Source organism: Microbacterium sp. OR16 (assembly GCF_047306725.1).
Taxonomy (GTDB): domain Bacteria; phylum Actinomycetota; class Actinomycetes; order Actinomycetales; family Microbacteriaceae; genus Microbacterium.
Genome location: NZ_JAZEXK010000001.1, coordinates 2,101,035 through 2,157,147, shown reverse-complemented (window position 1 = coordinate 2,157,147; position 56,113 = coordinate 2,101,035). Strand labels below are relative to the sequence as shown.

Genomic DNA, 56,113 nt, shown 5'->3' with positions numbered 1-56,113 from the left:
TGACTGACACCGAGCCGACCCTCGAGGTGCAGGACGTGTTCACCGTGTCGGTCGACGAGCTGCGCGAGACCTCGCGCGGCACGCTGCCGGCCGTGTTCGGCCCGACCGTCACCGAGCTCTCCGCATGACCGGGGCGCAGACCGACGAGGACTATGGCGATCTCGGCGAGCGCCGCAGCCGCCGCATCCGCATCGTGGCGTGGGTCACGATCGTCGCGCTCATCGTCGGCGGCGGCGGGGTGACCGCGCTCACGCTGCTGTTCGGCTGAGTCGGCCCGGGGTTCGTGCGCGCGTTGGCATCCGCAGGTCCCGAAGGGTCGCCTCCCCGCGCCTGACGCGACCATACGGGCCCAGCCGACGGAGGTGGCGTCCCCTCGTCGACGCACCACGGGCTGTCAAGCCTCTCGACTCCCTCGCAGAGCACGCCGATCGTGGACTCCACCGATTGAAGGAGTGAGTATGAGCGACAGCACACCGGCACACGAGCCGACCGACGAGGAACTGCTCGAGAACGGCATGGACGACGGCACCGGCGACCCGAACGACGACCGCACCTATCTGCAGGACACACCGCCCGCCCAGGTCGACGACGCAGCCGTGCGCGAGCACGCCGACGAAGAAGGGGCAGCGGAAGACGGAGACCGATTCGCCTGAAGTCGAACGGGACGCCACTCCCGCACATCACGAAGACGTCGGTCGAGAGATCCTCTCGACCGACGTCTTCAATGAGCGCCGGGGTCGATCACGCGCTGTCAGACTGCCCGCGGTCGTTCGACTCCGACTTGCGGCCACCGGCCTCGAGAACGTCACCGGCGGGAAGCTCCTTGTGCCCGCCGAACTGCAGCCGCATCGCCGAGAGCACCTGGTTCGCGAAGTGGTCCTCCCCGCGCGAGGCGAAGCGCTCGAACAGGGCAGACGAGAGCACGGGCACGGGCACACCCACGTCGACCGCGGCCTTGACCGTCCAGCGTCCCTCGCCCGAGTCTGAGACACGGCCGGCGAGATCGTGCAGCGTGGGGTTCTCGTTCAGTGCGGTCGCGGTGAGGTCGAGCAGCCACGACGAGATCACCGACCCGCGGCGCCACAGCTCGGTGACCTTCGCGGTGTCGATGGGGAACTGGTAGAACTCCGGCTCTTCTAGAGGTGCGACCTCGGCCGAGTGCTCGGCCTCGCGCACACCCGCGTCGGCGTTCTCGAGCAGGTTCAGGCCCTCGGCGATCGCGGCCATGATGCCGTACTCGATGCCGTTGTGCACCATCTTCACGAAGTGGCCGGCCCCCGCGGGACCGCAGTGCAGGTAGCCCTGCTCTTCCGGCGCGAGGTCGCCGGTGCGTCCTGGCGTGCGTTCGATCTCGCCGACGCCCGGGGCGATGGTCTTCAGCAGCGGCTCGATGTGCTGCACTGCGGCATCCGATCCGCCGACCATGAGGCAGTACCCGCGCTCGAGACCGAACACGCCGCCGCTCGTGCCGGCGTCGACGTACTCGATGCCGCGCTCGCGCATCGCGGCCGCGCGACGCACGTCGTCGCGGTAGTTGGAGTTGCCACCGTCGATGACGATGTCGCCCTCGTCGAGCAGGTCGGCGACCTGCTCGAGAATCGAGCCGGTGAGTCCGGCCGGCACCATCAGCCAGATCACGCGCGGCGTCTGCAGCTTCGACACGAAGTCCTGCAGGTCGGCGGCTCCCGTCGCGCCGTCCGCCTCGAGCGCCTTGACGGCCTCCTGGTTGACGTCGAACCCGACGCATTCGTGTCCGTCCCGCATCAGTCGGCGCACGATGTTGGCGCCCATGCGTCCGAGTCCGATCATTCCCAGCTGCATCATGTCTCCCGTCGATTGGCTTTCCCATCGTCACGCACCCTCCCGGAGGTGGCAAGGCCTGTGCGAGGCTCGTGCGGATGTGGCATCCTTCGCCGTCGCGGTGCGGGTCGGCGGCGTCGGGCTCGGCCCGGAGAGCGGCAGCGCCTCGGGAGGAGCCGAATGCCGGGTATCCGCAGCCGTTGACCGACGTTCGGCTCCCGGCCGGCGTCCACCGAACCGGAGCGGGGGCGGTAGCGCATCGGAGCGGGAGCGCGACCGTCGGGAGGAGCCGGATGCCGGGCATCGGCACCCCTTACCCGACATTCGGCTCCCGGCGACGACGCCCGCCAAACCAGGGCCGGGTCGCGACGCGTCGGGAGGAGCCGAATGACAGGCATCCGCACACCTAAGCCGACATTCGGCTCCCGGCCGACGACGGCCGAACCAGGGCTAGGGTGGCGGGATGGCCGGGGTCAGTCGTGAGTCGCTCGCCGCGCAGCGGGCGGATGCGGTCGCGCGCGCCGAGCACGCGGCATCCGCCCTGGCCGAGCTCGTGCACGACCGTCAGGGGTCGAACGACGACGACGAGCACGATCCTGAGGGTGTGACGCTGTCGTCGGAATGGTCGCGGCTGTCGGCGCTGGCGGATGCTGCGGCCGACGAGGTGCGGCAGTACGACGATGCGCTGGCGCGGTGGGATGCCGGCGACTACGGCATCTGCGCGAACTGCGGCCGGCCCATCCCCGAGGGGCGGCTCGAGGTGCGCCCCTTCGCGCGACTGTGCGTGCCGTGCGCCGAAAAGCTCGGGTGAGCGGGACGCGGTTGACCGGGACGCGGGTGATTCCGGTGCGCGCGCCCGCGTGCAGCCTCGCCCGCCGCGTGGCGAGACCAGCCACCACGAAAAAAGGACGAGACGAAACGGGGGCCGACACTCCAGATGTCGGACGGATCCCGTGAACACGTCCGACATCTGGCGTGTCGGCCCCCGAAACGTAACGAGTCCGCACGGCACGAGTCGGCCCCCGAAACGTAACGAATCCGCACGGCACGAGTCGGCCCCCGAAACGTAACGAATCCGCGCGGCACGTGTCGGCCCCCGAAACGTGACCGACGCACGCCCGCTTCGGCTCGGGAGGTGACCGCAACCGCCCGCGTCAGGCGAGGGTGAGGAACAGCTTCTCGATCTCCGCCATGCTGGGGGCGCCGTCCTCGGCGTCGTCGCCGTCGATCACGCAGTGCTTGAGCGCCGTGCTGATCACGGCGAAGCCGGCGCGATCGATGGCCTTGCCCACGGCGGCGAGCTGGATGACGACGTCACGGCAGTCGGCATCCGTCTCCATCGCGTCGATCACGGCGCTCAACTGCCCGCGGGCGCGCTTGAGGCGGTTGACGACCTTGCGGATCTCGTCATCGGGTGCAGTGCTCATACCGTCTCCTTCTCGAGAGTGCGATCTGCCGCGAGCATCCGGGTGCCCGCAGCCCAGGTGAGATACCCGCCGTCGAGGTTGCGTGCCTCGCGTCCGTGCTGACGCAGCAGCCGTACGGCGGTGTGCCCTCGCTGTCCGACTTGGCAGTGCACGATCAGCTCGCCGGCGGGCAGCTCGTCGAGCCTGCTCCGCAGCTCGTCGACCGAGATGTTCACGCTGCCGGGAATCGCCCCGGCAGCGTGCTCCCCGGCGCTGCGCACGTCGAGCACCGTGGCACCGGAAACCACCGCAGCCGAGAGATCGTGCCACTGCACCCCGTCGGTGAGTCCGGTCGCCGCGTTGTCGGCGATGTAGCCGAGCATGTTCACCGGATCCTTCGCCGAGCCGAACTGCGGCGCGTACGCCAGCTCGAGCCTGCTCAGCTGCGACGCCGTGAGGCCGGCCTGCATGGCCGTCGCGATCACATCGATGCGCTTGTCGACGCCGCGACGCCCGACGACCTGCGCGCCGAGGATGAGGTCGGTCGACGGATCGACCAGCAGCTTCATGGTCAGCCGCTCGGCGCCCGGGTAGTACCCGGCGTGATCGGCAGGGTGGGCGTGGATCACGCGGTGGGCACGAGCGGCATCCCGCAGTCGCTTCTCGCTCCACCCCGTCATCGCGACGGCGAGGTCGAAAACGCCGACGATCGCCGTGCCGAGCGCGGGCAGCGCGTCGGCCGGGTGCGCGTCGAGCAGCCCCGCGTCAGCGGCGATCGCATCGGCGGCCGTGCGGCCGTGCCTGTTGGCAAGACCGGCCATCGTGACCAGCGTCGGCTCGGCCGAGACGGCGTCGACCTTCTCGACACCGTCGCCGACGGCGAAGATGCGCGGGTCGCTGGTGCGCTGCAGCGCGTCAACCGCGATCCCGCCGGTCGGTCCCGTAACGAGCCCGGCGGAGACTGCGAGGGATGCCGCAGGGCGCACACCCCGCGCATCGATGACGATGTCGGCGGCGACCGTGGTGCCGTCGTCGAGGTGGACGCCCTCGGCATCCATCGACTCGACCGATGCGCGCAGCCGCAGGTCGACGCCGTGCGCCTGCAGCTCGTCGACGACGAGCGCGGCCATCTCGACGTCAAGGGGGCTGAGCGGGTGCGGGCCGTGCTGCACGAGGGTGACGGCGAGGCCGCGGTGGACGAGGTTCTCGACCGCCTCGATCCCGATGAATCCGCCCCCGACGACGACCGCGCGGCCCGCGTCGGGGAGGTTCGCGAGGGCGAGCGTGATGCGGTCGACGTCGTCGATCGTGCGCAGGGTCGAGACGACGGGGCCGCCCAGCGTCTGCTCGAACACGTCGCGTGAGGCAGCGCCGGTCGCGAGCACGACGTGGTCGTACGGCTCGTCGACGACCGTGCCGGTGTGCACATCGCGGATGCTGACGGTGCGGGCATCCCGATCGATCGCGACGGCCTCGGACCCGGTGCGCACGTCGAGGGCGAACCGGGCGCGCAGCGATTCGGGAGTCTGCAGCAGCAGCGACTCACGCTCGGCGATCACGCCGCCGACGTAGTACGGCAGCCCGCAGTTGGCGAAGCTGACGTGCTCGCCCTGCTCGACGACGATGATCTCGGCGTGCTCGTCGAGTCGGCGCAGCCGGGTCGCGGCCGACATCCCGCCGGCGACCCCTCCGATGATGACGACGCGCACGTCAGCTGCGTCCGAACAGCTTCGCGAAGAAGCCCGTGCGCGGCTCGCTCTCGTGCCCCCGGCACCGGTCGCTCGACGGCACTCCGGCCATCACGCTGTCGACGTGCTGGCCGCAGCCGGCCCACGTCGTCTTGCCACAGGTTCGGCAGGTCACTGCTCGGCACATCTCGCACTCCTCGGTTCGGGTATGCATAGATCGTAACCGATACCCCTGGGGGTATAACTGTATGCGCGCTGAGTGCGCCGGAATGCGCCCTGAGTGCGCCGGAATGCACCCTCGCCCGCGTGAGGTGCAGAAGTAGGCTGGCAACATCATGAACGACGTGTTGACGTGGCTCGGCCACTACTGGTGGCTGGCCTTCCCGCTGATGGGCATCGCCGGCGGCATCGGCAAGTCGTGGGAGCGCGCGTCGAAGCGCCGCCACGAGCGACGCCTCGAGACGCTGCGCCTGAAGGGCGAGATCAAGGCTGCCCAGCTCGCCGCCCGCGGGATCGCGCCGCAGCAGACGCGGAAGCAGGTGCGCGACGCCGCCGCCGAAGAGCGCGCCTCGACCGTGCAGCTGCTCGAGCGGCTCTTCAGCGAGCACGACGAGATCACCGCGCGATGGCTCGACTACGAGCTCGACGTCGCGAAGCTCATCGCCTTTCCGGCGATGAGCGATGGGCGCCAGCCCCTGACCGCCGCGTTCCTGCGGGCGAAGAAGATCGCCGACACCCTGCGACCCGCCTCAGCCGACGCCAAGCTCAGCGAGGGGGAGATCGCCGAATACGTCGACGCAGTGGGAGATTACGCCGTCGCCTTCGACATCGCCGAGCGCGATGCCCGGCGCCTGCGCGACGCGAACTTCAGCGAAATGGAGCGCAAGCGCCTCGACCGCGCGCGGCACCTGCTCACCGTCGCCCTCGACGACGCCGCCACGCAGGCGGAGCGCAACCTCGCATACAAGCGCGTGCGCGAGGAGCTCGACGGACTGATTCTGCTCTCGGACGAGGCGGTGGAGGTGCTCGAGCAGAAGGTCGCGGGGCAGCTCGGGTCGGGATCGACGGCGGGTGCGCCCGCTGCCGCCGCGGCTTCGATCGGTGCGCCGGCTGCCGCAGATGTCGCCGGTGCGGATGCGTCAGGTGCGCCGACGACCGATGCATCCGCGAGCGGCACGGCGACTGGTGCGCCCACGACCGATGCATCCGCGAGCGGCACGGCGACTGCCGCGCCGACGACCGATGCACCTGCGTCCGGTACGCGCAGACCCGCTCCTTCGCCGGAGCCATCCCCCGAGCCCGAGCGCATGCCGCTGCCCAGGGAGGAGCGGTGAGGGTTGAGAACGTCACCGGCCCGATCGCCGGTCACGCCGAGGGGCCGGTCTGGGCTGCCGCCTGGGGCGGGCTGCGGTGGGTCGACGGGGCCGCGGGCGATCTGCTCACCCTGCGCGACGACGGCGTGACGCGCCAGCACGTCGACGACGAGTTCATGGCCTTCGTGCGGCCCCGGCGTGACGGCGGCTTCGTCGCCGTCGGCGCGCGCACGCTCTACCTCGCTGACGAGGCCGACGGCGAGGCGCGTGCGGTCGCGCAACTCGGTGACGACCGCGGTGTGCGGATGAACGACGGATGCTGCGACCCCCACGGCCGACTGCTCGCCGGCTCGATGGCGTACGACTCCGCGCCGGGGCGGGGCTCGCTGCGCCGGATCGACGCGGACCTGTCGATCAGCGTCGTGCTGCCCGAGGTCGGCATCTCGAACGGAATCGCGTTCACCTCCGAGGGCTCGCACGCGTACTACGCCGACACGGCGACCGGCCGAGTCGACGTGTTCGACGTGTCGGACGGCGACCTCGTGAACCGGCGCCCGTTCGTGTCGATCCCCTCCGATGCCGGGGCCCCCGACGGGCTCTGCGTCGCCGCTGACGGCAGCGTGTGGGTGGCTCTCTGGGGAGGGTCGGCCGTGCACGGATACGACAGCTCAGGTGCGCTGATCGAGAGCATCCGGCTGCCGGTGCCGCAGGTGAGCGCCTGCACCTTCGGCGGGCACGGGCTGAGCACCCTGTTCATCACCACCTCGGCACAGGGCCTCGACCCCGATCACGGCACCGAGGCCGGGTCGCTGTTCGCGGTCGATCTCGGCATCCGCGGCCTGCCCACCCTCCCCTTCGCCGGCTGAAGCGGGTCGCCGACACCCCCACTCCGCATCGACACCCCCACTCCGCATCGACACCCCCACTCCGCATTGACACCCCCACTCCGCATCGACACCCCCACTTCGCATCGACACCCCCAGCTAGGGGCGCCCGCAGGTGGGGGTCTCGGCGCCAAATGGGGGTGTCGGCGGAACGGGGACGGCGGCTCGCGGCGGCAGGAGGGGCCGCGGAGAACGGCCGGGCAGGGGCCCGGCGTAGAGTCGGGCCATGGAGAGCACGCTGCGGGTGGGGATCGTCGGGGCGGGCGGCATCGCGCCGATGCACATCGAGGGCTGGCTGGCCCTGGGCGCCGAGGTCGCGATCCTGCGGAGGACGGATGCCGATGTGCTGGCCGGCCGCTACGGCATCCGGGTCATCGGCGGTCTCGACGAGCTGATCGACGCGGTCGACGTCGTCGACATCATCAGCCCCACGTCGACGCACCTCGACATCGCCCGCGCCGCCTTCGCCCGCGGACGGGACGTCGTGTGCGAGAAGCCCCTCGCTGGCAGCACCGCGGACGCCCAGAAGATCATCGACGCCGCCGATCGGGCTGGAATGCGCCTGTTCCCCGCGCACGTCGTGCGGTACTTCGAGGGATACCGCGACCTGCACGACCTCGTCGGCACGATCGGCACGCTCACCGAGCTCACGTTCCGCCGCACGGTCGCGGCCCCCGATTCGGCATGGTTCTACGCCGAGGATGCCGGCGGCGGAGTCATCCGCGACCTGATGATCCACGACATCGACCAAGCGCTGTGGCTGGCCGGATCCGTCGTCGAGGTCTCGGCGACGCAGGACCCACCCGCGGTCGGCGATCGGGTCTCGCCTCCGGTCTCGGCGCACGTCACCCTCACGCATGCGAACGGGGCGATCAGCCACCTGCGCGCCGACTGGCTCGAGCCGGGCACGCCGTTCCGGTCGATGGTCGAGGTGGCCGGTTCCGAGGGCATCCTGCGTTTCGACACCGACCTCGACCCCGCCGGTGCCGATCCGTATCGCGCTCAGCTCGCGGACTTCGCCGAAGCCATCCGTACCGGGGGTGAGGCGCGTGTCACCCCCGCCGACGGACTGGCGGCGGTCGCCGTGGTGGATGCCGCGTATGCATCACTCGCGGGAAAGCGCCCGATCATGTTCTGACCGCCCCGGCGACAGCCGGCCCGCGGGAGGCGGCGGGCCGCGAGAGGCAGCCGGGCCGCGAGAGACACCGGCCTGCGGGAGGCAACCGGGCCGCGAGAGGCAGCTGGCCCGGCCTGGGGCCGGAGCCAACCCGGAGCCCGGCCTGCGAAGCCCGCGCCTGCACCGGGACCCCGTTACGTTCTGGGGGCCGACACGCCAGATGTCGGACGGATGCCGCGAAAGCGTCCGACATGTGGAGTGTCGGCCCCCGAAGTGCACCGGCGAATCGGCACCGTGGGTCCGACGTGGGCCGGATGCGGGCATCTCGGCACGTTCGGGACGGGGGTCTGGTGCCCTCAGCGGCCGAAGCCGAGCGGACGCACCAGGATGTGTCGCCGGTCACGAACCCAGACGACACCCGCATCGCGGTGCTCGGCGCGGGTCGCGAAGCGGTAGCGATACGAGACGACGCGCACCCACGCTGGTCGCTCGCCGTCGAACGGATCGCGACGCAGCATCCGCAGTGTCGGTCGGTCGGCCTCGAGAAGACGCACGAGGAACACCGTGAACCAGTCGTCGAGCGAGCGGCCCAGCGGCAGAAACCACATCAGCCAGTCGAGCCGCAGGTGGTACGGCGCGAACTGCCGTGGGATCCGGCGCAGGGCGCCGGGCTTGCCCTTGAACTCATACTCGCGCCAGTCCGCGGCATCCGGATCGACATCCGTGGTTCCCTCCACGACGTACTCGATGCGCTGCTTCGTCACCGTGCCGAACGCGCCATAGGCGTTGCCGAGCTGCCACCGGTTGAAGCTCGCGTTCATCAGCTGGCGGCGGGCGAACAGATTGCGCAGCGCCGGCCAGCTGAGCACGATCAGCACGAGACCGACCACCGAGGTGAGGATGACCCAATAGAGAGGGATTCCGTTCGGCCCGTCGGCAGGCTCAGGTCCCCGGCGGGACGCAGCGGCCCAAGACGGGGCAGCGACCCAGGAGGGCGCCCAGGCCGAGCCGACGCCCGAGAACGCGAGCACGATCGTCGCCCAGTTCAGCCAGGCGAAGTTGCCGGTGAGCACGAGCCAGAGCTGGGTGAAGATGACGATCGCCGCGGCGATCGCGCCGATCATCAGCAGGATCGCGTCGACCGCATCCGGGGTGAACAGCGTCGCGAGCGGCACGAACAGGAAGAACGGCACCACCAGCTGAGCGAAGTGGTTGCCGAGCACCTCGCCCTTGTGGAACCACCGCGGCAGCAGGTGCGCCTGGCGGCTGAGCGGCCCGGGCATCGGCTGCGTCTCGTGGTGGTACATCAGCGCGGTGAGATCGCGCCACTCCCGACCGCCGCGGATCTTGATCATGCCGGCACCGAACTCCAGCCGGAACACCAGCCACCAGAACAGCACGATAATCACGGTGGGCGGCGGCTGATCACGCGAGCCGAGGAACGCCGCGAGGAATCCCGCCTCGACGAGCAGCATCTCCCACCCGAACCCGTAGAACGTCTGACCCACACTGGTGATCGAGAGGTAACCGAACCACAGCGCTAGGAAGCAGAGCATCGGCACCCACGGCGGGGCGAGCTGCGGGATGCCGATCACGAGAGCGGCGGCGATGATCATGCCGGTCCAGCACAGCGCGACCAGGCGTCGGTCGGTGTAGCGGATGCGCGTGAAGAGCGTCGGATGCAGCATCCGGCGTCTCGCGGGTGACGACGTCACCCACGCGATCAGATCCGGCACCGGCAGCAGGCCGCGCTCGCCGAGCAGCGGACGGAACTGGTTCAGCGTCGAGAGGAACGCGACCAGGTAGAGCGCCGCGATGCCCCGTTGCAGAACCTCGCGGGCGAAGCCGAAGTCGACGGCTGCGAACCCGTCCATATCCGCAGGCTACGCCCGAGGCGGGGGTGGATGCAGGGGGTTGCGCTGCGAGACGAAACGGGGCCGACATCGGCATCCGAAAGCCCGCCCTGACGTTACGAAACGGGGGCCGACACTCCACCCGTCGGACAGAACGCGTGGATCCGTCCGACATCTGGAGTGTCGGCCCCCGTTTTGTAACCGGCCAACCGGCTCACCAGCTAACCGGCTCACCAGCTGACCGCCGCACCGGCGGACGCCGGCGAGCCCGTCGCCGGGTCACTTGATGACGTCGGGGTTCTCCTCGAGCCACGCCTTGACGGCCTCGCGCTCCTTGCCCTCGCCGTACTCGTTCACCACCATGTCCTCGAGCGAGCCGTACTGCTCGTCGTCGAGCTTGATGCTCTCGATCAGCTCGGCGGCCTCGGGGTACTTCTCGGCGAAGCCCTTCGTGCCCAGGAAGTGCAGGCCCTCGGCCTCGCCCATCAGGCCGTTCGGGTCTTCGAGGTCCTTCACGGGGAACGCGTCGTTGGCCCAGAACGGGCGCCACAGCGTGACGACGATGTCTTCGTTCGCGTCGGTCGCCTTCTTCAGCTCGGTGAGCATGGCGGCTGTCGAGGAGGTGACCAGCTCGTACTCGCTGTTCAGACCGGTCTCCTCGAGCATGGTCGTCGTCTGCTCGGTGAGGCCGGCACCCGGCTCGATGCCGATGATCTTGCCGTCGTACTGCGCGGCCTTGCCCTTGAGGTCCTCGATAGAGGTGAGCTCGGAGTACTCGGGAACCGCGATGGTGAGCTTCGCGTTCTCGTAGTACGTGCCCAGATCCTCGATGTCGTCGCCGTACTTGTCCATGTACTTCTTGTGGGTCAGCTCGGGCCAGGCCGACGGGTAGATGTCGACGTCGCCCTGCGCGAGACCGGTGTACAGCGGGCCGGCGTCGGTGAGGGTCTTCATCTCGACGTCGTAGCCGATCTCCTCGAGCTTGTTCTCGAGCAGGTACGCGGTGCTCAGGCCGTCGGTCCACGACGGCAGGAAGCCGAGCGTGATGGTGCCCTTGTCGCCCTTCGAGCCGCCGTCGGCGTCACCGGTGCCTCCGGTGCCTCCGGCACCGCCCGACGCGCAGCCGGTCAGGGCGAGCGAGGTGACAGCGGTGAGGGCGAGCAGTGCTGTGAGCTTCTTCTTCATGTTCTCTTCTCTCTTGCGTTCCGTATGTGAGTGCGGGTTGTGAGTGCGATTCGGGATGCCGATCAGGCCGGCTGCAGTGCGGCATCCGGCACGGCGACGGATGCCGAGGCGCGGCGGCGCGCGTCGCGGCGACGGGCGAGGATGCCCAGCAGCGATGCGTGGTTCTCGGCCGGAGCGCCGAGGGCCGCGGTGACCCGGTCGAGGAAGACGGCGATCAGCACGACGCCGAGGCCTGCCTCGACGCCCTTGGCGATGTTGATCGTCGAGATCGCCTCGACGACCATCTTGCCGAGGCCGTCGGCGCCGGCCATTCCGGCGATGACCGCCATCGACAGGGCCAGCATGATGACCTGGTTGATGCCGGCCATGATGGTCGGCATCGCGAGCGGCAGCTGGATGCCTCGCAGGATCTGCCCTGGCTTCGCGCCGAACGCCTGGCCGGCCTCGACGGTCTCGCTGTCGACCCCGCGGATGCCGAGCTCGGTGAGTCGCACGCCCGGGGGCAGCGCGAAGATGATCGTCGCGACCATGCCGGGCACCACGCCGATGCCGAAGAACACGATGGCCGGGATCAGGTAGACGAAGGCGGGCATCGTCTGCATGAAGTCGAGCACGGGCTTCAGCAGCGCGCGCACGGTGGCGTTGCGGGCCGACCAGATGCCCAGCGGCACCGCGATCAGCACCGCGACGACCGTCGCGACGAGCACCAGCGACATGGTCTGCATGGCGGGAACCCAGAGGTTCATGCCGACGATCAGAAGCAGCGAGACGGCGGTGCCGATCGCGAGCTGCCACGAGCGCACCAGCCACGCGATGAGCGCGGCGATCGCGATGATCGCGAGGAAATGCACCGACAGCAGACCGGCAGTGAGCCCGTTGACGAGGAAGCCGAAGACGAACGCGACGCCGTCGAGCAGGCCGTCGAGATTGACCTTGACCCAGTCGACGATGCCGGCGACCCAGGTTCCGATCGGAATGCGGAAATCCATCAGCGCACCTCCTCGGTGTCAGCGTTGTCAGCGGTGCCGGCCGTCGCGTCGGCGACAGCCGGGTCGGCCGCCTCGGCGGCCGCTTCGGTGAACGAGCTGGCCTCGGCGAGCACCTCGTCGATCACGGCCTGCGGCATCGGATTCAGCGGCAGGGTCAGCTCGCCGGTGGCCCCCGGGCCGGGGCCGAGGGCGGCGAGCAGGGTGACGCGGGGGATCACGCCGGTCAGGCGGCCCTCGCCGTCGGTCACGGCGAGCGGCAGCGGCGACTCGACCGAGGGGATGAACAGGTTCATCAGCACCTCGTTCTCGTCGACCACCTGCGGTGCGGGCTTGAGGATGGATGCCAGCGACGACTCGCCCTTGCGGACGAGCTTCACGGCATCGCGGTCGGTCACGATGCCGACGAGCTTGCGGTCGCGGCCGACCACGTAGGTCGCCGACATGTAGGCATCCCGCATCTGGCGCAGCGCCGTGCGCGGACCGGCCGACTCGGCCACGACGGGGCGCGGACGCTCCATGACGTTCGCGGCGGTGAGCACGCGAGCGCGGTCGACGTCCTGCACGAACTGCTCGACGTAGTCGTTCGCCGGGTCGGTGAGGATGTCTTCGGGCGTGCCGATCTGCACGATGCGGCCGTCACGCATGACGGCGATGCGGTCGCCGAGGAACATCGCCTCGTTGAGGTCGTGCGTGATGAAGACGATGGTCTTCTGCAGCTTGGCCTGCAGCTCGACCAGCTGCTCCTGCATCTCGCGGCGGATCAGCGGATCAAGTGCGCTGAACGCCTCATCCATGAGCAGGATGTCGGTGTCGGCGGCGAGCGCGCGGGCGATGCCGACGCGCTGCTGCATGCCACCGGAGAGCTCGCTGGGCAGCTTCTCGCCCCAGCCGTCGAGGCCCACCAGGGCGAGGATCTCGTCGGCCTTGCGCAGACGCTCGGTCTTTCCGACGCCCTTCAGCTCGAGCGGATAGGCGACATTCGCGGCGACCGTGCGATGCGGCAGCAGCGCGAAGTGCTGGAAGACCATCGACACGCGGTCGCGGCGGATGTCACGCAGCTTGGAGCCCGGGACGCCGGTGATCGCGTCTCCGCCGATCGTGATCTCGCCCGCGGTCGCGTCGTGCAGGCCGTTGAGCATGCGGATGATGGTGGACTTGCCGGATCCCGACAGACCCATGATCACGAAGATCTCACCGCGGTTCACGGTGAAGCTCGCGTCGATGACGGCTGCGGTGCCGACGTCCTGCACCTCGGTGCGGGTCTCACCGGCCTTCAGACGCTTCACGGCCTGCTGCGGATTACGACCGAAGACCTTGTAGATATTGCGCGCTTCAAGAGCGGTTTCGGACACGTTTCCCCCGTTGCCCACCGATTCTTCGGGTCTCGGCGGGCCGCTTCGGTTACGCCCGGGTGACGTTCTCAAGGCCGTTTCGACAGATGCTGCACAGCGGCACGGACGGGGATTTCGGATCCCCGCGACAGAACATCGACCGTACGCCCACGCCTCTTCGTGTACAGCTCATGTCGAAAGAAGGACGCGGCCGCGGACTGGTCATGTGACCTCTCGGCCACCTAGCAACGCTAACGAATGGCTGATCCGGTGGCAAATCCTCATTATGGTTTTCGCGCGTCACCGGGGGTTCCTATCCCAGTTCGAATCGCTCAGCCGCGGCGGATGCTGCGCGTGACGGTGAACTTCGGGGTGCGGGCCACCTGCTCGGTCGCGCCGACGTCGCGGGTCAGCACCCCGCGGTGATCGAGGTGCGAGTTGAACACCGTCCACACCTCGCCGCCGGGGCGCAGCAGTCGCGCGGCGGCCTGGATCAGGCGATGACCCGCCCCTTCGTGCACGCTCGTGCCGAGGTGGAAGGGCGGATTCAGCAGCACGAGGTCGGCCGACCCATCGGGCAGTTCGGATCCTGCGTCGTCGAGCGTGACGGTGATGCGCGCGGCGAGACCGTTCGCGACGATCGTGGCCTGCGCCGAGCGCGCCGCGGAGGCCGATCGATCTGTGGCGGTGATCACGGCATCCGGATGCTGCTGCGCGAACGCCACGGCGAGCGCCCCCGTTCCGCATCCGAGATCGACGACGCGCAGCGGGGCCGGACTCGCGACCGGGCGGAACTCCGCGCGAAGGCCGCCGGCGGGGGTGTCGATCGGATGGAACGGCGCGGACGCCGGCGCCGGCGACGGCGGCACGAGCGTCGACATCACGTCGATGAGCACCCGGGTGCCGATGTCGAGACGCGCGCCGGCGAACGCCGCCCCGTATGCGCTCAGGGTGAAGCCGTCGTGCCGGCGGCTGACGGGGAACGGCGGCTGGTCGGGTACCGGCAGCGCACCGGATGCCACGATCAGCCGCGACTTGCGCTCCGCGCGCTGCGGCTGCACGTGGGAGAAGTGCCGCGCGAGCACCTCGTTCTGGGTGAGCGCCATGTGCTTCACGCGCCCTCCCGCGACGAGCGTCACGTCCGGCGCGGCCCACCGGGCGACCGCGTCGGCGATCTCCTCGAGCTCGGCGAGCCCCTTCGGCAGCTGCAGCAGCACGAGACGCACGCCGGCGAGCAGCGAGCTGTCGAGCTCGTGCGCGGCCGGCAGAGGCAGGTCGAGTGCGCGCGCATTCGCGGCGAGCGCGCGCCGGCCGGTGATGAGGTCCTGGTGCACCCGGATGCCGCGCATCCCGGCATCCGTCAGTGCGAGGACGATCGCGCCGTACTCGTCGCCGATGACCGCGATCTCGTCGCCGTCGACCCCCGACTCGACAGCGCGCCGCACGAGCAGCTCGTCGGTGGCGTCCCAGGCCTGCAGGTTCGGAGCCTCGACGTCGGGAAAGCGGCGCAGTCGCTGGAAGTCGAAGCCCGTCACTCGCTCACACTATCGCCGCTCCGCGGCCTGCGGAGCCGCTCCCATTGACAACGACTGAACGCACGTTTAGCATGCTGTACATGCGTTCAGCATCTGACGACCTCACCGCTCGCGCCCGCATCCGCGATGCGGCGATCCGCGCCTTCGCCCGCGACGGCTTCGACGCCGCCAGCATGCGAGCGATCGCCGCCGATGCCGGGGTGAGCGCCGCCCTGATCGTGCACCACTTCGGCGACAAGAATGCGCTGCGCACCGCGTGCGACGACTACGTGGTCGCGGCGTTCATCGACGACAAGCATGAGCTGATCGAGGCTCCGACTGCCGACCGCATCCGCGCCGCCCTGCACGATGTAGAGCGGTACGGCCCGTACATCGACTATCTCGGCCGCATGCTCGGTGACAGCTCGCCGGCCGCCGACCGTCTGTTCGACGAGATCGTCCGTGTGACCCGCGACGTGCTCGACGAGCAGCGTGACGCGGGCCTTCTCGTCGACATGAGCGACCCCGAGATGACCACACTGCTCGTGGTGATGATGGGACTCGCACCGGTCATGATGCGCGCACAGATCGGCCGGATGCTCGGGCAGGACCAGCTCAGCCCTGCGGGCATGATGCGCACCACCCTGCCCACTCTGGAACTGCTCACGCACGGCATCTACTCGAGCACCGCGTTCCTCGAGGGGGCGCGTCAGGCACTGGCATCCGACGGCGCGCCTGCAGACGGCGCACCCGCACCCGCGGCCGCACCCGACGCCGCATCCGCATCCGCATCCGCATCCGCACGAGCATCCGAGAAGCCCATCGAAGGAGGGGCGTCATGAGTTCCGTCATCGACATCACCGCACTGCACAAGCGCTTCGGAAGACGCACCGCCGTGCACGACCTCGACATGCATGTACAGCGCGGCACGATCTACGGCCTGATCGGGCCGAACGGCGCGGGCAAGACGACGACCCTGCGCACCCTGGTCGACATCATCCGTCCCACCTCCGGCGAGGTGCGCGTGCTCGGCGAGCAGCCGCGGCACGGCGGCGCCCGACTGCGACGACGGATCGGCTTCGTGCCCGGCGAGCTGCATCTCGAGGGCCGCGTCACCGGGCACCGGATGCTGTCGTTCTACGCCGAGGTGTCGGGCCCGGTCGATCGCGGATACACGTCCGAGCTCGCCGAGCGCCTCGGCGTCGACCTGACGCGCCCAGTGCGCAGCCTGTCGAAGGGCAACAAGCAGAAGATCGGCCTGATCCAGGCGTTCATGCACCGGCCCGAGCTGCTCATCCTCGATGAGCCGACCAGCGGGCTCGATCCGCTGATGCAGCGAGAATTCCTCGCGATGGTGCGCGAAGCGCGCGATGCTGGCCAGACCGTGCTGCTCAGTTCGCACGTGCTCAGCGAGATCCAGCAGGTCGCCGACGAGGTCGCGGTGCTCGCCGCCGGCCGGGTCGTCGCCAGCGGCGACGTCGCCTCGCTGCGCCTCGGCTCGGTGCGACGGGTGCGGGTCTCGCTCGACGCGGCGGATCCGGATGCCCTGCGCCGTCGCTTCACAAGCATCCCGGGCGTGAACGAGCTCGAGATCACGCCACAGGGCTCCGTGGCGAATCTGACCGCGACGGTCGAGGGCGCGATCGACCCGTTCGTGAAGGTGCTCGCCCAGGCGACGGTGCACGACCTGACCGTCGAGGAGCCCGACCTCGAAGAGAGCGTGCTGCGCCTCTACGCCTCTTCTTCTACACCTTCTTCGTCGAAACCCCCAGTTTCCGCCGACACCCCTGGGCACGGACGGTCGCAGGCGGGGGTCTCAGCAGGAAGCAGGGGTGTCGGCGACGACGTCAGCGAAGAGGGAGGTGCGCGATGAGCGCCATCCTGTCAGTGTTCCGACGCAACATCCGCGAGTCGTGGCGCGGCGTGATCGGGTGGAGCCTCGGCATCGCGGCGGTGCTGTTCCTGTACCTGCCGCTGTACCCGAGCTTCGGCGCGAGCGGGCAGCTCGAAGAGGTCATCAAGGCCTTGCCGCCGCAGCTCATCGAGACGCTCGGCTACGACCAGATCGCCTCCGGCGCGGGCTACGCGCAGAGCACGTTCTACGGACTGCTCGGCTTTCTGCTGCTGACGATCGCGGCGGTGCTGTGGGGTTCGGCGGCGATCGCCGGCGCCGAGGAGTCGGGCCGGCTCGAGCTCGACCTCGCGCACGGCATCAGCCGCGCGCAGTACGCCGCCGAGTCGGCGCTCGCCGTGCTCGTGCGGCTGCTGTGGCTGGGCGCGTTCTCGGGCGCGATCGTGTTCGCGCTCAACGAGCCGGCCGGCCTGGGCATCCATCCTCCGCACATCGTCGGAGCAGCGCTCGCCCTGACCGGACTGGCGTTTCTCAGCGCGATGGCCGGCCTGTTCGCCGGGGCCCTCACCGGCCGCAAGGCCTGGGCCACGGGTGTCGCCGCGGGCGTCGCCGTGCTCGGGTACGTGTTCCAGGCCGTGGCGAAGCAGTCGAAGGATCTGGAGTGGCTGAACGCGCTCTCGCCGTACGCGTGGGTGTATCACCAGCCGCCGCTCAAGGACGGCGTCGACGTGGGCGGCCTGCTGCTCGTCTGGGGCATCGCGCTGGTGCTGGCCGTGGCATCCGCCCTTGCCCTGTCACGACGCGACCTGCGGGGGTGACCGCGCCGCGCACGGCATCGGTCAGCGCGGCGGGGCGCGGATGCCCTAGCGTGAGCATCATCATGACTGCCACGCTCACCCTCGACACCGTCACCCTCCCGTCGGCGCCGGTGGGCGCACCGAATCCGCTGCCCGCGGTCGCCGCGATGCCGCAGGCGCCGTACGAGGCGTCGACCGACGGGCTGCCCGACGACCTGGCCGAGAACATCCGGTACGGCCAGGTCGGCAGCATCCACCCCTATCTGCTGCAGGATCAGTACGCGCGCGAGCGCACCGACGAGCCCATGCGCGTCGCGGTGCTCGAGAACGACCTGCTGCGGGCCGAGTTCGCCGTCGATCTGGGCGGCCGCCTGGTGCGTCTGCTCGACAAGGCGACCGGGCGCGACCTCGTCTACCGCAACGAGGTCTTCCAGCCGGCGAACCTCGGGCTGCGAAACGCGTGGTTCTCGGGCGGTGTGGAGTGGAACATCGGCATGCGCGGCCACTGGCCGCTGACCTGCGCGCCGCTGTACGCCGCCGCGCTGACCGCGCCCGACGGCGAACCGGTGCTGCGGATGTGGGAGTACGAGCGGGTGCGTGGGGTGATCGTGCAGATCGACGCCACGCTCGATTCGACCGTCGCCGCGCTGCACGTGCGCGTGCGGGTGCGCAATCCGCACGCCGACGAGACCGGCATGTACTGGTGGACGAACATCGCCGTCGCCCAGACCGAGAGCTCGCGGGTGTTCGCCCCCGCGACGCACGCATATCAGACGCAGTACGACGGCACGCTCGCGCACGTCGACGTCGCCGCACCGGACGTGAGCCGTCCGGCCCACGCCGCGCAGGCGGCCGACTGGTTCTACGACCTCGGCGGGGATGCGATGCCGTGGATCGCGGCGCTCGAACCCGACGGCACCGGACTCGCGCACGTCTCGAGCGTGCGGCTCTCGGGACGCAAGCTGTTCGTCTGGGGCGACACCACCGGCGGGCGGCACTGGCAGGAGTGGCTGGGAGGCTCGTACTTCGAGATCCAGGGCGGCCTTACGACCACGCAGTACGAGAATCTGCGGATGCCGGGCGGGGCGACCTGGGAGTGGACCGAGACCTTCCTGCCGCTGCACGTCGACGGCGCCGACGCGGAGTGGGCGGCGGCCTGCGCCGTCGTCGGCGCGCAGGTCGGCCGCGCGACGGATGCCGCGGACGCCTCGCGCCTGGACGCCGTGGCCGATCTCGCGCCGGAGCGGATGCTCAACGTCGGCGCTCCCTGGGGCGCGCTGGAGTCGGCGCTGGCGGCGCGATACGACGCACCGTTCGACACGCTGCCGGGGGTGCGGTTCGATGCGATGGCGGGTGACGATGCCGACTACTGGCGCGGTCTGCTCGGCCTCGCCGACGCGGGTGACTCCGACGCCGCCACGCCCCCGCCGAGCTATGTCGCCGGCCCGCTCTGGGACCGGCTGCTCGCCGAGTCGACTCCGACGTGGCTGACGCACTACCACCGAGCGGTCGCGGCGCATGCGAGCGGGAACCGCACGGAGGCAGCGGCGCACTACGAGGCATCGCTGCGGCTGCGCCCCACAGCCTGGGCGCTGCGCGGGCGCGGGCTGTTGAAGACGGCGGCGGACGAGGGGGATGCCGGTGTCGCCCACCTCGCCGATGCGCTCGCCCTGGCCCCCGGCCTCGCGCCGCTCGCCCTCGAACTCGGAGAGGCCCTGCTGGCCGCGGGGCGGGCGGAGGAGGTATCCGGGTTCGTCGACTCGCTGCCCGCCGAGCTCCGCTCACGGGGCCGGTTCCGTGTGCTCGCGGTGCGCGCGGCACTGGCATCCGGAGCCGGCGATGAGGCCCGGCGGATGCTCGAGGACGAGTTCGACGTGCCCGACATCCGCGAGGGGGAGCTGAGCATGTCGGACCTGTGGCGCGAGGCCTTCCCCGCCCGCCCCGTGCCGGAGCGCTACGACTTCTCGATGGCCTGACGCCGCGCCGCCGGAGTGAATTCCGCCGGTGCGGGGTCGATTGCGCACGGTTTCGCCCGCATGAGCGTACGAAACTGACCCCGGATGCCGGGCGGCGCTCTCTCAGGCTGCTTGAGCGAGCTCGCGCCAAGCGCTCACGCAGCGCATCTGTCTGCTGCCACGCCTCTTGAGCGCGGCGGCTCCGCAGCCGCTCCGGACTCACCAGCACCGCGACCACCCGGCATCCATCGGCCAGACTTGACCCTGACACGGTGTTAGGCGGTCGAATCAGAGCATGTTGTCCATCGGAGCGTTCGCACAGATCGGCCAGGTGACCCACCGCATGCTGCGACACTGGGACACCGCCGGCCTGCTCGTACCCGCTCACGTGGACGAGTACAGCGGGTACCGCTCGTACGATCCTTCGCAGCTCGACCGACTGCACCGGATCGTCGCGCTGCGGCAACTCGGATTCGGGCTGGAGCAGATCCGCGTCATGCTCGATGAGGGCATCGACGGGGATCGACTCATACAGATGCTGCGCGGACACCGCGATGCGGTGGAACGCGAGCACCGCATCGCGACCGAGCGACTCGTCGACGTGGAACGGCGCCTCCACCTGATCGAAAGCGAGAATCGCATGTCATCCGCCGAGTTCATCGAGAAGCCTCTGCCCGCCGTCCGCCTGATCGCCCGCACGGCGACCGTGCCCGCCGACGAGGTGGGCCGGTATGTGGGAGCCATGTTCGGCGAGGTCGAAGACCGCCTGCCCGAGACGGAGGGGATGCTCGAGACGCCGATCGCGCAGTACCGCCCGACCGATGACGGGATGCTGCTGACCATCGGCTACGCGTACGCCGGCGACCCCATCGAAGGTCTTGAGATCGTCGAGCTCGCCGCTGAGGAGCGCGCGGTGTGCGGCATCCACCTCGGTGCGATGTCGGGCATCCGCGAGACCTGGCACGCGTTGCACGCCGAGATGCTCGCCGGGGGTTTCGTACCCTCGGGTCCGTGCCGCGAATTGTATGTGCGGTCGTGGCCCCTCGAAGACGAGTCCCACTGGGTCACCGAGCTGCAGCAGCCCGTCTCGCGGGCCTGAGCACGCGAAGTCGGGCCTGTCAGGGATGCATGTCGCTGGTCGGCTAGCCTGCGGACCAGACGAATGCATCCCTGACCTGGTGGCAGGCACCCTGGGGGATGGATTTCTCCGGTGCAGGGTCACGTTGACCAGATGAATGCATCCCTAACGGCGGATGCAGGCACCGCAGGGATGGATTCCGCCGATGCGGGGTCGATCGGGTACGGTTTCGGCCGCGTCGGCGTACGGAACTGACCCCGGATGCCGCCAAAGGCGGGCCCGCGCCGGAAGCGCGGGCCGCGGACGCCCGGCGGCGAGCGCGCGGGTCAGCGGAGCGGGTCGAATGGGCGGATCTCGGGGGCGATGCGGCCCGTCGTGATCTGCTCGGCGAGCAGCTTGCCGGTTGCGGGGCCGAGCACGATGCCCCACATGCCGTGACCGCCCGCGACGTACACGTTCGGCGCCTGCGTCGCGCCTACCAGTGGCAGACCGTCTGGAGTGACCGGGCGCGAGCCGACCCACTCGTCCTGACGGTCGTCGAGATCCAGCCCGGTGAACATCTCCCGCGCCTGAGCGATGATCGCCTGCACCCGCCGCGGCTGGAAGGGCTCGTCCGGGCGACGGAACTCCATGGTGCCGGCGATGCGGAAGCGGCCCTGATACGGGGTGCACGCGATGCGCTGGAACGGGAAGTACACCGGATGCTCCTGCGGCACCGAGGTCGCGACCGTGAACGAGTATCCCCGGCCGGCCTGCACCCGGGTGCGCACGCCGAGCTTGCGGGCCAGCGCCGGCATCCAGGCGCCGGTCGCGATCACGACCGAGTCCGCCTCGAGTCGCTGCCCGTTCGACATCGTCACCACGGGACGGCGAGTCGACGAGACATCGGTGACCTCGTACCCGGTGATCAGCTCGGCTCCGCGCTCGACGACGGCGGCGCCGAGCGCCTCGACGAAGGGCGCGGGCTCGAAGAAGCGCTGCCCGTCGAGCCGGTAGGCGTGCGTCACGGCATCCGACAGCACCGGCGCCAATTCGCGGGGGTTCTCGAGACGCGTGAAGGGCACATCCTGCCCGTGCCGGATCACGCCCTCGATCTCGTGCAGAAAGCCCTTCGAGTCGGCTTCCTGCTTGAACCCGATCACGAACGGGCCCTCGCGGGTCCACGACTGCACGCCCCCGTCGATCAGCTCGTCGAAGCACTCCAGCGCGATCTTGTCGATGGGCGTGAGGTCGGCCATCGTGCGATCCCAGGCGCGGTTCGTACCGTGCGCGGCGAACTGGCCGAGGAACATCCACAGCCCGGGATCCACGCGGAACGGCACGTGCAGCGCGGCATCCGGGTCGAGCAGGGCCTTCGGCCCGTACGTCCACAGGCCCGTGTCGGCGAGCGGGATCGTCTTGCCCGGCGTCAGCCAGCCGGCGTTGCCCCACGACGAGCCAGCGGCGACACCGACCCGGTCGATGACCGTGACGTCGACACCGCGCTCCTGCAGATGCCATGCCGTGGCCAGTCCGACCATTCCTGCACCGACGATGATCGTGCGCGTCATTGCGTCCTCCTGAGACAGCTGTTCGCGGGAGCGAGTAAGCGCCCACTACCTGCGATTATGCAGATCCGAGTGACGACGCGGTCTGGAACCGAAGATCCTGCGTAAGATCGCCTTGATGCGGTGAAAATCTTCACCTCGAGGCGAGGAAGTGGTCGCGTGAGCCCTGATTCTTCGGCATCCCCCCACGCCGGGCTGGATGCCATCGACCGCACACTCCTGTCGGAGCTGAGCCGCAACGGGCGCATATCGAACACCGAGCTCGCCGCGATCGCCGGCATCGCCGAGTCGACGTGCCTGAAGCGCGTCCGCGCCCTGCAGGCGAACGGAGTGATCGTCGGCTTCCATGCCGAGATCTCACCGGGCGCGCTGGGGCTGCACCTCGAGGCGCTCATCACCATCCGTCTGCACGCCCACGCCCGCGGCGACCTGCGCCGATTCCAGACCTACCTCGAAGAACTGCCCGCGACGCAGCGGGTCTACTTCCTCGCGGGCGATCGCGACTTCCTCGTGCACGTCGCTGTTCCGGATGCCGCGGCGCTGCGCGAACTCGTCTCAGACACGATCAGCCTGAAACCGGAAGTCGCATCCACCAGCACGAGCCTGATCTTCGCCCAGGCGGCCGGGTCGCGCGGCCTGTGACCTGACGGCCCGACCGCACGACCCGCCCCGAGACTCAGTCCTGCTCGATGTTCTCGTAGGCCCGCATCGCTGCCTTCTGGGCGTCCTTCAGGGCCTCCTCGGGCGACTTGTCGCCGAGCAGCGCCGCCGTGATCGCGTTGTTGAGCTCGTTCTGGATCTCCTGGCCGGCGGGCGAGGATCCGAACGACTGTCCGTAGTCGACCACGTCGTAGTACGTCGAGATCACCTGGTCGAAACCGGCGTTGCCGCTCTCGGTGACCCACTCGTCGCGGATCGCCTTGTCGGCGGCCGGCGAGCCGGTGAACAGGCCGGTGTTCACGCCGCCGTCCTTCTCGCGGGTCTCACCTCGTGCCTTGCCGGCGGCCGCCCACGCCTCGTCCGAAGTAAGGTCGACCATCCATGCGCACGCCGCGGCCGGGTTCTTCGCTCCGGCCGGCACGACGAACGCGGTTCCGGATGCCACCGAGAAGGGCTCGCCGTCGGCGCCGCGGAACGGCACGGCCTCGAGCTGCAGCTCGTCCATGTAGGGCGACAGCACGTTCGGGTACCACTGCGCGTTCACCTGCGCGCCGACCTGGCCGGCGACGAACTGGTTGTTGTCGCCGAAGGTGTCGAACGAGTCGGTGAAGCTCTTCACCGCGGCGTAGCCGCCCTGGGCATCCGTGATCTTCTTGAGCATCTCGATGCCGGCGACGTTCTTCGGATCGTCGAGGGTCGGCTTGCCGTCGTCGTCGTTGAGCTGCCCGCCCATGCCGAGGATCCACAGCCCGCTCTGCCCGGTCGCCTGCGGATCGAAGCCGAGGCGCGTGGGCACGCCGTTGTCCTCCTGGTAGATCTTGCCGATGGCGTCGAGCAGCACGTCGGCGTTCGAGGTGTCGATCTGGTCGACGGTGACGCCGGCCTCGTCGAGCACCTTCTTGTTCACGAGGATCGCCGGCGGCTGGTAGAACTGCGGCACCGCCCAGATCTCGTCGTCATAGGTCACGTCGTCGACGACGAAGGGGTACCAGTGCTCGCGCGGCGAGACGTCCTGCTCTTTCAGGCACTCGTCGAGCGGCATGATCAGCTCCTGCGCGGCGTACGTGGTGACGTAGCGGCGGTCCATCTGCACGACGTCGGGCACGTTGCCGCCCGCCAGCCGCGTGGTGAACTTCTGCGCGTCGAACGCGGTGGCGTCGAGGTCGACCTTGACATCCTTCAGCTGCTCCTCGGCGTAGTCGAGGCGCGACTGACCGACGTCGTCGGCGTTCTCGAAGCCCCATGCCTTCAGCTCGCCCGTCGCCTGGGCACCCCAGTCGACGGCTTCCGCCATATCGGACGCGTCGTCGCCGCCCCCGCATCCGGTCAGCACGACAGCGGATGCCGCGACGACCGCCGCGATCCCCAGAATGCGCTTGTGCATCTCTCTTCCTCTCGTTCGAGCGACGGTCGCGAAACGCCGCCGCTGTTCTGTTGTGCAAGTCGTGTCGTCCGGATGCCCGCGTGCCGGCATCCGGGATCAGCCCTTCCTCCCCTGCGTGGCGACGCCCTCGATGAAGTAGCGCTGACCGAAGGCGAACAGGATGAGCATCGGCACCGTGACGATGAGCGAGGCGACCATGACGTACTGGTAGTCGCCGTGGCCGCCGGCAGTGGGGCTGTACTTCGTCATCGCGTAGGCGATGCCGAGAGGTGCGGTGAAGTCGTCGACCGATCCCGCATTCAGGTAGATCAGCGCGGAGTACAGGTTGTTCCAGCTGGCCTGGAACTCGAAGAGGAACACGATCACGAACGACGGCACCGACAGCGGCATCGCGATCCGCCAGAACAGGCCCCAATAGCTGCATCCGTCCAGCCGCGCCGCCTCGAACAGCTCGCGCGGCAGCCCGAGATAGAACTGCCGTTGCAGGAAGATGTAGAACGCCGAGCCGAACAGGTTCATGCCCCACAGCGGCACCCAGGTGCCGAGCAGCCCGGTCTCCTTCCAGATCAGGTAGATCGGGATCATGGTGACCGCGCCGGGCAGCATCATGGTCGCGAGCACGAGGCCGAAGAGCAGCCCGCGCCCGGGGAAGCGGAAGTACGCGAACCCGAACGCGACGATCGAGCTCGACACGGCGACGGCGGTGGCCGCCAGCACGGCGATGGCCACGCTGTTCCACAGCCAGCTCATCAGCGGCAGCTGGTTCCACACCTCGACGTAGTTCTCGGGCACGAACGTCTTGGGGATCAGGGCGTTGTCGAACACCTCGCCGCGAGGTTTGAAGCTCGCCGCGACCAGCCACGCGAACGGGTAGAGGAAGAGCAGCCCGAACCCCACGAGGATGATCGTCAGCACGATCCGCGCCGCGAAGCTGCGAGGCTGGCTGAGGTTGCGCCGCCACTTCGATCGCTTCGGCACGGTGTTCACGACCGTGGACGGATCCCGGCGCTCGGGGTTCTCGCGCCGGGACGTGTGCGGCAGCGAGGTCGCCATCAGCGGTCTCCCTCGTAGTAGACGAACTTGTTGCCGAACTTCACCTGGATCACCGTGATGATCATGATGATGACGAACAGCAGCCAGGCCATGGCCGCCGCGAACCCGAAGTTGAACTGCCGGAAAGCCTGCTGGAACAGGTAGATCGCGTAGAACAGCGACGCCTCGGGCGAGGAGTTGCTCTGATCGCGCCAGAACAGCAGATACGCCTGGTCGAAGATCTGGAACGCGGCGATCGACAGCACGATCACGTTGAAGAACATCGCGCCCGAGATCATCGGCAGCGTGATCGAGAAGAACTTGCGCACACTCCCCGCGCCGTCGAGGGATGCCACCTCGTACAGCTCGGTAGGCACGTTCTTCAGCGCCGCGAGGAAGATCACCATGGTGCCCGCGACCGTCCACAGCGTCATGATCACGATGCTCGGCTTGACCCAGGCCGGGTCGACCAGCCACTGCGGGCCCTCGATGCCGAACAGGCGCAGGAACTCGTTGATCACTCCGCTGTTGCCGTTCAGCAGCAGGAAGAACACCGCAGCCGTCGCGACGGCCGGCGTCATCTTGGGCAGGTAGTAGAGCGTGCGGAAGATGCCGGCTCCGCGGCCGACGCGGTTGAGCAGCATGGCCAGCACGAGCGCGAAGATGATCTCGAGCGGCACCGCCATCACGACGTAGAAGAGCGTGTTGCCCAGCGACACCATGACTCGCGGATCGTCGAAGAGCTCGGCGTAGTTGTCGAGGCCGACGGGGCGCGCGCTGTTGGTGGCGAGGTTGTAGTTGCTGAACGAGATGTACAGGCTGTAGATCATCGCCCCGGCGGTGAACACCAGGAACCCGATGATCCACGGCGTGATGAACAGGTACCCGGCGATCGCCTCGCGCTTGTTGATGCGGTCACGTGCCGGCTTCGGCGCGCGGCGGAACCACCGTCGCTTCTTCGCGGCCTGCTGCTCCGCCGGCACGAGTGCCTCGGGCGTCGTCGTGATGCTCATCTGCCGCCTCCGTCCCGCTCGTGATCGGGCACTCGGCTACGTGCGCCGATCGCGCTCGGAAGAGCGCGAAGCGGCGCCGCGCACACAGAGGCCCACCTTCGCATGCCCTGACCGTAGGCCGCATCGACGTGGAAGGGACGGGCCTTGCCAGGGCGGGAGAAGAGGGGCATGATTGCGGAATCGCGCCCGTGCGACTTCTTCTCAGGGCTGGTCAGGTGGGATTACCGCGCGGTCAGCCGACTCGCACGTCGAACCCGGCATCCGTCAGCGCCGCTCGCTGCTCGTCGGTCGCGGCGGAGTCGGTGATGACGAGCGGGAAGAGGTCGGGGCCGCCGAGATGGGCGAACGCGGTGCGGCCGATCTTCGAGGCGTCGGCGACGATCATGGCGCGTCCGGCGCGCTGCGCCATCATGCGGTTCACCGCCGCCTCGGCCTCGTCGTGCGTGCTGGCTCCGGCGTCGGCCGAAAGGGCGTTGACGCCGATGAACGCGACGTCGAGCCGGATGCCGCCCAGCAGCTGCTCGACGAACGGGCCGACCAGCTCGAAGCTGCGGGCGTGGATGACCCCGCCCGTGACGACGACCTTGAACTCCGGGCGCATGGCGAGCTGGGCGGCGATGTTGACGGCGTTCGTGACGACCGTGATGCCCCGATCGGCGAGGTCGTCGCGCGCGGCGAGCGCCGTCGCGATCGCATTGGTGGTGGTGCCGCCGGACAGACCCACGACCTGCCCCGGCTCGACCAGGGATGCCGCGACCGCGGCGATCTGCTCCTTCGCACCGGTGGCGTGGTGGCTGCGGAACCGGATCGGCAGCTCGTAGGCGACCGACTGCGCCACCGCACCGCCGTGCGTGCGGGTCAGCAGGCGGCGCTCGGCGAGGCTGTCGAGGTCGCGCCGCGTGGTCGCGGGCGATGCCCCGAAGCGCTCGACGAGGTCGTCGACGCTCACCTCGCCCTGAGCTGCGAGCAGATCGAGGATGGCGCTGAGTCTGGCGGCCCGTTTCATGTCGGACTCAGTCTGTCAGTGAGCCGCGCCGTCAGGCGGACTCGAGGGCGAACAGGCGCAGCATCCGCGCAGCCTCTTCGGCGACCGCCTCACGAGCGGGAGAGAGGTACTTGCGCGAGTCGACGAGCTTCTCATCGGCGGCGAGGGTCTCGCGGATCGCGCGCGTGAAGAAGCCGTTGAGGTGCGTCGACACGTTGATCTTGGTCATGCCGGCCCGCACGGCCTGAACGATCACCTCATCGGCGACGCCCGAAGAGCCGTGCAGCACGAGCGGGATGTCGCCGCCCGAAGGACCGATGCCGCTGAGCGCGGCCTTCAGACGGCCGATCAGGTCGATGTCGAGCGAAGCCGAACGATCGAGCATGGCGTGCGACGAGCCGACCGCCACGGCGAGCGAGTCGACGCCGGTGGCCTCGACGAACGCCCGCGCCTCACCCGGATCGGTGCGCACACCGGGAGCGTGAGCGCCGTCCTTTCCGCCGACCTCGCCGAGCTCGGCCTCGATGTAGACGCCGGCAGCGCGGGCGCGGGAGGCCACATCGGCCGTGATCTCGACGTTCTGCTCGTAGTCGAGCTTGCCACCGTCGAACATCACCGACCCGAAGCCCAGCTCGATGGCCTCGTCGACCAGCTCGGGCCGCTCGGCGTGATCGAGATGCACGGCCACCGGGGTGCTCGCGCGTCGCGCGACCGCGAGGGTCGCCCAGCCGATGGGCTCGAGCCCGCCGTGATAATCGGCGCAGTTCTGCGAGATCTGCAGGATGACGGGCAGGTTCGCGCGTTCGGAGGCGGAGATCAGCGCCTCGGCCGTCTCGAGGTGGATGACGTTGAACGCGCCGATCCCGGTGCCGGCCGTCGCGGCGGCCCGCATCAGGTCGCGTGGGGATGCAAGGGTCATCGGGTCTCCTCGGGGTGGTGTGCAGGATCGGCAGCGGGTCCGGCCGGTCGTGCGGTGATGGTCAGTGCGGACTCGAGCTCGGGCCAGGAGGGGTGGATCTCTCCGGCGAGCGGCATCAGCACGGCGGCCGCCGACCAGGCGGTCGCGCGACGCAGGATCTGGGCGGGGTCGCGGATGCCGGCATCCATCAGCACGGCGCACGCGGCGACAGCGGCATCCCCCGCTCCGGTCGGGTTGCCGGCGAGCGCCGCGCCCAGCCGGGCGTGCAGCACCGAGACATCGCCTGATGCCGTGGGCGTGACCGCGAGCATCCCGGCGGCTCCGAGCGAGAGCAGCACGAGCCGAGCGCCGCGGCGGATGAGCTCGCGCGCGCCGTCGACGGGATCGTCGAGACCGGTCGCGTCGCGCAGCTCGTGCTCGTTGGGCTTGAGGACGGATGCCCCGGCATCCGCCGCCGCGAGCAGGGCCGGGCCGGACGTGTCGGCGATCACGCTCACCCCTGCCTCGCGACCCAGCCGGATCAGGTCGGGCAGCGCGTCGTCGGGGATACCCGGGGGCAGACTGCCCGAGATCACCAGCACCCGCGCGGCGCCGGCGGCTGGTGCGTCGACGGCACCCGAATCGACGGCACCCGAATCCGAGGCGCCCGAATCCGAGGCATCCGGATCGGGGGCCGACACGCCAGATGTCGGACGTTCTCGCGGGATGCGTCCGACATCTGGAGTGTCGGCCCCCCGTTCGTCACCGTCGGCGGGGGCACCGGGTGCGGGGGCACCGGGTGCCGGGACGGCGGTGGCGGGGGCGGCGGGGGCACCGGGTGCGGGGACGGCGGTGGCGGCGGGGGAACCGGGTGCGAGAGCACCGGGTGCGCCGGCGGCTCCGCCGGCGCGAAGGGCGCGGGACACGGCGTCGCGAAGCGTCTGCCACTCGGCGTCGGAGGGGGCGACGCCGCGTTCGTTGACGACCGTCGTGTCGCCGAGCGCCTCGTCGACGAGGGCGACGCTGCGGCGGGTGGATGCCTCGACCGGCACGAGCACGTGCGGCACGCCCGACGCCGCGAGCTCTGCGGCGAACTCCGCGCCCGTCGCGCCTCCCGTGGTGGTCATGGCGATGGTGTCGGCGCCCTGCGCGTGGGCGACCCGTGCGACGTTGAGACCCTTGCCGCCGGCGCGCACCTGCCCGGCATCCGCGCGGTGCGTGTCGCCGACGGTGAGCGAGGCGACGTGCCAGGTCAGGTCGAGCGCCGGGTTCGGTGTGACGGTGACGATCATGCCGGCACCACCTGCCGTGCGCGCAGCGCCGATCCGAGGATGCCGGCGTTGCCCGACAGCTCGGCCGGGACCAGAGCCGGGATGCGGTGGAAGCTGAGCCGGTCGGCGAGGCGCGTGCGCAGCTCGTCGAACAGCGCGCCGCCGGCGCGCGAGAGCCCGCCGCCGATGACGACGGCCTCCGGGGCGATCACCGCCGTGAGCTGGGCGATCGCCATCGTCAGCGCGTCGAGCGCCTCGTTCCAGATCCACGCAGCGGTCTCGTCTCCGGCGGCAGCGCGGGCGATCACCTCGCGAGCGCCATCGACCACGTCGCCGGTGGCCTCGGTGAAGCGACGCGAGATGGCGCCGGCCGAGGCGACCGCCTCAAGGCATCCGCGCGCTCCGCACGGGCACGGCCACTCCCCGAGCGGCGAGTGGCCGATCTCTCCGGCGTAGCCGCCCGCCGTGTACGGGCGGCCGTCCACCAGCAGCGCACCGGCGATCCCGGTGCCGATGATGAGCACGACCGAGTTCGCATAGTCGCGGGCCCCGCCCAGCACGTGCTCGGCCCAGCTGGCCATCCGCACGTCGTGGTCGAAGGCCACGGGCATCCCGAATCGGGCCGTCATCAGGTCGCGAATCGGCGCGTCCCGCCAGCCGAGGTTGCTGCTGAACACGCCGATGCCGTTCTCGTCGTCGACGATGCCGGGCACGACCAGGCCGACGGCCTGCGGCACGACGTCGGGATGCTGGGCGCGCAGCTCGTCGGCGAGTTCGGCGAGCCGCTCGATCAGGCGGGCAGGGGCGCCGTCGTCGCTGCGGGGGGTCGGGGTGCGGCGCAGCCCGAGGGCGGTGCCGTCGGCGTCGAACAGTGCCGACTTGATGTCGGTGCCGCCCACGTCGAAGGCCAGCACCGGCGCTCCGGCGCCGATCGAGGCGGTGCCGGCGGGTCGCTCACCGGACTCGTCGCTGACCACCTCGGGGATGTCGCTCTGCTCGGACATGCGCGCGCCCTCCGTCGGCCGTCAGTCGTCGAGGATCACCGAGCGGGTGAGGTTGCGCGGCTGATCCGGGTCGAGTCCCTTGGCGACGGCGCGGTCGAGGGCGACGCGGTGCAGGCGCACGAGGTCGGCCATCGGGTCGATGGAGTGCTGCACGAACCTGGCGCCGGTCGCCTCGACCTGGGCCCGCAGGCCGTCGGGCGCGGAGCCGAGCTGCCAGGTGATCCGTCCGGGGGCTGCGATCGCGATCGGGCCGTGGCGGTACTCCATCGAGCTGTACGACTCGGTCCACGACTGCGACGACTCGCGCATCTTCAGGGCGGCCTCGTGGGCGAGACCCATGGCCCAGCCCATGCCGAGGAAGCTGTACTGCTCGGCGTCGGCGAGACCGGCGTCGTCGGTGCCGTCGAGCACGGCCTGCGCGTCGGCGATCGCCGCGTCGAGGCTCTCGCCGACCGACGCGCGGAACAGGGCCAGCGCCGTGGTCGCGAAGCGGGTCTGCACGACCGACTGCTCATCGGCGAAGGGCAGGCCGACCACGCTGTCGGCCATATCGACCAGCGGCGAGCTCGTGTCGCCGACGACGGCGATGACGGGTGTCTTGCCCTTCACGCGCTCGGTCAGCTCGAGCACCTCGGTGGTCGTGCCCGAGCGCGTGAGGGCCACGATCGCGTCGTAGCCGCGGCCGAAGGGGAACTCGGATGCCGTGAACGCGTCGGTCTCGCCGTGCCCGGCGCTCTCGCGCAGCGCGGCGTACGACTGCGCCATGAACCAGGAGGTGCCGCAGCCGACGACGGCGATGCGGGCGCCGGATGCCGGGAGCAGCGCCTGCTCATCGCGCATGGCGGCTGCGCGCGCCCAGGTCTCGGGCTGCGAGGTGAGCTCTGCGCGCATGTGCGCGCCGGCGGTGGTGTGCATGGCGACTCCTAAATGCTTGTTTCTGACGTTTAGAACCAGATATCGATCATATTGTTGCATAGGTCGGAGGCGCGCTGAAAGACGGCATCCCCCGTCTGGTTCCAACCGCGGCGCCGCGCCGAGTGTCAGCGGCCCTCGGCCGCCTCGGTGTGGTGGCGGATGACCTCGGCGACGACGAAGTTGAACCACTTCTCGGCGAACTCGGGATCGAGGTGCGCCTCTTCGGCGAGCGCGCGCAGGCGCGCGGTCTGCTGCTCTTCCCGCCCGGGGTCGGAGGCCGGCATGTCGTGCTCGGCCTTCAGGTGACCGACCTGCTGCGTGCAGCGGAACCGCTCGGCGAGCATGAAGATCAGTGCGGCGTCGATGTTGTCGATGCTGGCGCGCAGGCGCAGCAGTTCAGCGCGCGCGTCGCGCGCGTCGGCGTCATCCACGGTGTCAGCTGTGCCGGCGGTCCGCGGGCCCTGCGTCGCCGTCGTCGGGGTAGCGTCCGTCGGTGTACTCGCCCTCTTCCTCGTCGGCATGGGCTGCGGAGCGATCCGCGTGGCCGCTGGAGTGGTCGGCGTCGGTGTAAGCGCCCTCGCCGTGACGCGGCAGGTGCTGCTCATGGCCGTCGGCGGAGTAGACGCCGTCGGTGTACTCCCCTTCGGCTTCGCCTGCGTGCCCCGCCTGATGGCCGGTCGTCGTGCCTTCGCCGTGGTCGGCATCCGTGTATTCGCCCTCAGCGGGTTCGGCTGCGTGGTGTGCGTGTTCGTCGGACATGGGATCCTCCAAGGGTTCGTCGCACCTCTCACGATAGTCAAGCGCGGGCCGAGAAGGCAGGGTCAGGTCGGCGCCGGCCATAGAGTGATCGCCATGAGCACCGAAGACCCCTCGTCGCCCGCGGCATCCGACCGCGACGACTCCCGCGCGGCGGCCAGGGCCACCCGCGCCGCGGCCGCCGCGGAGACCGCCGAGATGGGCGCGGCCATCCAGGCCGATGCCGCAGCCGACGAGGCCAGCGCCGCAGCCGACGAGGCGGACGCCGCGGCCGCAGCCGCCGAAGCGGCGGAGCACCCTTCGCCGGCCGACGCACCCACGCCGCGACGCTCGATGTGGACGCGCATGGATCGCCCGTTTCGGCTCGGATTCCTGCTCACGCTCGGCGGCCTGTCGGCGTTCCTACTCGCGCTCGCGCTCACCAGCCTGTCGACGGTGCTCGTCTACGTCGCGATCGCCCTGTTCGCCGCGCTGGGCCTGAACCCCGCCGTCCGCCTGCTCACCCGGCGCGGGCTGTCGCGCGGCGTCAGCGTCGCCATCGTCATCGTCGCCCTCGTCGCCGCCGTCGGTCTCGTGCTGGTGCTGATCGTGCCCGTCGTCGTCGAGCAGATCGCGTCGTTCGTGAAGTCGGTGCCCAAGGTCATCGACGACTTCGTGCACACCGACCTGTACCTCCTGCTCGAGAAGCAGTTCGGCGATCAGATCGGCTCGCTGCTCGCCGACGGCGAGAAGCTGCTCACCGACGGCAAGACGCTCACTGCGCTCGGCGGGGGCGCCCTGAAGGTCGGCACGTCGATCGCCGAGGGCGTCTCGGCCTTCGTCATCGTGTTCGTGCTCACCCTCTACTTCGTCGTGGGACTGCCCGGCATCATCACCTCGATGCTGCGCCTGGCCCCCGCCCGCAAGCGCCAGCAGGCCCGCGACATCATCGGCCAGATCACCGAGTCGGTCGGCGGCTATGTGCAGGGCATGGTCATCCTCGCGTTCGCGAACTCGATGGTGGCGCTGGTGCTCTACCTGCTGCTGGGGTTGCCGTTCCCGCCGCTGATGGCCGTCGTCGCTTTCCTCATCACGCTCATCCCGCTGATCGGCCCGCTGCTGTTCCTCGCGATCGGCACGGTCGTCTCGCTCCTCGCCGACCCCGTGCACGCGCTGATCTTCGGTGTCGTCTACCTGATCTACATCCAGATCGAGGCGTACGTCCTCACCCCGAAGGTCATGAACCGCACCCTCGAGGTGCCCGGCCTGCTGGTCGTGCTCGGTGCACTGGTCGGCGGCACTCTGCTCGGCCTGCTCGGTGCGCTCGTGGCAGTGCCGGCCACGGCATCCATCCTCATCATCCTGAACCAGATCTTCATCCCGCGGCAGGACGAGCGCGTCTGATCCGCCGCAACGCGAACGCGGCCGGGTGGGCGAACCCACCCGGCCGCGCCGGTGCTGCGACGAGGGTCAGATCAGGCCCTTGTCCTTCAGCCATGCCTTGGCGATGTCGGCCGACGACTTCTGGTCGACCGTGCTCTGCACGTTCATCGCGACGAGGTCCTCGGCGCTCAGCTCGGCGCTGATCGCGTCGATGACCTTGCTGACCTCGTCGGCGATGTCGCTCGAGACGAGCGGCACGACGTTCGACGCCAGGATCATGTTCTCGGGGTCCTTCAGCGCCACGACGTCCTCGGTCTGGAAGGCGGGGTCGGCCGAGTAGATGTCGGCGACCTGCACCGTGCCGGCCAGCAGCGCGTCGAGGGTGCCCTGACCGGTGGCCGAGAACTTCAGGTCGATGCCGTATGCCTCTTTGGCGCCATCGGGCCCGTAGGGGCGCTGCTCGAACTCGGGCGCGGCTCCGATGGTGGCGGGCTCGCTGAGCTTCGACAGATCGGCGATCGAGGTGAGCTCGTTCTCGTCGGCGAACGACTTCAGCACCGTGTAGGTGTCCTGGTCGCTGGCGTCGGCGTACTGAAGCGCGGTGAGCCCGTCGGGCAGTGCGTCCTTCAGGGCTGCGTACACGTCGTCGGGGCTGGTGGCCGTTGCCTCCTTGTCGAGGTACTCGAGGAGGTTGCCGGTGTACTCGGGGAACACGTCGATGTTGCCGGACTCGACCTCGGGCATGTAGGCGTCGCGCTGGCCGATGTTGAACTTGCGATCGATGGTGAAGCCGGCGTCTTCCAGGCCCTGGGCGTAGATCTCGGCGATGATCTCGTTCGAGTAGTACGCCTGCGAGCCGACGACGATCGTGTCGCCGCCCTTGTCGCCGCTGTCGGCGCTGGGCTTGTCGAGCGGGTTCGAGTCGGACGCGCAGCCGGCCAGCGACAGGGCGGCGACGATCGCGATACCGGCGGTGAGCGCGGCGCGGGTTCTGCTGTGAGTGGACATGACGGGCCTTTCGGTGTGGGTCAGGCGGGAACGGATGCCGCGCGGCGAGCACGCGACGGAGAGGACGGGCGGGCGGATGCCGTGGTGCGCAGCCCCGCAGGGACAGCCGCTCGCTGCGCGAGCGCCATCAGCAGGTCGACGATGAGGGCGAGAACGGCGACGAGGATCGCGCCGCCGAGCACCTGGTCGAAACGGCTGAGCGGGATGCCCTGGATGATGGGCCACCCGAGTCCGCCGAGGTTGACGTAGGCGGCGATCGTGACAGTGGCGATCACCTGCAGCAGAGCCGAGCGCAGACCGCCGACGAGCAGCGGCAGTCCGAGTCGCAGCTCGACTTTCGTGAAGATCTGCCATTCGGTCATGCCCATCGCGCGGGCGGCGTCGATGACCCGGCGGTCGATGGCCTCGAGGCCGGTGTACGCGCCGGCGAGCAGCGAGGGTATGGCGAGCAGCACGAACGTGATGACGGCGGCGAGCGGAGTCTGCAGGATGCCCAGCACGAGCACCAGCAGCACGAGCAGTCCGAAGGAGGGGATCGCGCGTGCGGCGCCCGAGATGGCGACCGCGATCTCGCGGCCCCGCCCGGTGTGGCCGATCAGCCACCCGGCGGGCAGGGCGATCGCGGCGGCGACGGCCACCGAGATGATCGTGTAGATCAGGTGCTGGGCGAGCAGGGTGGGCAGGGCGTAGGTGCCGACCAGCCGCTCAGGCGAGAACAGCCAGGCGAAGGCGTCGGCGAACAGATTCATGCGCTGACCGCCTTCGCCTCGCCCTTGGACGCCTGAGCCTGACCCCTGGGTCCCTGAGCCTGCCCCCTAGGTCCCTGAGCCTGTCGAAGGGTCGCCGTCCGCGTCCACGGCATGAGCATCCGCCCCGCGAGGATCAGCAGCACGTCGACGACCAGGGCGATGATCACCACCGCCACGACGCCCGCGAGCACCTCCGCGATGAGCCGGCGCTGCTGCCCGTTGGTGAACAGGTAGCCGAGGTTGGTGACCCCGATCAGGATGCCGACCGTCGCGAGCGAGATCGTCGAGACGGCCGTCACCCGCAGGCCCGCCAGGATGACGGGTCCGGCGAGCGGCAGCTCGACCGTGAAGAAGCGCCGCGGCGCCGCGTAGCCCATGGCCGTCGACGCCTGCAGCACATCGGCATCCACCGAGTCGAGCCCGTCGGCGACCGCACGGACGAGGATCGCGACGGCGTAGATCGTCAGCGCGGCGATCAGGTTCTCCTCGCTGATCACCGAGTACCCGAGGGCTGCCGGCATGAGGATCAGCAGCGCCAGCGAGGGGATCGTGTACAGCAGACCGGTGAGCACGATGACGGGTCCGCGCACCAGCCGGTATCGCCAGGCGACCCAGCCGAGCGGCAACGACAGCACGAAGCCCAGCACGATCGGGATGAGGCTCTGACGCAGGTGGTCCACCGTGAGCTCGAGGATGAGCCCGAGGTTGTCCACCACCCAGTTCATGCGGTCGGCTCCCCCGTGCCGACGAGGCGGCCCTGCGTGCGCCCCTCCGAGTCGACGACCACCTGGCCGGTCGGCGTCTGCTTCACGGTCAGCGCGCGTCGGCCCCGCTCGGCGCCGATGAACGCCTCGACGAAGGCATCCGCCGGGTTCTCGATGATCTCGCTGGGGCTGCCGACCTGCACGATCCGCGCTCCACGGTCGAGGATGACGACCTGGTCGCCGAGCAGGAAGGCCTCGTCGATGTCGTGCGTGACGAACACGACGGTCTTGTCGAGCTCGCTCTGCAGGCGGACGAGCTCCTGCTGCAGGTCGGCGCGCACGATCGGGTCGACCGCGCCGAACGGCTCATCCATCAGCAGGATGTTCGGATCGGCGGCGAGCCCGCGCGCGACGCCCACCCGCTGCTGCTGACCGCCCGAGAGCTGGCTCGGATAGCGGTCGGCGAGCGAGTGGTCGAGACCGACCGTGGTGAGCATCTCGCGCGCCCGCACGTGCGCATCGCGACGTGAGACGCCCGTCAGGCGCAGCACGGTCGCCACGTTGTCGAGCACGGTGAAGTGCGGCATGAGACCGGAGTTCTGCATGACGTAGCCGATGCTGCGCCGCAGCGCGACCGGGTCACCGCCCAGCACGCTCTTCCCGTCGATCTCGACCTCGCCCGACGTGGGCTCGACCATGCGGTTGATCATGCGCAGCAGCGTCGTCTTGCCGCAGCCGGACGAGCCGACGAAGACGGTGGTCTTGCGCGAGGGGATGACCAGGCTGAAGTCATCGACGGCGTGCGTGCCGTCGGGGAACGTCTTGGTGACCGACCGGAACTCGATCATCGGCTCACGGCTCCTGCGGGGACAGCTCTCATGCACGTACCTCCTGGCGTCGTTTCGAGCGTAGGCGACATCGCCGACATATCGCCGGAATCGCTGCGGGCCCACCATCCCGGTTCGGAGTCGATGCGCGGGCGGATTGCCCGCGCATCGTCACGCGGTCGCGCGCTCATGCCGACTGCCTGCCGTACTCCTCGAGCAACCGCAGCCAGACCTCGCTCATCGTCGGATAGGCGGGCACTGCGTGCCAGAGCCGGCTGATCGGCACCTCCGCGACCACGGCGATGGTCGCCGCCTGCAGCATCTCGGCGACGTCATCGCCGACGAAGGTCGCGCCGACGACGACCTCGCGCTCGGCGTCGATCACCATGCGCGCTGTGCCGCGATAGTCGTCGGCGTGCAGAGTGGCTCCCGACACCGCGCCGAGGTCGTAATCGACGACCTCGATCTCGCGGCCGGCCCGGCGCGCGGCATCCGCGGTCATCCCGACCGAGGCGACCTCGGGTTCGCTGAAGACGACCTGCGGCACCGCCGCGTGGTCGGCGGTCGCCGCATGACGACCCCACGGGTCGTCAGCGACCACCTCGCCGCGCGAGCGGGCGGCGATCACGTCGCCGGCGGCGCGCGCCTGGTACTTGCCCTGATGCGTCATCAGCGCCCGGCCGTTGACGTCGCCCACGGCGTACAGCCAGTCGCTCCCCGGCACGCGCATCGTGTCGTCGACCTCGATCGGGCGCCCCGGCTGCAGGCCCGCGACCTCGAGCCCGATGTCGGCGCTGCGCGGTGCGCGACCCGTCGCCACCAGCACCTCGGCTGCGGTCACCTCGTCACCGTCGTCGAGGGTCAGGGTCACGGCGTCCGCGGCGCGGCGCACGGCGGTGGTCTGCGTGTTCAGCCGCACGTCCACGCCCAGTCCGCGCAGCCCCGCGGCGACCTGTTCGCCGGCGAACGGCTCCATCCGCTCGAGCAGGCCGTGCCGGGCGATGAGCGTCACCGCTGCCCCGAGACCGGCGTACGCGGTCGCCATCTCGACCCCGACGACGCCGCCGCCGATCACCGCGAGCGAGTCGGGCACGTGCTCGGCGCCGGTCGCCTCTCGGCTGGTCCACGGGCTCGCTTCGGCGAGGCCCGGGATGCCCGGGATCGTCGCATCCGACCCGGTCGCGATCGCGACCGCATGCCGGGCGCGCAGCACCCGCTCGGCGCCGTCGTCAGCCGTGACGGTGACCTCGCGCTCGGCCGTGAGCCGGCCGTGCCCGCGCACCAGGTCGATGCCGGCGCTGTGCAGCCACTCCACCTGACCGTCGTCCGACCAGTGGGCGACGAAGTCGTCGCGTCGGGCCAGAACCTCGGCGGGCGTGATGTCGCCCCCGTCGACGCCGCGCACGTGCTGGGCCGCGCGCAGGGCCTGCATGGGCCGCAGCAGCGCCTTCGACGGGGTGCACGCCCAGTACGAGCACTCGCCACCGACGAGCTCGCTCTCGACGATGACGGCGGTGAGCCCGCCCTGCACAACCCGGTCGGCCACGTTCTCGCCGACGGGGCCCGCGCCCAGCACGATGACGTCGTATTCGTCGCTCATCCGGTCAGTCTCGCCGACTGCGCGGCTTCGCCGCCGGGGGTTGACACGGGCTGATCCCGTGCGGTCGGTGCATCCGCGGTCGTTCCGCGTCTTCGGGCCCGGCCCGACCGGCTCAGCGTGCCGGGAGGATGACCGTCGGGGACGAAGCCTCGGCCACGTGGCGCACATCGCGCGGAGCGCCGGTGCGCTCATCCAGATCGACGACGCTGACCGTGCCCGAGCGCTGCCCCGCCACGAGCAGCGTGCCGTCGTAGACGAGGTGGTGGCGTGGCCAGTCGACCCCGGAATCGGCGAGGGCGAGCGGCTCGAGGGCATCGCCGCCCGCGCGCACGCGGAGAGCTGCGAGGGTGTTGCTGCCGCGCAGCGCGGTGTAGAGGGTGTCGCCATCGCGCGAGACCGCAAGCTCGGCGGGGAAGTCGACCCCGACCTGGGCGATCGGCGATGCGGTGGTCGCCGAGACGAGTCCCCAGACTCCGTCGCGGGCGGATGCCAGGGTGAACACCTCGCACGAGTACTCGGTGACCACGTGCAGGTGCCCGCTGGGATGCATCACCATGTGGCGGGGGCCGGTGCCGCGCGGAAGCACGACCTCGTGATCGAGCGCGAGCACCTGTCCGGAAGGGCGCCAGATGCGCACCAGGTCGAACCCGAGGTCGGTGGTCGCGATGCGCCCGTCGGGCAGGAACACCGCCGCGTGGGCGTGCGACACGCGCGGCTCCTCCCCTGCCGGAGTCGGGTACGGGTCACGGGCGTGTTGCGAATAGGGGGCCGACACTCCAGATGTCGGACCGTTCCGGGCATCCGGTCCGACATCTGGCGTGTCGGCCCCCGGAATGTAACGCTCACCAGGCGCGACGTCGCCCGCCGAACCGCCGCCCACCGAACCGCCACCGCCGGCGCCGAAGAGGGCGGCGCGGAGGGCGGCGGCCTTGTCGACGCCCGCAGGCACGAGGCCGCCGTCGTCGGCGATGCCGAAGCGCACGACCCGCCCGTCGCCGTAGCAGCTGGCGATCAGCATCCGTCCGCCGGGCGAGACCGCGAGATGGCAGACGCCGTCGCCGGCGCGCACCGGTTCGCCGAGCGGACGCAGCGCCGCCTCGCCGGCGCGCGCGAACGCCTGCACCGCGCCGTCGCCCTCGAGCGCCGCGTAGACGACGTCGAGTGTCGGATGCGCGGCCAGCCACGACGGGGATGCCGCCGGCGCGGCCGTGCCGCGAAGCCGCAGCGTCGACGGCCCGCCGCCGCCGACAGACAGGAACCCGATGCCCTCGGCATCCCCGTCCATGTCGGCGCCGTATCCGCCCACCCAGAACCGCGTCATGCTGCCTCCGCCCCCTCGCCTTTCTCGCACGGATGTCGGCGGTCTGAACGGATGTCGGCTGAGACCTGGCGGATCGACCGACATCCGTTCAGCCAGCCGACAACTGTGCGCACGGTTCCGCCCCGGAGCTCAGTCGATCAGGTCGTGGCGCACGATGACCTGGTCGCGGGCGGGGCCCACGCCGATCACCGAGATGCGGGTGTTGCTCATCCGCTCGAGGGTGAGCACGTAATCCTTCGCACTCTGCGGCAGGTCGTCGAAGGTGCGCGCCTTCGAGATGTCCTCGCTCCAGCCTGGGAAGTACTCGTAGATCGGCTTCGCGTGGTGGAAGTCGGTCTGGTTGACCGGCACCTCGTCGAAGCGCGTGCCGTCGACGTCGTAGGCGACGCAGACGGGGATCTGCTCGAGACCGGTGAGCACGTCGAGCTTGGTGAGCACCAGGTCGGTGATGCCGTTCACCCGCGTCGCGTAGCGGGTGATGGGGGCGTCGTACCAGCCGGTGCGGCGGTCACGACCGGTGGTCGTGCCGTACTCGAACCCGGTCTTGCGCAGCCACTCGCCCATCTCGTCTTCCAGCTCGGTGGGGAACGGGCCCGAGCCGACGCGGGTGGTGTACGCCTTGACGATGCCGACGATGCGGTCGAGTCGGTTGGGCCCGACGCCCGATCCGGATGCCGCTCCCGCGGCCGTCGCGGTCGACGAGGTCACGAAGGGGTACGTGCCGTGATCGACGTCGAGCATGGTCGCCTGGCCGGCCTCGAAGACGACGACCTCGCCGCGGTTCAGGGCCTCGTCGACCAGGTGCCCGGTGTCGGCGACGAGCGGACGCAGCCGCTCGGTGTACGACAGCAGGTCGTCGACGATCTCGTCGACCGTGATCGAGCGACGGTTGAACACCTTCACCAGCAGGTGGTTCTTCTGGTCGAGGGCGCCCTCGACCTTCTGGCGCAGGATGTTCTCGTCGAAGAGGTCCTGCACGCGGATGCCGACGCGGTTGATCTTGTCGGCGTACGCCGGGCCGATGCCGCGGCCGGTCGTGCCGATACGGCGCTTGCCGAGGAAGCGCTCGGTGACCTTGTCGAGGGTGCGGTGGTACGCGGTGATGATGTGCGCGTTTGCACTGACCTTGAGCCGCGAGGTGTCGACGCCGCGGGCCTGCAGCGCGTCGAGCTCCTGGAACAGCACGGCGAGGTCTACGACGACGCCGTTGCCGATGACGGGGTTGACGCCGGGGCTCAGGATGCCCGAGGGCAGCAGGTGCAGGGCGTACTTCTCGTCGCCGATGACGACGGTGTGGCCGGCGTTGTTGCCGCCGTTGAACTTGACGACCCAGTCGGTGCGCTCGCCGAGCAGGTCGGTGGCCTTGCCCTTGCCCTCATCGCCCCACTGGACGCCGACGATCACGATTCCTGGCATGCGTGTACCCCCTGGTGCTGCACGCTTTCGCCGGGTTTGCACCGGCAGATGAGCTGGCCCTGATCGGGCGTGACCATCCTATCGGAGGGCCTGCGACGGCCCCCGGTGCATCGGCACGAACCCGCGGGGGCCCTGCGACGCCCCTCGCCCCTCAGCCGGCCGGAGTGAACCGGATCGGGAACCGCATCGGACCGGTGTCCCCCGAGACGGGAAGCCACTCGTCGGGCACGGCATCCGGCATCCGCTGCGCGAGCAGCGGAAGCGCGACCGACATGTCGGTTCGGGCGACGAAATGGCCTAGGCACTGGTGGATGCCGCCGCCGAAGCCGGCGTGCAGCGGGCGGTCCTCGACCGTGACGTCGAAGCCCGGCTCGTCGCCCATGCGCGAGGGATCGGTGCCGATCGCGTGCGACAGCACCTGCACGATGCCGCCCTCCGGCTCGCGCGTCGGCTGGGCGGTTACCCTGTACCGGGGGTTCTCGGTCGTCGACGAGCGCCCGTCGCGCACGAGGAGTGAGAGATGTCTGAGTTCCCGAGTCCCGGATCCCCTTCGTCGGCGCCGGCGAGCCCCGAGGACCTCGCTCGCGCGCAGCGCACCCTCAAGGTCGTCTCCGACTCCTACGCCACCAAGATGGTCGGGCAGGACAGCCTGCGCGCCAGCCTGCTCATCGCGCTCATCGCCGGAGGGCACATCCTGCTCGAATCGGTGCCGGGTCTCGCGAAGACGACCGCGGCGAGCACCCTGGCCGACACCGTGAAGGCCGGCTTCAAGCGCATCCAGTGCACTCCCGACCTGCTGCCGAGCGACATCACCGGCAGCCAGATCTACGACGCGGCGACCGGCAGCTTCCGTACGGTCCTGGGGCCCGTGCATGCCAATTTCGTGCTGCTCGACGAGATCAACCGCTCGAGCGCGAAGACGCAGTCGGCGATGCTCGAGGCGATGCAGGAGCGGCAGACCACGATCGGCGGCGAGGTGCATCCGCTGCCGCGCCCGTTCCTGGTCATCGCCACGCAGAACCCCATCGAGCAGGAGGGCACCTACGAGCTGCCCGAGGCGCAGATGGACCGCTTCCTGCTCAAGGCGATCGTCGAGTACCCGAGCCCTGCCGAGGAGTTCGAGATCCTCAACCGCATCGACTCGGGTGCTCTCGATCCCGACCGCCACGTCGCAGGGGCGATCACCCTCGACGACGTGCACGACCTGCAGGACATCGCCTCGCGGGTCTACATCGACCCCGCGATCCGCAACTACATCGTGCAGATCGCCTACGTCACCCGCAATCCCGCGCCCTACATCGGCGAGGAGCGGGCGCGTTTCATCAAGTACGGTGCGAGTCCGCGCGCGAGCATCGCCTTTCTGCAGGCGTCGCGCGCCCTGGCGCTGCTGAACGGCCGCTCGCACGTGCTGCCGGAAGACGTCCGGTCGCTGCGGCACCTCGTGCTGCGGCACCGCGTGCTGCTGACCTTCGAGGCGGATGCCGAGGGTGTGCGCAGCGAAGACATCATCGACCAGATCTTCGCGTCGGTGCCGACCCCGTAGCCCTTCGACAAGCTCAGGGACCCAGTCATGGCGAGTCTGATCACGCAGGTGAGAGCGAAGCTCTTCATCCGCTCGTCGCAGAAGTCGATGCACGCGCTCGACGGCGCGTACGCGTCGCTGCTGCGCGGGCGCAGCCTCGACTTCGAAGACCTGCGCCCCTACGAGTTCGGCGATCAGGTGCGCGACATCGACTGGCGCGCCACCGCCCGGCACGGCGAGCCGCTGATCAAGCGCACGAAGGCCACCCGCAAGCACACCGTGCTGTTCGTCGTCGACACCGGACGCGGCATGCGCGCCCTCGCCGAAGACGAGCGCGGCAAGCGCGACCTCGCGGTGCTGCTGACCGGTGCCCTCGGCTTCCTCACCGTGCGCCACGGCGATGACTTCTCGGTCGTCTACGGTGACAGCGCCCGCGTGCGACGACTGGCGACCGGCAGCAGCGAGGGCGCGCTCGAGCATGCGCTGCGCACGATCAGCGCGGCCATCGACTCGAGCACGGCGGCGGGGGATCGGGATGCCCTGCTGCGCTACACCGCGCGGAACATCGCACGGCGCATGATCGTCGTGCTCGTGACCGACGAGGCGCCGCTGACGCCCGACACCGAGGGGCTGCTGCGCAGGCTCGCGGTGCAGCACGATGTGCTCTGGCTGACGGTGCGCGACGCGGATCCCGTCATCCGCCCTGGCAGCGGTGGCACCCACCGGCGTGATGTCGACAGCGGCTGGGCGATCCCCGACTTCGTGCACGGCGACGCCGAGGTGATGGCAGAGCTCGCCACCGATGAGGCGGCGCGCACCGCCGCGCGCGATGCGACGCTGCGGCGCCTCGAGATCACGCACGCCGAGTTCGGCGCGCAGAGCACCGCGGTCTCGACGCTGCTCGCGATGCTCAACAGGAGGTCGCATGCCCGCTCCTGATGAGCTCTACCCACCCGCCCAGTACGGCTGGGGCTGGCTCGTGCTGGCGATCGGCATCCTGCTGCTGCTCGCCGGCGGCGCCTGGCTGCTGCTCGCGCTGACCAGACCGAAGCAGAGCATAACGCTGCCCGGCGAGCCTGCATCCGTGCCGCCCACAGCGGCGGTGCTCGATCAGCTGCGCGGCGAGTACCTGGCTGACGTGCAGCGCATCGAAGATGCATACCGTTCCGGGAATATGCCGCCGCGACAGGCGAATCTCGAGCTCAGCCGCACGGTGCGCGCCTTCGTCAACGAGTACTCCGGTCTCGAAGCCCCGGTGCTCTCTCTCGACGACCTGATCGCCCGCGGCGTCGATCCCGTGCTCATCGACGCGATCCGCCGGCACTACTACCCGAGCATCTTCCAGCGCGGTCCCGCCATCGATCCGGTCTACGGCGCCGAAGCCGCGCGCGCCGTCGTCACGAGCTGGCACTGAGGGGTGACGACGTGACACTGAACACCTGGTGGATGCTGCTCGTCGCCCTCGGCGTGCTGATCGCCGCCGTCGTGATTGGCGCTGTCGCCGGCATCCGGTCAAGGCGACGCTCCGACACCGCACCCGCCGCCCTCGTCTCGCGCGCAGAGCGCCTGCGCGCACTGCCGTCGTTCCGCGCCGCCGTGCGGCGACGCATGACGCTGCTGTCGGGCATCGTCGCGCTGGGCGCGATCGCCGTGCTGCTCGGCGGCGTCGTCGCCGCCCGTCCGATGGCGCCGAAGACCGTGCAGCCCGTGAACGCGAGTCGCGACATCATGCTGTGCCTCGACGTGTCCGGCTCGATGTCGGATGTCGACGTCGAGGTGCTCAGTGTCTTCGAGAAGCTGCTCGAGGGGTTCGAGGGCGAGCGGATCGGGCTGACGATCTTCAACAGCTCGCCCGTTCAGGTGTTCCCCCTCACCGACGACTATGCGTTCGTGAAGGAGCAGCTGCGCAGCGTGCGCAGCAGCTTCGACTACGCCGACGAGACCCCCGAGCACTGGGTCGGCACGCTCAACGGCCCCGGCGCCTCGCTGATCGGCGACGGCCTCGCCGCGTGCACGATGCGCTTCGACCATCAGGACGATGAGCGCAGCCGCTCGGTGATCCTCGCGACCGACAATGAACTGGCCGGCGCCTCGATCCTCACCATCGAAGAGGCGGCCCAGTACGCGAAGGCGCAGCAGGTGCGGGTGTTCGCTGTCAACCCGGTGCAGGGCAAGGACGCCCAGGTCAGCGCGCAGCTGGCCGACGCCGCGGCGCTCACCGGCGGGCAGTCGTACGCGCTGCGCGCGACGACCACGGTGGGTGACATCATCGCCGAGATCCAGAAGCAGGAGGCGACGACGCTGAAGGGGCAGGCGCAGGTGATCCTGGTCGACAGCCCCGATCTGTCGATCGCGCTGATGCTCATCGCCGTGCTCGGCTTCGTCGTGCTGCTGATCCTCGTCCGGGATGCCGGAGGGAGGCGCGCATGATCCTCCAGCCCGTCCTGCATCCGATCCTGCTCGCCCTGCTCTGCGCTGTGCCGGCGTTCTTCGTCGTCCGGTCGCTCGTGATCGAGCCCCACCGGGGGCGCTGGGTGCTGCGTCTGGGGATGATCGTCGTCGTGTTCGTCATGCTGCTGCGGCCGGGCATCCCCGGGGGCACCTCGCAGACCCTCGCGACCGACACCGACGTCGTGATCGTCGTCGACACGACGGCGAGCATCGTCGCCGAGGACTGGGCGGGCAACCGCCCCCGCATCGACGGCGTCCGCACCGACGTGCAGGCGATCGTCGACGAGTACCCGGGGGCGCGATTCGCGCTGATCAGCTTCGACGCGGCGGCGCAGCTTCGGCTGCCGCTGACCACCGACGCCACCGCGCTCATGTCGTCACTCGACGTGATGCGACCCGAGGTGACCGACCAGTCGCGCGGGTCGTCGATCGGCATCGCGAATCGGATGCTGGCCGACACGCTCTCCGCGGCGGCGAAGGCGTCGCCCGAGCGCAGCCGAATGGTGTTCTATCTCGGCGACGGCGAGCAGACCGCGTCGAGCGAGCCGGAGTCGTTCGCCTCGAGCGCCAAGTACGTCGACGGCGGCGCGGTGCTCGGCTACGGCACGACCGAGGGCGGCCCGATGAGGAAGACCACCGGCCAGGGCACCGAGGGCGGCGACTACATCGAGTACCAGGGGCAGCCCGCGCTGTCTGTGATCGACGAGGACAACCTGCGAAAGGTGTCGGAGCAGCTGGGCGTCGAGTACCAGGCGCGGACGGCGGATGCCGGGATCGAGCTGCCCGAGGCGCCGACGAGCACCACCGACTACGCCGCCTCGGGCGAGGTCGGCAACGTCATCGAGCTGTACTGGATCGCCGCGCTGGCGCTGATCGTGCTGCTCGCCGTCGAGGTCGCGCTCGCGACCGCATCGGTCGTGCGACTGCGCGGCCTGGCCCGACCCCGGCAGAGCGGAGACGCCGCATGAGCACTCACGCCGATGCCGCTGCGGGGCTTCTGGCCGTCAACCGACGCCGCCGCCGCATCCGTCGCAGGGTCGCGATCGCGACCCTGCCGCTCACGCTCGCCGCGCTGCTGCTCGTCGTGAAGCTGCTCAGCATGTACGCCTTCGCGCACGCATCGATCAGCTCGTTCGTCTCAGGAGCGTACGCCGAGTCGGAGTCGGCCGCCCGGGGGCAGGACGTCGCCAACTGGTTCGAGCCGTTCGCCGCGCCGTACAACATCGGCACCGCCCTCGCCGGGGCCGACGAACTCGCCGCCTCGCGTTCCGAACTCGAGCGCGCGCTTCCGCTCGCCCAGGGACTGCAGGTCTGCCCGGTGATGATCAACCTGTCGCTGGTGATCGAGCGGCAGGGCGACGCGGCGCAGGCCGACGGCGACGCCGCGAAGGCCGCCGAGCTGTACGGCGAAGCCCTCGAGATCACCGTCGAGACGCCCGAGGAGTGCCGCAGCGACGAGGCTCAACAGCAGTCGCCGCAGCCGAATCGCGACATGAGCGACACGCTCGACGAGAACCAGCAGCGCCAGCAGGAGAAGCAGCGCCAGAGCCAGCAGCCGCCCGATCAGCCGCAGCAGCCCGACCAGTCCGAGCAGCCGCAGACGCCACACGACAAGCTCGACGACATCGAAGATCGCCTGAACCAGGGCGCGCAGGAGCGCGAGGAGCAGCTCGGCGGCGGGCAGGGCGACGAGGGCACCGGCGGGGGAACGGACAGGCCGTGGTAGATCGTCAGCGCAGCAGATACGTCGGCGGCTCGGAGGGGGCGCCGCCTCTTCCGCCGACCGGCGGCTACGCGGGAGCCGCCCGAGCGCGGGGAGGGCTGGATGCCGCGGCCGGCTTGCTTCCGGCATCCGCAGTCACGTACACCGACCCGGCGGCCGTGCGGAAGCCGGGCGTCAACGGGATCGGACTCGCCGCCATCACATCGACGGCGATCTTCGCCGTGATCCTGCTGCTGCTCATGCTCGCCGGCGGCACCGACGCGCTCTACGGCGTGACGCTGCTCGTGCTGCAGCTGGCGATCATCGGCGTGATCGTCGCGGCGCTGCTCACCCGACGCGGCAGGATGCTGGGGGCGATCGCCCTGGCCGTCTCGCTCGTCTGCAACGTCGCGACCGTCGGGGCCGTGGGCGCCCTGTACTCCTCGGCGACCCAGGCGTACGGCGGCGCGAAGTCCGAGCAGCAGCGGCACGAGGAGGCGTATCCCGGCGTGAAGGACTACTCGCCCGACGAGGCCCTGAACGGACCGTCTCTCGACGAGGTGCAGGCCGAGGGTAACGCTCTGATGACCGCGATCCGCGCCCGGCTGAGCGATCGCTACGGCTACACGTGGGTGCAGAGCGGCACGGTCGACGTGAGCCCCGAGCGCAACGGGTACGGCGGCGAGTCGATGCTGCGCCGCTACACGTCGACGGTGTGGACGACCGAGCAGCCCGTGCAGGACGACGCGCGCAAGCGGCAGGTCATGCAGGCGATCGGCGAGGTGCTTCTCGAGCGCGGTCTCAGCGACCTGTACCCGCTGAACGAGATCGACACCGGCATATCGCCGGATATGGTCGCGAAGCTGTACGGCTCCACCGAGCCATCCCGCCAGCACACCTGGGAGTACTACGGCGACAGCTACCCGGGGCCGATGCGCTTCTACGCGTACGCCTACGACCTCTCCAACGACCCGACCGGCGAGTTCCGCACCCAGCGCGAGGCGATCGCGAAGCAGACGGGCGAGCCGCTCGAGGGCATCCAGCTCGTCGTCTTCGCGCGCCGGGTGCTGCCCGAGGCCGACCGCGCCGAGTTCGAGCAGCGAATGCAGGACTACCCGGGGTTCTGACGACGAGTGTCAGTCGACGTCGTCCACCGGCACGTGCTCGTCGCCGGGCAGCTCGGGCTCGTCGACCGGCTTGAGGTCCTCGACCGCAGGACCCTCGAGCAGGGTGCCGTCGGCCGCGAAGCGCGAGCCGTGCAGCGGGCAGTCCCACGAGCGCTCGGCGCTGTTCCAGGTGACGATGCCGCCGAGGTGCGTGCACACCGCCGACAGCCGGCACGTGACGCCGTCGACGGTCGAGACCGCGACCGGCTTCATGTCGGCGCTGCCCACGACGCCCTCGCCCTCTGCGGGTGGCGTGTCGGGCACCGGATGCCGTTCGGCCGAGATCCATCCCGTCGTGGCGTCCCGCGCCACCTCCGCACCCGCGACCGCACCCTGCACGAGATCCTTCGGGGTGGTGATGCGGTGGTGCAGCGTCTGCGCCCACGGGATGTTCCCGTCGAGCACCTCGGCGGCGATGCTGAGCGCCGCCGCGACGGCGTTCGTCATGCCCCACTTGTTGTAGCCGGTGGCGATCTTGACGTGCTTGCCGGTGCGCGGCATCCAGCCCACGAACGGCACCATGTTCAGCGACTGGTAGTCCTGCGCCGCCCAGGCGTGGGTGCGCTCGGCGCCGGGGAAGTGCTGATGCGTCCACCGCTCGAGGTCGTCGACGAGCGCCTGCGTGTCGTCGGCGCGACCCACGTCGTGGTCGTTGCCGCCCACCAGCAGCAGCTGCTCGCCGTCGTGCGCGGCAGTGCGCAGCGACCTGGTCGGCGCGTCGATCGAGAGGTACATCCCCTGCGGGATGCGGGCGGCATCGGGCATCCGGTACGCCTGCGCGTACGAGCGGTTGGCCTTGAGTTTGGCGAAGTACAGACCACGATCGAGGATCGGCACCCCCGTGGCGAGCACGACGGTGCCGGCGTGCACGTCGCCGACCGAGGTGATCACCCGGCTCGGCTCACCGGTGTCGACGTCCTTCACGCGCACGCCCTCGACGATCACCCCGCCGCGCTCCCGCAGATCCGCGGCGAGCGCGCGCAGCACGTCCATCGGGTCGAACTGGGCCTGTTCGCGCAGCCGGATCGCCCCGTGCACGCGGAACGGCAGCTCGAGCTCGCTCACCCGCTCGACGTCGAGTCCCGCCGCCAGGCACGCCTCGTACTCCTCCTCGATCGAACGCGCACCGTCTTCGGTGCCCGCGTAGGTGAAGGCATCGCGGCGGTCGACGGCGACGCCGTGCTCGCCGAGATAGCGCAGCATCCACTGCTGCCCCTCGAGGTTGCCCTCGACGTACGCCTTGAGCACGCGGTCCGATCCGCGCGAGCGGATGCCCGAGAGCACACCGCCCTGCAGCAGGCTGAGCTTCGCGGTCGTGTTGCCGGTCGCCGCGGCACCGACGAAGCGGGCCTCGAGAACCGCCACCGACAGGCCCGCGCGCGCCAGCAGCAGCGCGGTGGTCAATCCGGTCAGACCTGCCCCGGCGACCACCGCGTCGTAGCGGGCGTCAGGCTCGAAGGTGTCGGTGGGGATGCGCTCACGCTGGTCGTCGAGCCATAGGGACGTCACGGTGTCTCCTTCGCTGGGGGCGAGTGAGCCCCCAGTACACCCCGAGCGCGGCCCCGGTGAACAGGGCTTGACATCTGCGCCGTCGCACGCACGGCCGGTGTTCTACGCTGGCTTCTGGTCGCGCGGCGCGACCGTCGATCGATCAGGGAGTCCACTTGCCCGAGCACACGCTTCTCGCCATCGACGCCGGCCAGACGGGCATCAAGACCCGCCTGGTCGCCCCGGACGGCACCGCTCAGGAATGGCTGTTCCCGGGTGTGCTCACCGACCGGCCGCTGCTGACGCAGCTGACGAGCGTCGTCGCCGAGGTCACGCGGGTCGCGCGGCAGGCTCCGCACACGGTGACCTTCGGTGTCTCGGGCCTCACCTCCGCCGACGACGAGGCGGATGCCCTGATGCAGCACCCCGATCTCGCCGGTGTGCAGCGCATCGTGGTGACCCACGACTCGGTCACCTCGTTCCTCGGTGTGCTGGGCGACCAGCAGGGCGCCGTGGTCGCGGCGGGCACTGGGGTGGTGACGCTCGGCGTCGGACCCGAGCACTCGACCCGCGTCGACGGCTGGGGCCACCTCATGGGCGATGCGGGCAGCGGCTTCTGGATCGGCCGCGCGGCACTGGATGCGGTGATGCGCGCCTTCGACGGACGCGGCCCCGCCACGGCGCTGACCCCGGTCGTGCAGGAGCGCTGGCCCGATCTCGAGACCGCGTACGTCGCCCTGCAGTCCGCTGAGGACCGCGTGCGCACGGTGGCATCGTTCGCGGCACCGACCGCTCGGCACGCGGCATCCGGAGACGAGGTCGCGACCCGCATCTGCCGCGACGCCGCCACAGAGCTCGCGGCGTCGGCGCTTGCCGCGCTGCGCGTCACCGATGCACCCGCCGACGCCGCCGTCGGGGCCATCGGCGGTGTGTTCGGCGCCGACATCATCCGCTCGGCGTTCGAGGCCGCCGTGCGCGCCGAGCGTCCGGATGCCCGCTTCGTGCCGCCGGCCGGAACGGGCCTCGACGGCGCGGTCGCCCTCGCGGATCTCGGCCCCGGGCATCCACTGCACGAGCGGTTCGCCGAGCGCACCCGCTGAGCCCGCCGTCTGACCACCTGATTCGCCGAGCGCACCCGCTGAGCCCGCCGTCTGACCACCTGATCGGAGCCGCATCATGACGACCGCTCTCTTCCACGAGATCGACAACACGCCCCGCGACTACGCCTGGGGGCTCGTCGACGGCGTCGCGCACGTGCGCGGCACCGCTCCGACCGGGCGCAAGGAGGCCGAGCTGTGGCTCGGGGCGCACCCCTCGGCTCCGAGCCGCATCACGGGCGATGCTCCCTGGGCGACGCTCGACGCGTGGGAGCGCGAGACCGGTGCGACCCTGCCGTTCCTGCTGAAGGTGCTGTGCGCGGCAGAGCCGCTGTCGCTGCAGGCGCATCCGAGCACCACGCAGGCCGAGGAGGGCTTCGCCCGGGAGAACACCCTGGGCATCCCGCTCGACGCGCCGCACCGCACCTACCGCGATCCGCACGCGAAGCCCGAGCTGATCGTCGCGCTGCACGACGGGTTCGAGGCGCTGTGCGGCTTCCGCTCCGCCGCCGACGTGCAGGCCGACCTGGGTGTGCTGGCCGATCAGATCGACGGCGATTCCGACGCGTCGGGCGCATTGGCGACATGGCGGCAGCACCTGACCGGGGCCGACGGCATCCGCTCCGCGTTCCTGTGGCTGCTGTCGGGAGACGACAGCCTGCCCGCGCTGGTGAGCGCCGTGACGGAGGTCGCCGGGCGCGATTCCCGCTTCGCCCTCCTCGCGCGCATCGCCGAGGCGCACCCCGCCGACCCGGGCATCCTCGGCGCGCTCATGCTGCAGCACCTCACCCTGCGTGCCGGCGAGGCGCTGTGGCTGCCCGCCGGCAACATCCACGCGTACCTGCGCGGTTCGGGCATCGAGCTGATGGGCCCGAGCGACAACGTGATGCGCGGCGGCCTCACCGGCAAGCACATCGACACGACCGAACTCGACCGGGTGCTCGACGCGCACGAGGGCGGAGACGCACGTCTGGTGCCCGAGGTCGTGTCCGACGGCATCCGCGTCTTCCGGCCCGCAGGGCGCGGCACGCCCGACGATCCCGGGTTCGAGCTGTTTGCGGTGCAGTCCGACGGCGAGCTCGCGCTCGCCGGTCCGGCGATCGCGCTCGCGACCGACGGCGAGTTCGAGCTGGCATCCGGCGACGAGCGCATCGCGATGCCGCGCGGTCGTGCGGCGCTGATCTCGCACGCCGCCGCCGTGCGGATCACCGGCGCCGGACAGCTGTTCATCGCGGCAGGCTGATCATCATGCCTCGCTTCGACCTCTCCCCCGCCGAGCTGCGCACCTACCGGCCCACTGTCGCCGAGCCCGCCGACTTCGACGGGTTCTGGCAGCGCACGCTCGAGTCATCGCGCCGGCTGGCCGCACCCGCCGAGCGCACCCGCATCGAGACGCCGCTGACGCTCGTCGACGTGTACGACCTGTCATTCAGCGGATTCGGCGGCGACCGCGTGCGCGGCTGGCTCGTCGTCCCCTCCGGGGCGGCCGGACCCCTGCCCACGGTCGTCGAGTACAACGGCTACGGCGGCGGGCGCGGACTCCCGCACGAGCGCCTCGGCTGGGCGGCATCCGGCTACGCCTGGGTGTTCATGGACACCCGCGGTCAGGGCAGCGGATGGGGAACCGGCGGCTCGACCCCCGATCCGCACGGCACGGGCGCGTCGGCGCCCGGCTTCATGACCCGCGGCATCGACGACCCCGAGCAGTACTACTACAGACGCGTGTTCACCGATGCGGTGCTGCTGCTCGACGCGGTGCGCGCCCTGCCCGAGGTGGATGCCGATCGCATCGCGGTCACCGGCGGCAGCCAGGGTGGCGGCATCGCGATCGCCGTCGCCGGACTCAGCGACGGACTCGTGGGCGTGATGCCCGATGTGCCGTTCCTGTGCCACTTCGAGCGCGCCGTCGGCTTGACCGACAGCGATCCCTACCAGGAGATCGTGCGCTATCTCTCGGTGCATCGGGATGCCGTGGCGCAGACCTTCGAGACCCTGTCGTACTTCGACGGGGTGAACTTCGCCGCTCGGGCCGAGGCGCCCGCGCTGTACTCGGTCGCCCTGATGGACGCGGTCTGCCCGCCGTCGACTGTGTACGCCGCAGCCAATCGGCACCGTGGCGGCGCCGAGGTCGTGGAGTACCCGTTCAACCAGCACGAGGGCGGGCTCGGCGTGCAGTGGCAGCGCCAGGCTTCCTGGTTGGCTGAGCGTCTGAGCTGAGCGCCTGGGCTGAGTGCCTGGGCTGAGCGCCTGGGCTGAGCGGCCGTGCAGCCCTCAGGCGGCGAGCGCGAGCCAGGCGGCGAACGCGAATCCGATGACCGTCGCGAGCCCGGTCGACTCGGTCGCCTTCTTCTGCGCCTCGGGCACCATCGAGTCGACGAGCATGACCAGCAGAGCTCCGGCCGCGAAGCCGTTCGCTCCGGCGCGGAAGCTGTCGTCGACGACGGATGCCAGCGCGAACCCGCCCACCGTCGCGAGCGCGCAGAGCACGGCGACACCCGCCCAGAGCAGCACCACACGGCTGCGCCGCATGCCGCCGGCCATCAGGTCGGACGCCGAGCCGATCGACTCGGGGAGGTTCGAAACCAGGATGGCGACGACGAGGGCGACACCAACGCCCTCGCCCGACGCCAGTCCGATGCCCAGCACGAGCTGCTCCGGGATGCCGTCGAGCAGCGCTCCGATCGCGAGCGAGGGCCCACCGGCATCCGCCTTCCTCTTCGCCTGACGCGCATCGAGGATCCGCGCGGCGACGTAGTAGCAGAGCGCGCCGGCGGCGACTCCGGCGATCAGCGGCAGGTGGCCGCCGAGCTCGACACCCTGCTCCCACAGCTCGAACGCGATGGATGCCATCAGCGCACCGGCACCGAAACCGAGGATGACCCCCAGCAGCCGATCGGGCCACCTGCGCACGAGCGCCAGCAGCGCACCGATGAGAAGCGGCGATGCCGCGACTGCGCCCCACAGCACCGCCTGACCCATGGTGCCCACGCTACCTCTGCGACAGGCACCCGCTGACCTCGCGAAACACAGGAGCTCTCGCGGAACACAGGAGGATCTCGGCCGAATCCTCCTGTGTTTCGTGCGTTCTCCTGCACCGAGTGAGGCCCTGCCATAGGAAAAGGCGACACGCCGAGCGCCGATAGACTTGAATCCATGTCCAAGGTGCTCCAGTCCCTCCCCGTCGGCGAAAAGGTCGGCATCGCTTTCTCCGGAGGGCTCGACACCTCCGTCGCCGTCGCGTGGATGCGCGAGAAGGGCGCCGTGCCCTTCACCTACACCGGCGACCTGGGCCAGTACGACGAGAGCGACATCGCCTCGATCCCCGGCCGCGCCCTCGAGTACGGCGCCGAGGAGTCGCGTCTGGTGGATGCCAAGACGGCACTCGTCGAAGAGGGCTTCGTCGCCCTGCAGTGCGGCGCCTTCCACATCCGCTCCGGCGGCAAGACCTACTTCAACACGACGCCCCTCGGCCGCGCCGTCACCGGCACGCTGCTCGTGCGCGCGATGCGCGACGACGGCGTTGACATCTGGGGCGACGGCTCGACGTACAAGGGCAACGACATCGAGCGGTTCTACCGCTACGGCCTGCTGGCCAACCCGCGCCTGCGCATCTACAAGCCGTGGCTCGACGCCGACTTCGTCACCGAGCTCGGGGGACGCCAGGAGATGAGCGAGTGGCTCGTCGAGCGCGGCTTCCCGTACCGCGACTCGGCAGAGAAGGCGTATTCGACGGATGCCAACATCTGGGGCGCCACGCACGAGGCGAAGACCCTCGAGCACCTCGACGTGTCGCTCGAGACCGTCGACCCGATCATGGGCGTGAAGTTCTGGGACCCCTCGGTCGAGATCGCCACCGAAGACGTGACGATCACGTTCGAGGGCGGTCGCCCGGTCGCCATCAACGGCACCGAATACAGCGACCCGGTGGCCCTCGTGATGGAGGCCAACACGATCGGCGGCCGGCACGGCCTGGGTATGAGCGATCAGATCGAGAACCGCATCATCGAGGCGAAGTCGCGCGGCATCTACGAGGCCCCCGGCATGGCGCTGCTGTTCATCGCCTACGAGCGCCTGGTCAACGGCATCCTGAACGAAGACACGCTCGCCACCTACCACGAGCAGGGCCGTCGTCTGGGCCGGCTGATGTACGAGGGCCGCTGGCTCGAGCCGCAGTCGCTCATGCTGCGCGAGTCGATCCAGCGCTGGGTGGGCCTGACCATCTCGGGCACGGTCACCCTGCGGCTGCGCCGCGGTGACGACTGGACCATTCTCGACACCGTCTCGCCGAACCTGTCGTACGGGCCCGAGAAGCTGTCGATGGAGCGCGTCGGAGATGCGGCCTTCGGCCCGGTGGACCGCATCGGCCAGCTCACCATGCGCAACCTCGACATCGCCGACTCGCGCTCGCGCCTCGAGCAGTACGCGGGTCTCGGCCTCGTCGGCGGCGCCACGGGCGAGCTCGTCGGCAAGGTCACCGCCGGTCAGGCCGCCGAGATCTCGGCATCCGAGACCGATGACGAGCAGTTCGCCGAGGCGGTCGACCTGGCATCCGAGGGCGCGGCCTTCGACTCCGGCACCGACTGATCCCCCGTCTGGAAGGCGCGGATGCTGTGGCACCCGCGCCTTTCGCGTGTCGGCCGCATGGGTCCGCCGGCCCCCCGGCGCCCGGCGCTCCGCCTCCGGCCCTCCGGCCCTCCGGCCTCCGGCCCGCCGTGGCAGTGACACTTCGGGGGCCGACGCGCCAGATGTCGGACGCATCCCGCGAAAACGTCCGACATCTGGCGTGTCGGCCCCCGTTCTGCATCCGCGTCACTGAGAGTTCACCCAACTATGTTGCACACGCCTGTGCAAAATACGTATCCTTGATGCATGACCCGCTCACCCCGCTCCGATGCGCGCGCCAACCGTGCCGGCATCCTCGATGCCGCGCGCAGCGCCCTCGCGCTCGATCCGCGTGCCAGCGTCGACGTCATCGCACGCAGCGCAGGGTTGAGCAGACGCACACTGTACGGTCACTTCGACGACCGTGACGCGCTGATCCGCGAGCTGATCAGCACCGGCGCACAGCGCTTCAACGCGATCGCCGAGTCGATCACCGACGCCGACGCGCGCCTCGCCCTCGCACGGCTCGCCGCTCGGCTGTGGCAGGAGGCCGCACATGTGCAGTTCGCCGCGGCGCTCGCACTCGACGAGGATCACGTCGAGCACACCGCCGACGCCCTCGCGCCGCTGCGCAGAGCCGTCGCGCAACTCGTCCAGCGCGGCCAGGACGACGGCAGCTTCCGCGCCGATCTCACGGCCCCCACCCTCTCCCGCCTGATCGAAGAGGTCGCGCGCACCGTCCTCGCACGCACCGACGCCTCCAGCAGCAGCGCCGCCGACCTCGCCGTCCGCACGGTGCTCAGCATCGCGGGCCTCTCCTGGCGCGAGACCGACCAGCTGCTCGCCGCTCACCCCGACATCACGGAGATCG

At 70.1% G+C, this 56,113-nt stretch carries 56 protein-coding genes (2 of these 56 only partly in view); 26 read left to right on the top strand and 30 right to left on the bottom strand.

What is annotated here, in order from left to right; translation table 11 throughout:
• The 3 genes from purL to V2S05_RS10490 all read left to right on the top strand — a co-directional run.
• Positions 1-128: the 3' portion of a phosphoribosylformylglycinamidine synthase subunit PurL gene (gene purL, locus V2S05_RS10500; protein WP_413635129.1), read on the top strand. The gene continues 2,194 nt to the left of window position 1, outside the view; 128 of the gene's 2,322 nt are visible here — the last part of the coding sequence; the start codon falls outside the window, past its left edge; its stop codon occupies positions 126-128.
• Positions 125-268, top strand: a complete 144-nt coding sequence (locus tag V2S05_RS10495) for a hypothetical protein (protein ID WP_413635128.1) — start codon at positions 125-127, stop codon at positions 266-268. The genes purL and V2S05_RS10495 overlap by 4 nt, the downstream gene beginning before the upstream one ends.
• A 190-nt stretch (positions 269-458) precedes the next feature.
• Entirely contained in the window at positions 459-653 is a 195-nt protein-coding gene (locus V2S05_RS10490) for a hypothetical protein (RefSeq protein ID WP_363382050.1), read from the top strand.
• 88 nt (positions 654-741) lie between these two features.
• Here the strand turns inward: V2S05_RS10490 and gnd are convergent, their stop codons facing one another.
• Positions 742-1,824 (bottom strand): phosphogluconate dehydrogenase (NAD(+)-dependent, decarboxylating), encoded by a 1,083-nt coding sequence (gnd, locus tag V2S05_RS10485; RefSeq protein ID WP_413635127.1) that lies wholly within the window; start codon positions 1,822-1,824, stop codon positions 742-744.
• A gap of 439 nt (positions 1,825-2,263) precedes the next feature.
• On the opposite strand from gnd, the gene V2S05_RS10480 reads away from it, so the two are divergent.
• Complete coding sequence (locus tag V2S05_RS10480) at positions 2,264-2,611, top strand: TraR/DksA family transcriptional regulator (RefSeq protein WP_413635126.1); 348 nt, start codon at positions 2,264-2,266, stop codon at positions 2,609-2,611.
• Between the two features lie 343 nt (positions 2,612-2,954).
• Here V2S05_RS10480 and V2S05_RS10475 read toward each other — a convergent pair whose 3' ends face one another.
• The 3 genes from V2S05_RS10475 to V2S05_RS10465 are packed head-to-tail and all read right to left on the bottom strand — an operon-like array spanning position 2,955 to position 5,108.
• Positions 2,955-3,227, bottom strand: a complete 273-nt coding sequence (locus V2S05_RS10475) for a metal-sensitive transcriptional regulator (RefSeq protein ID WP_413635125.1) — start codon at positions 3,225-3,227, stop codon at positions 2,955-2,957.
• Complete coding sequence (locus V2S05_RS10470) at positions 3,224-4,915, bottom strand: FAD-dependent oxidoreductase (RefSeq protein WP_413635123.1); 1,692 nt, start codon at positions 4,913-4,915, stop codon at positions 3,224-3,226. Before V2S05_RS10470 ends, V2S05_RS10475 begins: the two co-directional genes overlap by 4 nt.
• Position 4,916: 1 nt before the next feature.
• On the bottom strand, positions 4,917-5,108 hold the full coding sequence (locus V2S05_RS10465) for a hypothetical protein (protein ID WP_413635270.1): 192 nt from the start codon (positions 5,106-5,108) through the stop codon (positions 4,917-4,919).
• 121 nt (positions 5,109-5,229) lie between these two features.
• Between V2S05_RS10465 and V2S05_RS10460 the strand changes: the two genes are divergently transcribed.
• The 3 genes from V2S05_RS10460 (at position 5,230) to V2S05_RS10450 (ending at position 8,229) form a co-directional block, all read left to right on the top strand.
• Complete coding sequence (locus tag V2S05_RS10460) at positions 5,230-6,228, top strand: hypothetical protein (protein ID WP_271638885.1); 999 nt, start codon at positions 5,230-5,232, stop codon at positions 6,226-6,228.
• Complete coding sequence (locus tag V2S05_RS10455) at positions 6,225-7,073, top strand: SMP-30/gluconolactonase/LRE family protein (protein WP_413635121.1); 849 nt, start codon at positions 6,225-6,227, stop codon at positions 7,071-7,073. Before V2S05_RS10460 ends, V2S05_RS10455 begins: the two co-directional genes overlap by 4 nt.
• A 244-nt stretch (positions 7,074-7,317) precedes the next feature.
• Positions 7,318-8,229 carry a Gfo/Idh/MocA family protein gene (locus tag V2S05_RS10450; RefSeq protein ID WP_413635120.1) on the top strand — a complete coding sequence of 304 codons (912 nt, stop codon included), beginning with the start codon at positions 7,318-7,320 and terminating at the stop codon, positions 8,227-8,229.
• A gap of 335 nt (positions 8,230-8,564) precedes the next feature.
• On the opposite strand, the gene V2S05_RS10445 is transcribed toward V2S05_RS10450, so the two are convergent.
• From V2S05_RS10445 to V2S05_RS10425, 5 genes are all read right to left on the bottom strand, one after another.
• Positions 8,565-10,082: a lipase maturation factor family protein gene (locus V2S05_RS10445; protein ID WP_413635119.1), complete on the bottom strand. Its 1,518-nt coding sequence runs from the start codon at positions 10,080-10,082 to the stop codon at positions 8,565-8,567.
• A 258-nt stretch (positions 10,083-10,340) separates the two neighbouring features.
• A complete protein-coding gene (locus V2S05_RS10440; RefSeq protein WP_413635118.1) occupies positions 10,341-11,246 on the bottom strand; it encodes a glycine betaine ABC transporter substrate-binding protein in 906 nt (301 codons plus the stop codon).
• 62 nt (positions 11,247-11,308) lie between these two features.
• Complete coding sequence (locus V2S05_RS10435) at positions 11,309-12,235, bottom strand: ABC transporter permease (RefSeq protein ID WP_413635117.1); 927 nt, start codon at positions 12,233-12,235, stop codon at positions 11,309-11,311.
• The gene (locus tag V2S05_RS10430; RefSeq protein ID WP_413635116.1) at positions 12,235-13,587 is read right to left on the bottom strand and encodes a quaternary amine ABC transporter ATP-binding protein; all 1,353 of its coding nucleotides are present in this window, start codon (positions 13,585-13,587) and stop codon (positions 12,235-12,237) included. Before V2S05_RS10430 ends, V2S05_RS10435 begins: the two co-directional genes overlap by 1 nt.
• Before the next feature lie 311 nt (positions 13,588-13,898).
• Positions 13,899-15,101, bottom strand: a complete 1,203-nt coding sequence (locus V2S05_RS10425; RefSeq protein WP_413635114.1) for a class I SAM-dependent methyltransferase — start codon at positions 15,099-15,101, stop codon at positions 13,899-13,901.
• A gap of 80 nt (positions 15,102-15,181) precedes the next feature.
• Here V2S05_RS10425 and V2S05_RS10420 point away from each other — a divergent pair, with 80 nt between their 5' ends.
• The 5 genes from V2S05_RS10420 (at position 15,182) to V2S05_RS10400 (ending at position 20,783) form a co-directional block, all read left to right on the top strand.
• Complete coding sequence (locus tag V2S05_RS10420) at positions 15,182-15,922, top strand: TetR/AcrR family transcriptional regulator (RefSeq protein ID WP_413635113.1); 741 nt, start codon at positions 15,182-15,184, stop codon at positions 15,920-15,922.
• A complete protein-coding gene (locus V2S05_RS10415; protein WP_413635112.1) occupies positions 15,919-16,953 on the top strand; it encodes an ABC transporter ATP-binding protein in 1,035 nt (344 codons plus the stop codon). Before V2S05_RS10420 ends, V2S05_RS10415 begins: the two co-directional genes overlap by 4 nt.
• Positions 16,950-17,750 (top strand): ABC transporter permease subunit, encoded by an 801-nt coding sequence (locus V2S05_RS10410; RefSeq protein WP_413635111.1) that lies wholly within the window; start codon positions 16,950-16,952, stop codon positions 17,748-17,750. Before V2S05_RS10415 ends, V2S05_RS10410 begins: the two co-directional genes overlap by 4 nt.
• A gap of 62 nt (positions 17,751-17,812) precedes the next feature.
• On the top strand, positions 17,813-19,705 hold the full coding sequence (locus V2S05_RS10405; RefSeq protein WP_413635110.1) for a DUF5107 domain-containing protein: 1,893 nt from the start codon (positions 17,813-17,815) through the stop codon (positions 19,703-19,705).
• Between the two features lie 274 nt (positions 19,706-19,979).
• Complete coding sequence (locus V2S05_RS10400; RefSeq protein WP_413635108.1) at positions 19,980-20,783, top strand: MerR family transcriptional regulator; 804 nt, start codon at positions 19,980-19,982, stop codon at positions 20,781-20,783.
• 305 nt (positions 20,784-21,088) lie between these two features.
• On the opposite strand, the gene V2S05_RS10395 is transcribed toward V2S05_RS10400, so the two are convergent.
• Entirely contained in the window at positions 21,089-22,312 is a 1,224-nt protein-coding gene (locus V2S05_RS10395; RefSeq protein WP_413635106.1) for an NAD(P)/FAD-dependent oxidoreductase, read from the bottom strand.
• Positions 22,313-22,468: 156 nt separating this feature from the next.
• Here V2S05_RS10395 and V2S05_RS10390 point away from each other — a divergent pair, with 156 nt between their 5' ends.
• On the top strand, positions 22,469-22,951 hold the full coding sequence (locus tag V2S05_RS10390; protein ID WP_413635105.1) for an Lrp/AsnC family transcriptional regulator: 483 nt from the start codon (positions 22,469-22,471) through the stop codon (positions 22,949-22,951).
• 34 nt (positions 22,952-22,985) lie between these two features.
• On the opposite strand, the gene V2S05_RS10385 is transcribed toward V2S05_RS10390, so the two are convergent.
• The 10 genes from V2S05_RS10385 to V2S05_RS10340 all read right to left on the bottom strand — a co-directional run bounded on the left by V2S05_RS10385 (position 22,986) and on the right by V2S05_RS10340 (position 32,230).
• Complete coding sequence (locus tag V2S05_RS10385) at positions 22,986-24,353, bottom strand: extracellular solute-binding protein (protein ID WP_413635103.1); 1,368 nt, start codon at positions 24,351-24,353, stop codon at positions 22,986-22,988.
• Between the two features lie 96 nt (positions 24,354-24,449).
• Entirely contained in the window at positions 24,450-25,406 is a 957-nt protein-coding gene (locus V2S05_RS10380) for a carbohydrate ABC transporter permease (RefSeq protein ID WP_413635101.1), read from the bottom strand.
• Complete coding sequence (locus V2S05_RS10375) at positions 25,406-26,398, bottom strand: carbohydrate ABC transporter permease (protein WP_413635099.1); 993 nt, start codon at positions 26,396-26,398, stop codon at positions 25,406-25,408. The genes V2S05_RS10380 and V2S05_RS10375 overlap by 1 nt, the downstream gene beginning before the upstream one ends.
• Before the next feature lie 232 nt (positions 26,399-26,630).
• Positions 26,631-27,404 (bottom strand): DeoR/GlpR family DNA-binding transcription regulator, encoded by a 774-nt coding sequence (locus V2S05_RS10370; RefSeq protein ID WP_413635097.1) that lies wholly within the window; start codon positions 27,402-27,404, stop codon positions 26,631-26,633.
• Between the two features lie 31 nt (positions 27,405-27,435).
• Positions 27,436-28,302: a class II fructose-bisphosphate aldolase gene (locus V2S05_RS10365; RefSeq protein WP_413635096.1), complete on the bottom strand. Its 867-nt coding sequence runs from the start codon at positions 28,300-28,302 to the stop codon at positions 27,436-27,438.
• On the bottom strand, positions 28,299-29,573 hold the full coding sequence (locus V2S05_RS10360; protein WP_413635094.1) for a 1-phosphofructokinase family hexose kinase: 1,275 nt from the start codon (positions 29,571-29,573) through the stop codon (positions 28,299-28,301). Before V2S05_RS10360 ends, V2S05_RS10365 begins: the two co-directional genes overlap by 4 nt.
• The gene (locus tag V2S05_RS10355) at positions 29,570-30,556 is read right to left on the bottom strand and encodes an ROK family protein (RefSeq protein WP_413635093.1); all 987 of its coding nucleotides are present in this window, start codon (positions 30,554-30,556) and stop codon (positions 29,570-29,572) included. Before V2S05_RS10355 ends, V2S05_RS10360 begins: the two co-directional genes overlap by 4 nt.
• A gap of 21 nt (positions 30,557-30,577) precedes the next feature.
• Positions 30,578-31,471, bottom strand: a complete 894-nt coding sequence (locus V2S05_RS10350; protein ID WP_413635092.1) for an SIS domain-containing protein — start codon at positions 31,469-31,471, stop codon at positions 30,578-30,580.
• Positions 31,472-31,596: 125 nt separating this feature from the next.
• Entirely contained in the window at positions 31,597-31,902 is a 306-nt protein-coding gene (locus V2S05_RS10345; protein WP_413635090.1) for a chorismate mutase, read from the bottom strand.
• Positions 31,903-31,906: 4 nt separating this feature from the next.
• On the bottom strand, positions 31,907-32,230 hold the full coding sequence (locus tag V2S05_RS10340; protein ID WP_413635088.1) for a hypothetical protein: 324 nt from the start codon (positions 32,228-32,230) through the stop codon (positions 31,907-31,909).
• Between the two features lie 93 nt (positions 32,231-32,323).
• Between V2S05_RS10340 and V2S05_RS10335 the strand changes: the two genes are divergently transcribed.
• Positions 32,324-33,610 carry an AI-2E family transporter gene (locus tag V2S05_RS10335; protein WP_413635087.1) on the top strand — a complete coding sequence of 429 codons (1,287 nt, stop codon included), beginning with the start codon at positions 32,324-32,326 and terminating at the stop codon, positions 33,608-33,610.
• A 66-nt stretch (positions 33,611-33,676) separates the two neighbouring features.
• Here the strand turns inward: V2S05_RS10335 and V2S05_RS10330 are convergent, their stop codons facing one another.
• The 8 genes from V2S05_RS10330 to V2S05_RS10295 form a co-directional block, all read right to left on the bottom strand.
• Complete coding sequence (locus tag V2S05_RS10330; RefSeq protein WP_413635085.1) at positions 33,677-34,597, bottom strand: ABC transporter substrate-binding protein; 921 nt, start codon at positions 34,595-34,597, stop codon at positions 33,677-33,679.
• A 20-nt stretch (positions 34,598-34,617) separates the two neighbouring features.
• Positions 34,618-35,346, bottom strand: a complete 729-nt coding sequence (locus tag V2S05_RS10325) for an ABC transporter permease (protein WP_413635084.1) — start codon at positions 35,344-35,346, stop codon at positions 34,618-34,620.
• Positions 35,343-36,071 (bottom strand): ABC transporter permease, encoded by a 729-nt coding sequence (locus V2S05_RS10320; RefSeq protein ID WP_413635082.1) that lies wholly within the window; start codon positions 36,069-36,071, stop codon positions 35,343-35,345. Before V2S05_RS10320 ends, V2S05_RS10325 begins: the two co-directional genes overlap by 4 nt.
• Positions 36,068-36,898 (bottom strand): ABC transporter ATP-binding protein, encoded by an 831-nt coding sequence (locus tag V2S05_RS10315; protein WP_413635081.1) that lies wholly within the window; start codon positions 36,896-36,898, stop codon positions 36,068-36,070. Before V2S05_RS10315 ends, V2S05_RS10320 begins: the two co-directional genes overlap by 4 nt.
• A 166-nt stretch (positions 36,899-37,064) precedes the next feature.
• Positions 37,065-38,477 (bottom strand): dihydrolipoyl dehydrogenase family protein, encoded by a 1,413-nt coding sequence (locus tag V2S05_RS10310; RefSeq protein ID WP_413635079.1) that lies wholly within the window; start codon positions 38,475-38,477, stop codon positions 37,065-37,067.
• Positions 38,478-38,589: 112 nt separating this feature from the next.
• Entirely contained in the window at positions 38,590-39,798 is a 1,209-nt protein-coding gene (locus V2S05_RS10305; RefSeq protein WP_413635078.1) for a lactonase family protein, read from the bottom strand.
• A 129-nt stretch (positions 39,799-39,927) separates the two neighbouring features.
• Positions 39,928-41,214: an adenylosuccinate synthase gene (locus V2S05_RS10300; protein WP_271638929.1), complete on the bottom strand. Its 1,287-nt coding sequence runs from the start codon at positions 41,212-41,214 to the stop codon at positions 39,928-39,930.
• Positions 41,215-41,365: 151 nt separating this feature from the next.
• On the bottom strand, positions 41,366-41,722 hold the full coding sequence (locus V2S05_RS10295; RefSeq protein WP_413635076.1) for a hypothetical protein: 357 nt from the start codon (positions 41,720-41,722) through the stop codon (positions 41,366-41,368).
• Positions 41,723-41,734: 12 nt separating this feature from the next.
• Here V2S05_RS10295 and V2S05_RS10290 point away from each other — a divergent pair, with 12 nt between their 5' ends.
• From V2S05_RS10290 to V2S05_RS10260, 7 genes are read left to right on the top strand one after another with little or no spacing between them, the layout of a single operon-like run.
• Positions 41,735-42,757, top strand: a complete 1,023-nt coding sequence (locus V2S05_RS10290; RefSeq protein WP_413635074.1) for an AAA family ATPase — start codon at positions 41,735-41,737, stop codon at positions 42,755-42,757.
• 27 nt (positions 42,758-42,784) lie between these two features.
• Positions 42,785-43,675, top strand: a complete 891-nt coding sequence (locus V2S05_RS10285; RefSeq protein ID WP_413635072.1) for a DUF58 domain-containing protein — start codon at positions 42,785-42,787, stop codon at positions 43,673-43,675.
• Positions 43,662-44,150, top strand: a complete 489-nt coding sequence (locus tag V2S05_RS10280) for a hypothetical protein (protein WP_271638934.1) — start codon at positions 43,662-43,664, stop codon at positions 44,148-44,150. Before V2S05_RS10285 ends, V2S05_RS10280 begins: the two co-directional genes overlap by 14 nt.
• 11 nt (positions 44,151-44,161) lie before the next feature.
• On the top strand, positions 44,162-45,166 hold the full coding sequence (locus V2S05_RS10275) for a VWA domain-containing protein (protein WP_413635070.1): 1,005 nt from the start codon (positions 44,162-44,164) through the stop codon (positions 45,164-45,166).
• Positions 45,163-46,155, top strand: a complete 993-nt coding sequence (locus tag V2S05_RS10270; RefSeq protein WP_413635068.1) for a vWA domain-containing protein — start codon at positions 45,163-45,165, stop codon at positions 46,153-46,155. Before V2S05_RS10275 ends, V2S05_RS10270 begins: the two co-directional genes overlap by 4 nt.
• Positions 46,152-46,913 (top strand): hypothetical protein, encoded by a 762-nt coding sequence (locus V2S05_RS10265; protein ID WP_413635066.1) that lies wholly within the window; start codon positions 46,152-46,154, stop codon positions 46,911-46,913. Before V2S05_RS10270 ends, V2S05_RS10265 begins: the two co-directional genes overlap by 4 nt.
• Positions 46,907-48,016 carry a hypothetical protein gene (locus tag V2S05_RS10260; RefSeq protein ID WP_413635065.1) on the top strand — a complete coding sequence of 370 codons (1,110 nt, stop codon included), beginning with the start codon at positions 46,907-46,909 and terminating at the stop codon, positions 48,014-48,016. The genes V2S05_RS10265 and V2S05_RS10260 overlap by 7 nt, the downstream gene beginning before the upstream one ends.
• A 9-nt stretch (positions 48,017-48,025) precedes the next feature.
• On the opposite strand, the gene V2S05_RS10255 is transcribed toward V2S05_RS10260, so the two are convergent.
• A complete protein-coding gene (locus V2S05_RS10255) occupies positions 48,026-49,564 on the bottom strand; it encodes an FAD-dependent oxidoreductase (protein ID WP_413635063.1) in 1,539 nt (512 codons plus the stop codon).
• 155 nt (positions 49,565-49,719) lie between these two features.
• Here V2S05_RS10255 and V2S05_RS10250 point away from each other — a divergent pair, with 155 nt between their 5' ends.
• The 3 genes from V2S05_RS10250 to V2S05_RS10240 all read left to right on the top strand — a co-directional run bounded on the left by V2S05_RS10250 (position 49,720) and on the right by V2S05_RS10240 (position 52,857).
• Positions 49,720-50,643, top strand: coding sequence for an N-acetylglucosamine kinase (locus V2S05_RS10250; protein ID WP_413635062.1), 924 nt, complete (start codon positions 49,720-49,722; stop codon positions 50,641-50,643).
• 76 nt (positions 50,644-50,719) lie between these two features.
• On the top strand, positions 50,720-51,883 hold the full coding sequence (manA, locus tag V2S05_RS10245; RefSeq protein WP_413635061.1) for a mannose-6-phosphate isomerase, class I: 1,164 nt from the start codon (positions 50,720-50,722) through the stop codon (positions 51,881-51,883).
• 5 nt (positions 51,884-51,888) lie between these two features.
• On the top strand, positions 51,889-52,857 hold the full coding sequence (locus tag V2S05_RS10240) for an acetylxylan esterase (protein ID WP_413635060.1): 969 nt from the start codon (positions 51,889-51,891) through the stop codon (positions 52,855-52,857).
• Positions 52,858-52,911: 54 nt separating this feature from the next.
• On the opposite strand, the gene V2S05_RS10235 is transcribed toward V2S05_RS10240, so the two are convergent.
• Positions 52,912-53,619, bottom strand: coding sequence for a ZIP family metal transporter (locus V2S05_RS10235; protein ID WP_413635059.1), 708 nt, complete (start codon positions 53,617-53,619; stop codon positions 52,912-52,914).
• A 174-nt stretch (positions 53,620-53,793) separates the two neighbouring features.
• Here V2S05_RS10235 and argG point away from each other — a divergent pair, with 174 nt between their 5' ends.
• Both argG and V2S05_RS10225 read left to right on the top strand, forming a co-directional pair.
• Positions 53,794-55,224: an argininosuccinate synthase gene (gene argG, locus V2S05_RS10230; RefSeq protein ID WP_413635058.1), complete on the top strand. Its 1,431-nt coding sequence runs from the start codon at positions 53,794-53,796 to the stop codon at positions 55,222-55,224.
• 285 nt (positions 55,225-55,509) lie between these two features.
• On the top strand, positions 55,510-56,113 hold the 5' portion of the coding sequence (locus V2S05_RS10225) for a TetR/AcrR family transcriptional regulator (RefSeq protein ID WP_413635057.1). Its footprint extends 8 nt past the window's final position; only the first 604 of its 612 coding nucleotides appear in the window; the start codon lies at positions 55,510-55,512; its stop codon lies beyond the right edge, outside the window.

Coding starts and splice junctions, on each gene's coding strand:
- V2S05_RS10495 (WP_413635128.1), top strand. CDS start 125: ATGACCGGGGCGCAGACCGACGAGGACTATGGCGATCTCGGCGAGCGC.
- V2S05_RS10490 (WP_363382050.1), top strand. CDS start 459: ATGAGCGACAGCACACCGGCACACGAGCCGACCGACGAGGAACTGCTC.
- gnd (WP_413635127.1), bottom strand. CDS start 1,824: ATGATGCAGCTGGGAATGATCGGACTCGGACGCATGGGCGCCAACATC.
- V2S05_RS10480 (WP_413635126.1), top strand. CDS start 2,264: ATGGCCGGGGTCAGTCGTGAGTCGCTCGCCGCGCAGCGGGCGGATGCG.
- V2S05_RS10475 (WP_413635125.1), bottom strand. CDS start 3,227: ATGAGCACTGCACCCGATGACGAGATCCGCAAGGTCGTCAACCGCCTC.
- V2S05_RS10465 (WP_413635270.1), bottom strand. CDS start 5,108: ATGCATACCCGAACCGAGGAGTGCGAGATGTGCCGAGCAGTGACCTGC.
- V2S05_RS10460 (WP_271638885.1), top strand. CDS start 5,230: ATGAACGACGTGTTGACGTGGCTCGGCCACTACTGGTGGCTGGCCTTC.
- V2S05_RS10450 (WP_413635120.1), top strand. CDS start 7,318: ATGGAGAGCACGCTGCGGGTGGGGATCGTCGGGGCGGGCGGCATCGCG.
- V2S05_RS10445 (WP_413635119.1), bottom strand. CDS start 10,082: ATGGACGGGTTCGCAGCCGTCGACTTCGGCTTCGCCCGCGAGGTTCTG.
- V2S05_RS10440 (WP_413635118.1), bottom strand. CDS start 11,246: ATGAAGAAGAAGCTCACAGCACTGCTCGCCCTCACCGCTGTCACCTCG.
- V2S05_RS10435 (WP_413635117.1), bottom strand. CDS start 12,235: ATGGATTTCCGCATTCCGATCGGAACCTGGGTCGCCGGCATCGTCGAC.
- V2S05_RS10420 (WP_413635113.1), top strand. CDS start 15,182: ATGCGTTCAGCATCTGACGACCTCACCGCTCGCGCCCGCATCCGCGAT.
- V2S05_RS10415 (WP_413635112.1), top strand. CDS start 15,919: ATGAGTTCCGTCATCGACATCACCGCACTGCACAAGCGCTTCGGAAGA.
- V2S05_RS10410 (WP_413635111.1), top strand. CDS start 16,950: ATGAGCGCCATCCTGTCAGTGTTCCGACGCAACATCCGCGAGTCGTGG.
- V2S05_RS10405 (WP_413635110.1), top strand. CDS start 17,813: ATGACTGCCACGCTCACCCTCGACACCGTCACCCTCCCGTCGGCGCCG.
- V2S05_RS10400 (WP_413635108.1), top strand. CDS start 19,980: ATGTTGTCCATCGGAGCGTTCGCACAGATCGGCCAGGTGACCCACCGC.
- V2S05_RS10395 (WP_413635106.1), bottom strand. CDS start 22,312: ATGACGCGCACGATCATCGTCGGTGCAGGAATGGTCGGACTGGCCACG.
- V2S05_RS10385 (WP_413635103.1), bottom strand. CDS start 24,353: ATGCACAAGCGCATTCTGGGGATCGCGGCGGTCGTCGCGGCATCCGCT.
- V2S05_RS10380 (WP_413635101.1), bottom strand. CDS start 25,406: ATGGCGACCTCGCTGCCGCACACGTCCCGGCGCGAGAACCCCGAGCGC.
- V2S05_RS10375 (WP_413635099.1), bottom strand. CDS start 26,398: ATGAGCATCACGACGACGCCCGAGGCACTCGTGCCGGCGGAGCAGCAG.
- V2S05_RS10370 (WP_413635097.1), bottom strand. CDS start 27,404: ATGAAACGGGCCGCCAGACTCAGCGCCATCCTCGATCTGCTCGCAGCT.
- V2S05_RS10365 (WP_413635096.1), bottom strand. CDS start 28,302: ATGACCCTTGCATCCCCACGCGACCTGATGCGGGCCGCCGCGACGGCC.
- V2S05_RS10360 (WP_413635094.1), bottom strand. CDS start 29,573: ATGATCGTCACCGTCACACCGAACCCGGCGCTCGACCTGACCTGGCAC.
- V2S05_RS10355 (WP_413635093.1), bottom strand. CDS start 30,556: ATGTCCGAGCAGAGCGACATCCCCGAGGTGGTCAGCGACGAGTCCGGT.
- V2S05_RS10350 (WP_413635092.1), bottom strand. CDS start 31,471: ATGCACACCACCGCCGGCGCGCACATGCGCGCAGAGCTCACCTCGCAG.
- V2S05_RS10340 (WP_413635088.1), bottom strand. CDS start 32,230: ATGTCCGACGAACACGCACACCACGCAGCCGAACCCGCTGAGGGCGAA.
- V2S05_RS10335 (WP_413635087.1), top strand. CDS start 32,324: ATGAGCACCGAAGACCCCTCGTCGCCCGCGGCATCCGACCGCGACGAC.
- V2S05_RS10330 (WP_413635085.1), bottom strand. CDS start 34,597: ATGTCCACTCACAGCAGAACCCGCGCCGCGCTCACCGCCGGTATCGCG.
- V2S05_RS10325 (WP_413635084.1), bottom strand. CDS start 35,346: ATGAATCTGTTCGCCGACGCCTTCGCCTGGCTGTTCTCGCCTGAGCGG.
- V2S05_RS10320 (WP_413635082.1), bottom strand. CDS start 36,071: ATGAACTGGGTGGTGGACAACCTCGGGCTCATCCTCGAGCTCACGGTG.
- V2S05_RS10315 (WP_413635081.1), bottom strand. CDS start 36,898: ATGATCGAGTTCCGGTCGGTCACCAAGACGTTCCCCGACGGCACGCAC.
- V2S05_RS10310 (WP_413635079.1), bottom strand. CDS start 38,477: ATGAGCGACGAATACGACGTCATCGTGCTGGGCGCGGGCCCCGTCGGC.
- V2S05_RS10305 (WP_413635078.1), bottom strand. CDS start 39,798: ATGACGCGGTTCTGGGTGGGCGGATACGGCGCCGACATGGACGGGGAT.
- V2S05_RS10300 (WP_271638929.1), bottom strand. CDS start 41,214: ATGCCAGGAATCGTGATCGTCGGCGTCCAGTGGGGCGATGAGGGCAAG.
- V2S05_RS10290 (WP_413635074.1), top strand. CDS start 41,735: ATGTCTGAGTTCCCGAGTCCCGGATCCCCTTCGTCGGCGCCGGCGAGC.
- V2S05_RS10285 (WP_413635072.1), top strand. CDS start 42,785: ATGGCGAGTCTGATCACGCAGGTGAGAGCGAAGCTCTTCATCCGCTCG.
- V2S05_RS10280 (WP_271638934.1), top strand. CDS start 43,662: ATGCCCGCTCCTGATGAGCTCTACCCACCCGCCCAGTACGGCTGGGGC.
- V2S05_RS10270 (WP_413635068.1), top strand. CDS start 45,163: ATGATCCTCCAGCCCGTCCTGCATCCGATCCTGCTCGCCCTGCTCTGC.
- V2S05_RS10265 (WP_413635066.1), top strand. CDS start 46,152: ATGAGCACTCACGCCGATGCCGCTGCGGGGCTTCTGGCCGTCAACCGA.
- manA (WP_413635061.1), top strand. CDS start 50,720: ATGACGACCGCTCTCTTCCACGAGATCGACAACACGCCCCGCGACTAC.
- V2S05_RS10240 (WP_413635060.1), top strand. CDS start 51,889: ATGCCTCGCTTCGACCTCTCCCCCGCCGAGCTGCGCACCTACCGGCCC.
- V2S05_RS10235 (WP_413635059.1), bottom strand. CDS start 53,619: ATGGGTCAGGCGGTGCTGTGGGGCGCAGTCGCGGCATCGCCGCTTCTC.
- argG (WP_413635058.1), top strand. CDS start 53,794: ATGTCCAAGGTGCTCCAGTCCCTCCCCGTCGGCGAAAAGGTCGGCATC.